The following is a 57,671-nucleotide window of genomic DNA, read 5'->3' as shown; positions in this document are numbered from 1 at the left end:
GCGCCCGTCGCATGATAGAAGAAGGTCTGTTTCAGCAGTGCCCGATGGATGCCGTGTTTGGTATGCATAACTGGCCCGGCTTGGCGGTCGGTGAGTTTGGGGTGAAAACCGGCGGTATGATGGCTTCTTCGAACGAGTTCGAAGTGACCGTCCGAGGCAAAGGTGCTCATGCGGCGCAGCCACAGAAAGGCATTGATCCGGTAATGATTGCGGTGCAAATTGCGCAAAGCTGGCAAACCATCATCAGTCGAAATGTGAATCCTTTAGAGCCGGCGGTTTTGTCGTTGACGCAGATACATTCCGGTAGCGCCACAAATGTGATTCCCGATGATGCAAAATTAATTGGTACCGTGCGCACCTTCAGCACAGAAGTTCTTGACTTAATTGAGTCCAGAATGGAAAAAATTGCGCGGTCTACAGCGAGCGCCTTCGATGCTGAAATTGAGTTTGAATTTAAGCGCAACTATCCACCTTTGATCAACCATGAGAATGAAACCCAATTTGCCATTGAAGTGATGCGTGACTTGGTAGGTAAGGCACGGGTTGATGCTGAAGTCGAAGCAACGATGGGCGCGGAAGATTTTGCTTATATGTTGCAAGCGAAACCAGGTTGTTATGTTTTTCTGGGAAATGGAGACGGGCAACATCGCAGTTTTGGACATGGACTAGGCCCCTGCAATTTGCATAATCCAAGTTATGATTTCAACGACGATTTGCTGCCAATTGGTGCAAGTTATTGGGTGCGTTTGGCACAGGCCTACTTACCTTGTAACTGATTTTATTGCAAACTAGTCAAAAAAAAGCCGGAACTTTGATTGCACAAAGATCCGGCTTTCTAAGGCGAAAACGAGCCCTATTTTAATTTAAGGCTTTTGTCTCTCTCGTTGAGTGCTGAGTAGCCCCTAGAATTCTTCCCAATCATCTGTAGGTTTTTCGCTATGCATTGCAACAGGTTTTACTGCAGGCTTGGCAGTCGGCGCAGCCTTAATTCGGACGGTTGGTTTTTGATTTGAACGAGATTGTTGCGGGTGTTTGACTGCTTTTGTCGTTCCATAAGCTGGATTTAATTTGAAGACGTTCAAGGCCTTCGTCAACAAATCTGCTTGCTCTTCTAAAGACTCGGCCGCTGCAGCAGCTTCTTCAACCAAGGCGGCATTCTGTTGCGTCATTTCATCCATTTGATTGATGGCAGAACCAATCTCTTGAATTCCCGTACTTTGCTCTTGGCTCGCTGCAGTAATTTCAGACATGATATCGCTGACACGTCTCACTGATGCGACGATTTCTTCCATAGTATGACCAGCCTGATCAACCAAAGTGGAACCAGTCCTGACCTTGTCTACCGAGTCACCAATCAAAGTCTTGATCTCTTTCGCCGCCGCTGCACTACGCTGTGCCAAGCTGCGAACTTCAGATGCTACAACCGCAAAACCACGACCTTGTTCACCCGCACGGGCGGCCTCAACCGCCGCATTTAATGCCAAGATATTCGTTTGAAAAGCTATCCCGTCAATGACACTAATGATATCGACAATTTTTTTCGACGACTGATTAATTTCATCCATCGTAGTGACTACTTGACTTACAACTTCGCCACCTTTGACGGCGACTTCTGACGCTGTTTGTACCATTTTATTTGCTTGCCGCGCGTTGTCTGCATTTTGTCTGACGGTTTCCGTCATAGTTTCCATTGAACTTGACGTTTCTTCCAGACTGCTTGCTTGTGATTCGGTCCGTGAGGACAAATCAGTATTTCCCATAGCAATTTCAGCACTAGCGACTTTAATGGTTTCAGCAGAAGTCTTAATTTCAGAAACCATGTTTTGCAAACGAGTCTGCATTTCGCTTAATGCAGCCAATAGGCTACTCGTATCGCCACGCTCAACGTCGATCTGCATCGTGAGGTTGCCTGATGCAACAGCCGAGGCTATTTCTTGAGCATATTCAGGTTCACCACCTAATTGTTCCCAGACTGTGCGAATAATGAAATACGAGACGATTCCCAGCACCAGTGTCACAATCACACCAGCGGCAATGACGGTCCATAAGACCCGGTTGACGTTATCGGCGCTGCGATCAATTCCCGCGGTAAACTGTGCTTGTGCTGTATCGACGGTTTTTTTCAAATCGTCTTCTAGAATCTTGAGCGAGCTTTGCATTTGCCCAATCGCCGCTTGCGGATCACCTTGATCGACACCCAGCATAATTTTGGCAACGCTAATCGCAGGCGAGTAATAAGCGTCAAACTCTTTCGCCAAGCGATCACCAAGTGCTTGCTGTCCTGGCAAGCTACTCAAATTTCTAAACTTCTCTTTTACTTTTTTTGCACGTTCTCCAGCTGCATCGATACCTTTTTTGTCGTCTTCACCAACCGCTTGTTTCAAAGCATCGACAATTCCCTGCACGTCAGCCTGAATATTCTTGGCACGATCTAAGACGGGATAATCGATTCTTTCGGTAGTCTTAATCGAATTCATCGCGGTAGTCGAAAAATACACGCTGGCGGCGATTCCGATACCGAATATGACCGTAGCGATAATGGGGAGTGCCCAAATTCTGCGTTTGATACTCATCTAAAAACCTCGACTTTTGTTGTAGTAAACTGGCCGTAGTTCAGCGCATTCTGACGTTTGTCAAACAGCTGTTTGTTCGTTATTCATGAAAACTAAGAAATCTAATTAAAAAACTTAGATTGAGAAATAGAACTAAGGAGATGGAACAAAGGCTTGTTATGTTGCAGTAATGCATGCCTAAAGTACTTACTGCTAAGTAACAGTGTAAGCTAAAGTCTAAAAAATTGCGAAACTCTTATTGCGGTACATTAAGCTTCACGCAATGCACGCCGATACTGTATCGCTTCCGCCACATGCGCTTGCTGAATTTGTGGGCTATTCGTCAGATCAGCAATGCTGCGCGCTACTTTCAGTACTCGATGGTAGGCACGTGCAGACCAGTTAAGTTTTAACATGGCATGGCGTAACAGTTGTTCAGTCGCACCATCGGTCTGGCAATGTAAATCAATTTCCTTCGTCGTTAGCAAATTATTGGCTTTTCCTTGACGCTGTAATTGACGTTGGAATGCTGCATCTACCCTCTGCTGTATCGTACTGCTACTTTCAGCCTGGGTTGGGGTAAATAAATCTTCATGTGGCAAGGCTTGGACTGAAATTTGCATGTCGATCCGGTCGAGCAGAGGACCAGAAATTTTCGCCTGATAGCGTATTACTGCGTCAGGTGTACAACGGCATTTGCCATTGCTGTGTCCAAAGTATCCACAAGGACAGGGATTCATGGCGGCAATTAATTGGAATCGTGCCGGAAAACAAGCTTGTTTTGCTGCTCGTGATATATGAATATGACCGGATTCTAAAGGTTCGCGCAATACCTCTAAGACTTTTCTGTCAAATTCAGGAAGTTCGTCGAGGAACAAAACGCCATGATGTGCCAAGGAAATTTCGCCCGGTCGTGGGGTTCCGCCACCACCAACTAAGGCTACCGCCGATGCCGTGTGATGCGGATTTCTGTATGGCCTTTGTTTCCACTTGCTTATTCCAAACCCACTGCTTAGCGATTGTACGGCGGCAGATTCTAAGGCTTCTTGCTCCGTCATTCCTGGCAAAATACCAGGAAATCGGCTCGCCAACATCGATTTTCCGGTACCAGGAGGACCCATTAATAGTATGCTATGCCGACCTGCGGCTGCGACTTCTAATGCCCGTTTCGCCTGTCCTTGTGCTTTAACATCACTAAAATCGAGATAGCTAGTTTGTCTTGGATGAGGTTGACTTCGATGAGGCTGGATCTTCGATTCTGCGTCGATTCCAGCGAAGTGGGCGCATACCTGTAACAAGCTCAATGCGGGAAAAATACGTGCTTCACTGACGAGGGCTGCTTCTTCGGCATTTTCTTGAGGCAACATAAACGCACGCGCAGGAATTTGATCGCGCTCCGCACTTTTGCAGATGGCAAAAGTCATCGCCAAGGCACCACGGATGGGTCTGAGTTCGCCGGAGAGTGATAATTCACCAGCAAACTCATATTGATCCAACGCATCAGATGGAATTTGACCGGACGCCGCCAAAATACCTAAGGCAATTGGCAAATCAAAACGTCCTGATTCTTTTGGTAAATCAGCTGGCGCTAGGTTGACTGTAATGCGCTGAGCCGGGAAATCAAAGCGTGCATTTTGTAAAGCCGCGCGTACGCGATCTTTCGATTCTTTGACTTCGGTTTCAGGCAAACCGACGATGGTGAAGGCGGGCAAGCCATTGGCGAGGTGCACTTCGACAGTGACTTCCGGTGCTTCCATGCCATTTAAGGCGCGACTTTTAAGAACTGCCAGTGCCATGATCTCGAGTCTGCCTTGACATGGTGAAAAGACTGTTTATGGGGCGCTTAACTTGTTTTCCAGCTCAGTTACTCGCGCTTCTAATGCTTCTAATTTGCTGCGGGTCTTTGCTAGTACATCCGCCTGAATGTCGAATTCTTCGCGTGTGACTAAGTCGAGCTTTGCAAACCCTTGGCTCATAAATGCTTTGACGTTTTTTTCTATATCTTTGGCCGGCGAGTTGTCCAAAACCTGTTGCATTTTGGTTTGCATGTCATTGAAAAATTGATTCGGTTCCATGAAAAATTTCCTATAGTGAATGGGTAATGTCTTGCTTGACAGTAAATTATTTGCTGGAAAAGGGCATTTCCGGTGCATTATAGATTTTTCTCGAATCAGTTTTGCGTCATTTTAGTGCAAAAAAACCGTTATTAATATAAATAAATGCAAATTATATATTATGTTTCGGTATTTTGTGTACCCAGCGCGTCATTGAGCTTTTTTCGAAAAATGATCCGCCTCACAGAGTGCTCTAGCCGATTTGAGCATACCACTACTATTTTCCTACGTCATTTCCTGTCAATTTTGCGCACCGCAATAAAACTGGCACGAGTCCTGCTAGTAGCTCATTAAAGCCTTTGTGTAGCTATACATTCTTCACGTGAGAGAAATGAGCGCAAAGAAAAGATTTAGCAATATTTAGCTTTATTTAGTAACAAGCAATGCATCCATTTAGAAACCATCTTGAAGAACAGGAAAATCACTATGAAAAAGATTTTATTTTGTGCGCTCATCAGTAGTTGTTTTGCAAATGGCATGCTGGTTAGCACTGCAAACGCGCAGGAAGCCAAGCCAGAACATGAAGTGAGTTTTAACCTCGGTGCCGTCAGTGATTATCGCTATCGTGGTATCTCGCAAACACGTTTGCAACCGGCTTTGCAAGGCGGTGCTGACTACGTCAATAACAATAATGGCTTTTATGCAGGTACTTGGTTATCCACGATTAAATGGACCAAAGATGCCGGTGGCGACGGCAATTTGGAAATGGATTTATATGCTGGTAAGCGTGGCGAAATAACGAAAGATGTGAACTACGATTTCGGAGTTTTATCTTATGTTTATCCTAGCAACGGTCTGAAAAATATCGCTGGTTTTGCTGACGCAAACACGACCGAAATCTATGGCCAAATCAGTAGCGGTCCGGTGTATGCAAAATACTCACACTCAGTAACTAATCTGTTTGGCTTTGTGAATAGCAAGAACAGTGGCTATCTGGATCTCGGCGCAAATATTGAAATGAGTGAAGGTTACACATTGAATTTGCACTACGGTCGTCAAACCGTCAAAAACAATACTTCCTATTCGTATAACGATTGGAAACTCGGCGTCACCAAAGAATTGGTTGGCGTTAATTTCAGCTTAGCAGTCATCGGTACCAGCGCTGGCGATAAGCTGTATGTCACTCCGGCAGGCAAATTTACTGGCAAGACCAGTTTGGTTTTGTCGGCAGTGAAAGCGTTCTAATTTCCTTTGACCGAATTAAAAATATCACCGAGACCATCATGAAACTGATTACGGCAATTATTAAACCTTTTAAGTTGGACGAAGTGCGCGAAGCACTTTCTGAATTAGGTGTGCAAGGTATCACTGTGACCGAAGTAAAAGGCTTTGGTCGTCAAAAAGGGCATACCGAGCTGTACCGTGGCGCTGAATACGTCGTCGATTTTTTGCCAAAAACAAAAATCGAAGCAGCGGTCGAAGACAATATCGTTGATCGTGCCATTGAAGCTATCGAAACCGCCGCACGTACAGGCAAGATTGGCGACGGCAAAATTTTCGTATATTCCCTGGAACAGGTAGTGCGTATCCGTACCGGTGAAACCGGCAACGAAGCACTTTAATCGACGAGAGCAAAACATGAATAAATTAATGAAATTTTTCGCGGGAGCTGCCTGCTCATTGACAATGGCAATGACATTGGGGATGGCGCAAAATGCCGTGGCAAAGGCAGAAGATACGCCGGCAAGCGCAAGTGCTGCTATCAGTTCATCTGTCACTGCTGCCGCAATAACGGAAGCAGCCAGTATTCCTGTACCAGCCGCCAGTGCGACCGACGGCGCGTCAACAGCGGCGACAGGTGTTGCAACTCCGGCGGCACCCGCAGCTGCTCCAGCAACACCTGCACCAACTGCCAATAAGGGCGACACAGCTTGGATGTTAGTTGCGACCTTGTTAGTCACTATGATGGCAATTCCAGGTTTGGCCTTGTTTTATGGTGGCTTAGTGCGCGCCAAAAATATGCTGTCCGTATTGCTGCAAGTGTTTATGATTTTTGCAGTCATCATCGTACTGTGGTGTATCTATGGCTACTCCTTAGCCTTCACAGAAGGTGGTCGTTTTATCGGTAAATTTGACCGCGTATTGTTACAGGGTATTTGGGATCCGGTACAAGCGACCTTCACTACCGCCGCGACATTTTCTAAGGGCGTCGTACTGCCAGAATTTGTCTTCGCTGCATTTCAAGCGACCTTTGCCGCTATTACTTGCGGTTTGATTATCGGTGCGTTTGCAGAGCGTGCGAAGTTCAAAGCGGTGCTGGCATTTGTTGTGATCTGGTTTACTTTCAGTTACCTGCCGATTGCCCACATGGTGTGGTTCTGGACTGGTCCGGATGCCATTAAAGATGCAGCGACATTGGCGACAGAAACAGCGAAGGCAGGCTTCTTGTTCCAAATGGGGGCACTTGATTTCGCTGGCGGCACGGTGGTTCATATTAATGCGGCGGTCGCTGGTTTGGTCGGTGCTTTCATGATAGGCAAGCGTGTCGGTTACGGTAAAGAAGCGATGGCACCACATTCTTTAACGATGACGATGATCGGCGCATCCCTGTTATGGGTGGGTTGGTTTGGTTTCAATGCGGGTTCTGCATATGAAGCGAATGATATTGCTGCCCTCGCTTTCGTCAATACTCTATTGGCGACTGCTGCCGCGACTGTCTCATGGGTATTTGGCGAATGGATGAGCAAAGGTAAGCCTTCCATGTTGGGCGCGGCCTCCGGTGCTGTTGCTGGTTTGGTCGCCATCACGCCAGCCTGCGGCTTTGTCGGTCCTATGGGCGGTTTATTGATTGGTTTGGCGTCCGGTTTTGTCTGCTTGTGGGGCGTGAATGGCTTGAAACGATTGCTCGGTGCGGATGATTCGCTGGACGTATTTGGCGTCCATGGTGTAGGCGGTATCCTGGGAGCTTTGTTGACTGGTGTCTTTGCTTCACCGGCATTGGGTGGTCAAGGTATTTTTGATTATGTCACCAACAAAATGTCTGCCGATGCTTACAGTATCGTTGGCCAAGTCACAACACAAGCAACCGCAGTTGGTGTGACGATTTTATGGTCGGCCGTCGTTTCGGTTATTGCTTACAAATTGGTTGATCTGGTCATCGGTTTGCGCGTACCAGAAGATGAAGAGCGTGAAGGCTTGGATATTACAAGTCATGGTGAGTCTGCTTACCACTCCTAATCAGTTAAGGAAATTCGCAGGCAATTTTGCTGCTTAAGAAAAAATACAGCACAACGGTTCTTGGTGGGACTTCGCGCCTCTCAGTCAAATGAGAGGCGTTTTTTTATGACATTGCTATTTTCTACGAGATGCGACAACCCTAATTGGGTCCTGTGATGGTATTTAGGGTATTGACTGGCAGGATTAAGGTAATAGTCGTACCTGCTCCAATAGCGCTTTCGACATTAATACTGCCACCTAACAAATCCGTCACAATATTGTGCACAATATTCATTCCCAAACCGCTACCTCCATGTCCAAGTTTGGTGGTGAAGAAGGGATCAAATACGCGCCGTAGATGTTCAGTAGATATACCCGCTCCATTATCACTAAAACATATTTTGACGTGTTGATGATCAATCTGGCTGGCACGCAGGCGCATCAGACCATCTGTTTGATCTTCAAAACCATGTAGTAAAGCATTATTGATAAAATTCGTAATCACCTGCCCATATGGTCCGGGGTAGCTATCAATGACAATTGCCTCGGGAATCTCGATTTGTATTTGATGGCCTTGTTTATTGATACGACTTTGCATGGTACGCACGACTTCCTGACTAGTTTTGAGCAAGTTGAACGTGCGCCTTTGTTGGCTAGTTTGATCTACCGATACCTGTTTAAAGCTGCTAACGAGTTCACTGGCATTGAGTAAATTGCGCATTAACATGTCATTGGCTTCGTTCAAAATGCCCGTGAAATGGGTGAACTCTGAGCGCTTTAAACTGCCTTCAGTAAATTGACGGATAAATTTCGTCGAGCTTTCTTTTAAGGTTGTTGCAGTCAATAGGCAATTGCCTAAGGGGGTATTGATCTCATGAGCAATACCAGCGACCAAAGCACCCAGTGCTGCGAGCTTTTCCTTCGACATCAATAGTTGTTGTGCCGATGAGAGCTGTTGATAGGTATCTGCATTATCAAACGCCACGGCGGTATACGCAGCTAAGGTCGTCAACATATCGACATGCATACGTTCAAACGCATTCCGTTGGCCACTTTGCATCGAGAGCAAACCGAGAAGGCGGTCTTTAACGATCAGCGGTACGTAAATTAAGGAAACGGGAGAGAACGCTTCGTGCTCTGCATCGAATGCCTCTGGTGCAACCAATTTGTCCAGACCCTCGATTCCGATGTAGTGCAAATAGTCTTCATGAATATCGTTGATGTAAATGGCTTTTTTATGTTGAATACACCAAACGGACAGTAAGTCGGGATCCTGTAAATTGCGGTGATAGGGCAATAAATTTTTACCACGCAAAATATTGCAGGGAAAATCAATCATGCCTTGTTCGGCCTTATAGATACCTACCGACAGTAATTCTGCCGGCATTAATTTGTGGACATGCCGGTACAAAGTACTAATGATGCTTTCTCGATCAAGCTGCGATGTAATTTCTCTACCGATTTCACTAAGAATAAAAATATTCTGATGCGCGGTACGTAGCAATTCGGTTCTGGCTTGAAGTTCTTTGGTGCGTTCAGCGACGCGGTTTTCCAGCCGGCTTTGTGCTTGCCTGTATTCGTCCAAGCTAAGGACTTGCTGTATTAAATTTGCGATATGGCTACCAAATAGAAGGTCTTCGCGAGTCCAGTTTTTTCGCTGTTGTGCTTTACCGAAACTGAGTACGCCAATTTGATTACCGTGTAATCGTACCGAAATTTCTAATAGCGAACATAACTCGGCACCCTCATAGATGCTGGCTAATTCATTCGTTGCAGGATGAATTCGCAAGTCATGCGTAGCGATAGGAGCGTGTAAATTCTGGATGACTTGGAAGTACCTCAGATAATCTTGTTGGTGTAAACATTTGCCTATTTCAAAACTCAGGGGCAAAGCACCGGCAAGCATTTCGCAACGCAACCGTTGCCGATCTTTGAGCCATAAGCAGATAAAGTCCACCCGTAAGATTTGCAGCGCTTCTTCACAGATAGTACGTAAAGCTTCGCTTAGGGTTTTCTCTTCTAATTGACTATTGGAAGACAAGTCCAGCAATAGTTCTACGGGCGGTTTTTTTGATAAATCGTATTCGCGCAACTGGGTAAATTTATCGATGATGCTGAGATCGGCGATCTCTTTGCTTAATTGATGATGAGAGCGGGCGAAATTCAGGGCTAATTGGGTTTGCCCGCTACGTTCATACAAAGCAGATAAGGCTTCGCAGCACAGTGCACGTTGTGCGCGAGAGCCATTTCTCTCTGCATAATTTAAGGCTTCAAGATAGGTGCTGATAGCCAGCTCTGTTTGATTCTGTGCAGCATAAAGCTCGCCTAAGGTGTTCGCGGCGGCGCTTAACAGCCATGGATAATGGCAAGTCGATGCTAATTGAAGCGCGTAGTGAACTTCGTCAAAAGCTAAATTAAAATTTTGTTCACGATGTGCTAGAACGCCTAGATACCAATGCGCTTCTGCAATGTATTCGGTAATATTGCCGCGCTTTGCCTGGGCGATAGCTTCTTTGAATAAGTCTCTGGCAAGTGCGTACTTACCGATGTTCAGGTTATTTACACCCAGATTAATTGCTTGCTTACTTTTCAGATAGGGGCGGTCAAAAGTTTCTAGTATTTGACCTATGTCTTGCAAGATACGCGCCGCGGTTTCCCAATCTCCTAGGGCGTCGTAAATTTGACCTAGTCCTATTCTTGCCTCAATTAAGACCTCGGTATCATGCGTAATTCGGCACAAATCGATACAGCGCGTCCAAAACCGAATTGCTTCGTTATAGATTCCCTCGGTATACCGGATTCTGCCCAGGCACAGCATGAGGCGTCCAGCCTGGTAGGTTAGACCGCTATTTTCGGCGCTTTGCAACCCACTATAGAGTTCATCATTTAAGCTGCTCGCTTGACCGAGGCGCTCAACAATAAAAAAGCGACGAACCAGAGCATCTAAGGCTAGCGATAAACGTTTTTCTTGATAGGCGGATTGTTCGAGTCGCTGGAATAAAATCATCGCCAGATGCGGATGGCGTCTGGAACAGGATTCTATGCGCGAGATGAGCTCATTCATATATTTCTAGTCACCTGCGATGTATTTTGGTCATTATAATTTTGTAGCACACTTGTTCGTCCGAAAACGGCTAGATGCCGCGTTATATTCCGGTTTAAGCTAGTCGCACTTCCTGCCTCTTTACTTTATACGCGATTGAATTATCTTTCCTGTTTTATATACCTATTACGGATAAATTTATCCTTAACTTAAAAAATGACAAAAATACAGCCGCCCAATTTCTCTTATGAGCAAGACTATTATCGGGCGCTTGCTGCGAAAGATGCTCGTTTTGATGGCGTTTTTTTTGCCGGAATCAAAACGACAGGAATCTATTGTCGTCCAATTTGTCGGGTGAAAACACCACGTCAGAGTTCATGTATCTTTTTTAGTTCACAAGCTGCTGCAGAAGAGGCTGGTTTTCGTCCATGTTTGCGTTGTCGCCCTGAATTGGCACCCTATAACTTGCAACAAAATCTAGCGCATGCGATATGGGAAAAAATACGCGGCGGTAGCCTCAACGAGTGCAGTGTTGAAACCTTTGCGCAACAGGTTGGATTGTCTTCCCGTCAGTTGCGCCGCGTGATGCTACAAGAATTCGGTGTCGGTCCAATTGCGTTGGCACAAACCCAGCGACTATTATTCGCCAAAAAATTACTGCAGGAGACACAGTTGAGTATGACGGAGATTGCATTTGCGGCAGGTTTCGGAAGTGTGCGCCGCTTTAATGCTTTGTTTGAGGCACGTTATAAAATGACTCCAGCATCGATACGCCGTCAGCCCATAACATCAGGTCCCCATCAAGGGATTTCATTACGACTTGCATATCGTCCACCTTATGCTTGGGCAGCTTTGTTGCACTACTTGCATGGACGTGCGATGGCGGGTCTTGAGCACGTCGATTTACAGCAAGCTTGGTATCGCCGTAGTGTGCAAATTGAAGGCAAACAAGGTTGGGTTCAGGTCAGCCATTTAGCCGATAAGCAACAATTACAAGTCGATATCGCTCCCAGTTTAAGTACAGTCCTGCTTCCACTACTATCACAAATTCGCCAACAATTTGATGTTGAGGCCAATCCTGTATTGATCGCTCAACACTTACAGAAAGATCCTCTGTTGGCACAACAAATTACTCGTACACCGGGTTTACGAGTACCCGGCAGTTTTAATGCTTTTGAATTGGCGATTCGAGCAATCTTAGGCCAGCAGGTCAGCGTGGTTGGAGCGACCACCGTTTCGGGTCGTTTAGTGCAAAGATTTGGTGAGCCGATAATAACGCCGTGGTCAGAAGTGACACATCACTTCCCCTCGCCAGAAAAATTAGCGACCTTAAGCATTGAAGACATCGCGAGTATAGGCGTGCCTAAGAAGCGTGCCGCGACCATACAAGAGTTTGCCCGTTTTACGGTAGCGGGTGGATTACAAACAGCGCCTGGGATGGAATTGAATGAGGTCGTTAAACACTTAAAAGCCGTGCCCGGTATTGGAGAATGGACCGCGCAATACATTGCGATGCGAGCGTTGCGTTTTTCGAATGCGTTTCCCGCTGGTGATTTGGGGTTGCAGAAGGCGGCGAGTGATGACCTAAGCGCACGCTGTAATGAGAAACATTTATTGTTGCGCGCCGAGACTTGGTCGCCGTGGCGTAGCTATGCAGCACTTCTGTTGTGGCAATCCTTATCAATATAATTTGGCTAACAAGATTTGGCGATAACGATTGATTGTTTGAATGCAGACCAAAAATTGAAGCGGGAAATTTTAATATGAAGAAATATCTTATCCATCCAAGTGTTTTTGGTGCACTGCACTTGGTTGCCAGCGAACATGGTCTGGCTGGCGTGTATTTTCCAGAGCATAGACATTTTCAGTTTGATCCAGCTTGGCAGTTAGATTCAAACGACGCACTATTACAGCGCGCAGCATATCAACTTGATGCCTACTTCGCGGGTGAATTACAAAACTTTGATTTGCCGCTAGATTGCACGCAAGGCACGCCATTTCAACAAGAAGTCTGGCAGGCTCTGCGCACGATACCCTATGGCAATGCCTGTAGTTATGCTGCCCTTGCAAAACAAATTAACAAACCGAAAGCGATCCGCGCCTTGGGTGCTGCGAATGGTCGCAATCCTCTATCGATCGTCATTCCCTGCCATCGCGTGATCGCCGCCAATGGTGATTTGCAAGGCTACGCTGGCGGTCTGGAGAATAAGCGTCGCTTATTAGAATTGGAAAACTATTTGTAAAAGTCCTTGACGGCGAACAGGATGGGTTGCATGGCCTGATCTTGCGAATTACTTGGTATTGTCGATATGCAAAGACTTCAGGCTAAACCCTTGAAAAACAAAGGAAATATTGGCTCAAAATCAATAAATTCACCGACTTATCAACTATTTTGATGCAATGCACAAAAAAAGCTTGACGCTTAAAAAATAGTCAGTAAAATGCGAATTGTTGCGGTGCACCATGTTTAAAGATTTTTTGGGACTCACTGCCATTTTGATTCAAACCGAATCGTCAATCTGACTCGTCAACTTACCGGAGAATTCCATGTACACAACACCAGAACAATTTATCGCTGCTACTAAGACTAACTTGGAAGCGCAATTTGCTGCAATCACAGCATTGAACCAAAAAGCATTTGAAGGCTTGGAACAGTTCGTTTCTTTGAACGTGAATGCTGCTAAAGCAACTTTCGAAGAAGGTACTGCAGCAACTCAACAACTGTTGAATGCAAAAGACGCGCAAGAGTTGATCGCTTTGGCTTCTGCTCAAGCTAAACCAAATGCAGAAAAAGCATTGGCATACGGCCGTCATTTGGCAACGATCACTTCAGCAACACAACAAGAATTTACTAAAGCAGTGGAATCTCATATTGCTGAAACAAACGCAAAAGTTGTTTCTTTGATCGACGAAGTCACAAAAAATGCGCCAGCTGGTTCCGAGCAGGCTGTGACAGCGTTGAAATCTGTTGTTGGTAACATCAACGCAGGCTACGAGCAATTGTCAAAGACAACCAAACAAGCTGTTTCAACTTTGGAAGACAACTTGGCGAATGCTACTAAGCAATTCACACAAGCAGCTGAAAAAGCAACGACAACAGCTAAAAAGAAGTAATGTAGGCGATCAGCGTGCGGTCAAGCCAAGCGCTAAACGACTACGGAGTCGAAAACTTCGGCCACAAGTGCAGTTAAACTTGTTCGAATAATCAAGGCGCGATAAGCGCGACTCCCAAGAAAAAAGCTCTCTGATAAGGGAGCTTTTTTTTCGCCCAAATGTTCGTTCAAATGGTGATTCCATACCAATGCGATTTTTGCACTATAAAAAGTACTTGCATAAAAAATCAGCAATTCTGATGCGGCGCAATATTTTCTCTGGTAAATCCGCGCCAAGCATTACAGACTGGTGTAATCTTATGGATTCACTGCAAGCTTGACGTTAACCTTTAGGGAGTTTCACATGCAAGAAGTCGTAATCGTCGCCGCTGGACGCACCGCGGTTGGTAAATTTGGTGGGTCATTGGCTAAAGTTGCGGCATCCGATTTAGGTGCGCATGTGATTAAAGCCTTGCTAGCAAAATCTGGTTTGAGCGGTGAGGCTATTAGTGAAGTGATTTTAGGTCAGGTGTTAACTGCAGGTGTTGGTCAGAATGCTGCTCGCCAAGCCGTAATTCGTGCGGGACTGCCAACTATGGTGCCGGCAATGACGATCAATAAAGTCTGCGGCAGCGGACTAAAGGCAACGCATTTAGCCGCGCAAGCGATTATGGCGGGTGACGCTGAGATCATTATCGCAGGTGGTCAGGAAAACATGAGTGCCTCACCTCATGTCTTAAACGGTTCTCGTGATGGTTTCCGCATGGGCGATGCAAAATTAGTCGATACCATGATTGTTGATGGTTTATGGGATGTCTATAACCAATATCACATGGGTATCACGGCAGAAAACGTCGCCAAAAAACATGGCATTACACGCGAAGAGCAAGATCAATTTGCCCTAGCTTCACAAAATAAAGCCGAAGCTGCACAAAAGGCGGGCAAGTTTGTCGATGAAATTATTCCCTATGAAATCGTCAGTAAGAAAGGCACAACCGTGTTTGATACGGACGAATTCATCAAACATGGTTGTACTCTCGATTCACTAGCTGCTTTGCGCCCCGCGTTTGATAAGGCGGGTACGGTGACTGCCGGTAATGCTTCCGGTCTGAATGACGGTGCCGCCGCTGTGATTATGATGTCCGCAAAAAAGGCTGCAGAATTAGGTTTGCCAGTGTTGGCAAAGATTAAGGCCTACTCTTCTGCCGGTATCGATCCGAGTATCATGGGCTTGGGGCCAGTTCCTGCCGCGCAGTTGTGTTTGAAAAAAGCCGGCTGGACACATGAGGAAGTCGATTTGATGGAAATCAATGAGGCCTTTGCCGCTCAAGCCATTGGCGTGAATCGTGAAATGGGTTGGGACACCAGCAAGATTAACGTGAACGGTGGCGCGATTGCAATCGGTCATCCGATTGGCGCTTCTGGTTGCCGTATCTTGGTCAGCCTGATCCACGAAATGATACGTCGCGATGCTAAAAAAGGTCTGGCAAGTTTGTGTATCGGTGGCGGTATGGGTGTTGCGTTGGCAATCGAGCGCTAAGTTGTTAGCTCGCTTCTGAAATGACGTTCTATAGCGTCCTAATCGAAGGCAATGGACTAAGTGTTGGGTCGTCAGCCGAAGAGCCGGATATTACCGGCTTCTTCACAACTCGAGTTGTTTGGGCAAAGTCTCCAGAGCGGGCTAGGCATAGCGCTGTCGAATTGCTTATGCAGGAGTGGAGCGCAGAGCCCTATGTGTCACAGCCTGGGGCTAAATCTTTATCTCTAATTGTCTCCGAGTGCCATCCTGTAGGGTTTGCTCGAGGACTGTTTGATCGATCATCCGGGTTCACTTTCTTTTGATTTGATCCTAAAAATTGGGCTTGAATTTTTAGGATCAGATCACGTGAAAAGTTATTTTTTGCCGTCTTTTATGCGCGCCATGACCGTTTCAAAGCGCCTTTGCACACTTGGCAGATTATCATAGCGATCAAAATCTTTGCCCATAATTCCATCTAATTGCGCGAGACGATCTGATAACTTCGGATGAGTTTGAAACAAGAGTTGCATCCCCTCATCGCTGCTATTGACCTTTTGCAGTGTATGTAATACTGCAGGTAAACCGAAAGGATCATAGCCAGCGCGCGCTGCCAACACCACGCCCATGCGGTCGGATTCATACTCATCTTCTTTATCTAAACCACGTGCATAAAGCGCGGTGCCGACGGATAAGACTTTCAACACGTTTGGATTGCCATTCTTCGCCGTAATCGCCACATCTAAGCCATCTCTGACGGCACTCATGGCACTACTTTTTTGCATCGCGTTCAGATGATGCTTGCGTACGACATGCGCCACCTCATGTCCGAGAACGCCGGCCAGTTCTGCCTCACTTCCCATCCTCATCAGCATACCCTTTGTCATCACGACATAACCGCCGGGCGCAGCAAAGGCATTTACTTCATCCGTATCGAGTACGGCGAAAGTCCAAGGCAAATCAGGTCGTTCGCTATGCATACTGATCCAGCGACCGACCGTATTCACATATCGTTGTACTTCGCGATCCGTATGCAGAGGTGCCAAACCTAATAGATTGCTAGCGATGCCCTCGCCCAGCGCAATCTCTTCCGTTTCTGTAAGTGGCACGATGGCATTCTTAGCGCTATTGGCAGCACTCAAGGTTTTGCCAATATCAAAATTATTGATTTTTAAACCGCTGACATTCGCACAAGCGCTGATCGTCAATGCACTGGCGATCGCCAAGGCAATCAGGGATAAGGAAGGCATTCTCATGATTTATCTCCTGGTGCTTTGAGATAAGTTTGCTGTTGTTCGTTCAGCTTTTCTTGTTTTGCGAAATTGCTTGCATCCCCTTTTGGCGTTGTGAATTGCTTCATTTTCGCAAAGGCTTCGGGATTCGGTGTTGGATTACTGAATTTTTCCTTGTCGAAACCTTTGGCACCCGTAGTGACGCTACTACTGCCGCCAGTTTTAGCCGCATCAAATAGACCTTTAGCGGCGTCGCCGATACTACCGGAACTCGTGACTTTATTATCAAAACGCAGGCTCAGCATCTTCACCCAGCCTAAAGTGCCCTGCGCCTTAACTTCCATCCAGCTTGCTTTGCGCGATAAGACATCGATTTTTAAATTCTCAGGCAAAACCTTGATGGTAGCAGCGTCACTAAACGCCTGCGCTTTGAGTTCGGTTGGCCGAACCACACTGGCTTGCTGGTTGGAATTAGCCGTGTTACTGGGGTTACTTTGTGCCAAACACGGCTGATAGCTAACGCACAGCGGCAAGGCCGCCAGCAGTAGCCAAAGTTTGCTATTTTGCTTCATGTGATTTCTCCCTGATTAGGTGAAACGGGGGCAAATAATTCGACTTCTTGTTCTCGACCTTTCACCTTATAGGAACCCAAGGCTTGAAAGTCAAGTTTGTCTCTGCATAACAACATGGTCTCACGTGAGACCAAAATACGCGAGATACCTTTAGTCAGACCTTCGATACGACTGGCTAGATTCACGGTGTCACCAATCGCCGTATATTCTTTACGTTGTTCAGAACCAATCAAGCCCACCACCGCGGAGCCGGAATGCAAGCCTATGCCCACATCGAAATCCGCTTCTAGGTCGCCGAGTTCACGCTTGAACTGTTGCAAAACATCGGCCATTTCCAGCGCTGCCTGTACCGCGTGTAAGGCATGTTCTGCGTCATCAAGCGGAGCGCCCCAAAACGCCATAATGCAATCGCCGATGAATTTATCGAGAGAGCCACCATGCCGGAATACGACTTCGACCTGCAACGAAAAATAACGATTGAGCAGGCTCACGACTTCTTGCGGTGTGCGGTTTTCTGACAAGCTGGTAAAACCACGAATATCCGAAAATAGCACGGTAATCTCGCGGCTTTCACCCGCTCGGCTTAAGCCCTCGAATGAGACTAATTCCTTGACCACATGCGGATTCACAAAGCGGCTAAATAATTGCACGGTCTTCTGGCGAGATAAACGTTCTAACCAATACTCGCGCAAAGCTAGCGAAAAATAATAAATCCAAATAAGAAGTAAAGGTGTGATCACAGGTACCAAGAGTAAAGCGGATAACGCAAAGTAACTGCCGACAACACTTAATACTGAGATGGCGAGCAAAGCCAATCCTGGATACAAAGCATTAACCCGTCGCCAAAAGCATAGATACACTGCCAACAGTAAAGTCATGCAGGCAGCCAATGAAATCCAGCCCGGCAAAATTTGCATGGTACGTTGGTTTTTTAGGTTGTCGATGGCTGTCGCGAGTATATCTAAGCCCGAATATAGGCTATCGATAGGGGTGACACGAATATCGTGCAGCGCAGATGCATCGGTACCGATCACAACGATTTTTCCACGCATTTCCCGTGGATCTCGCTGTGGTTTCTCACGTTCAAAATCGTGATACAAATCGGCGTAAGAAATTCGCTTAAACGGAAATTTTTCGCCGCGCCATGCCAGTAGCATATTGCTTTGTTGTGGCACAGGGTAACTGAGTGCTGTTGCTACTTTAGCTGGCAATGAGGGAGCCAACCAGCCATATACGTCGGTGTACAAGTTGTAACGCCGTCCTACCCCGTCTTCATCTTTATGAAAATTGATTGTGCCGACTTGCCATAGACTTGGATCAATCGCTAATGGTGCTTGAAACGCCGCACGGGCATTAACTTGTGCTCGATCCGTTTTGATTAAGCCCAGCGGCACAGCGATGTCTGTTAGTAAATCGCCTTGTTTATCGCTTTCCACCGGGCGCCGTATCATGGGAAAAAATATTTTCTGATGATCTTGCTTCAGGGTTTGTAAGGCTTCATTGAAGCGTGCATCACTCTCTGGTCGATACACGTCTTTTTGTTCAAACGTGAGGTCAAATACGATTGCAAGCGGCTGTTGTTTAGCGATTCCCTCGATCAATTCTGCATGTACCGAGCGCGGCCATGGCCAGTTACCGACACTCGCATTCATCCCAGCCAAGCTGGCATCGTCAATGTTAACGATGATGATGTCCGGATCGGCACGTAATGTGCTGGCGTGTAGCCGAACCAGATAATCCGATAACCGAAAATCGAGGCTGCCGAACAAATTGAGATAGCGTAATTCAAATGCTGTCAGTAACATAAACAAGAAGCTAAAAATATGAATAAAGCGTCCAAGATTTTTCATATTCCGTCACTCGAGTCAGACAGGATCGGAGCGGGTCAGGCTGTAGCCTGGAATTTTCGTCTCATCAACATTATCGATCTGTGCGCTATCCATGAATTTTTGCGCATATTGCAAATACACTTTTTCTTGCACGAAGACTTGGAATAAATCAGGATCGATGTGGCCGTTTAAGGCGAATTTGCCGAGTATGTCTAACGATTCGGTTAAGGTCTTCCCTGTCTTGTACGGCCTATCTTTGGCAGATAAGGCCTCAAAAATATCGGCAATCGCCATAATGCGCGCTTGCACTGACATTTGATCGCCACGTAAGCCACGTGGATAGCCTTTGCCATCCATCCTTTCGTGGTGACCACCAGCATACTCCGGCACATTTTTCAGATGCTTTGGCCAAGGCAGGGCTTCTAACATGCGTATGGTTACGGCGATGTGATTATTAATGATTTTGCGCTCGTCTGCGGTTAAGGTGCCGCCCTTAATAGTAAGGTTTTCTGTTTCTTCCGCATTGAGTAAATGGTGTCGCATACCATGACTATCGACCCAACTGCGTTGAGCGATTTTTTGCACTCTTTGCTGATCGTCGTCGCTCATACGTTCAGCACCGATATTCGCATGCTTTAAGAAGGCTCTGTCGTTCTCTATTTGCGCCAGCTCGGCTTGCATTGCCGCAAGTGAGGAGGTGTTGTTGTGATCGTGTTGAGCGCCGTTTTTCAGATAGGCGATTTCCACATCGCGTCGCAGGATTTCAAAGCGCGCATCGATTAAATGTATGCGATCAAAGATGGTTTCGAGCTTGGTCGATTTTTCTATGACATGTACTGGCGTCGTGATTTTGCCGCAATCATGTAGCAAGCCCGCCATCCATAATTCACGTCGGTCGCGTTCAGTCATGCGGAAATGTTGGAAGGGCTTAATTTGACTGCGATGAACCGCGTCGGCCAGCATCATGGTCAGTTCCGGCACATGCTGACAATGGCGCCCTGTATTCGGCGATTTCTCGTCAATGCCGATATTGATTAAATTGACCAGAGATTCAAACAAATTTTCGAGTTGAAAAATAAGTTCTTGGTTGCTTAAGGCGATTGCTGCTTGTGAGGCCAAAGCTTCAATAAATCCTTGATCAGTATCGGTAAACGCCGTGATCTGCTTATTCTGCGGATCAATCGCATTAATTAATTGTAAAACGCCGATCAGTTCAGATTCATGATTGAGCATCGGCACTGTCAACAGTGATTGGCAACGGTAACCATTGAGTTCATCGAAACGACGCATCTCGGAAAAATTGAACAAATCCGCTTCGTAGACGTTCGCAATGCGAACGGATTGTTTAAGATTGGCGGCATACGCCACCACAGCATGTAAATTTTGATTGCCGTGCTCATCCAACAAGGCGATTGAACGCATATCTTTGGCGTGCGGATGCGAACCGCCTACATGCAATTTCAGTGTGTCATTGATCGCCATATCAAACTCGAGGTGCGTCTTGTCTTTGTTTAGCCGGTACAAGGTGCCGCCATCTGCATGGGTCAGATTTTTCGCAGTTTGTAAGATGCGTTCTAACAGCGCATCAATATCTTCCAAACCATTCAGTGCCGCACTAAGCTCAGTGAGGTGTTGTAGCCTTTGGGCAATTTGTTCGTGATTCAATTCAGACATGGGACATCCATTGATTGGAGAGCGCAGATTAATTTCGCATAGTCTACTTCTTAAAGCTGAGTAAATCATTCAGGATTAGCATTTTTTACCAGCTGGTATCAGGCAAAACAACAAGGGCCCTGTTTTTTTGATGTGCAACTATGCTATTCATCATTATTTAACTTTTTTAATTGCCAAATAAGTCTCTTATCGAGGCTTGACACTAGTCTTCAACAATCGCTGACGCAATTCTCTTTATAATGCATGCTTTGCGTTTTCGCCGAGCTATTTGCTGGCGATGCTGAGACAGATGAATTCATAAGGACGCAGTAATGTCGTCAAATTTTTCCCCTAGTCGCTTATTCTTGATAATTGCTGTGCTGGTCATGACGGCAAATTCAGGGTTTGCCAGTGATACCCGTTATCAATTTCCCGCCGCTGAATTGCAGGCTTTGGTCGATGCTCCACGCGGCCCTGAATTTCGTCTCGGCCCCAAAAATAAGACCGGTTTATTGGTCAGTATTCCGGGTGTACCGACGATAGCAGAAGTCGCTCAGCCAGAACTGAAATTGGCTGGCATACGAGTCCACCCAACTTTGCGTGCCGCCACCAGAACCGCTTTTAGTGATGGCTTGAGTTTGCTTGATATAGCGAGCGGTAAAACTCGTGCAGTCACAGGTTTGCCCGCACAAGTAAAAATTGCGGATATGGCGTGGTCCGCCGATGAGAAATGGCTGGCGTTTAGTGTTTGGGGGCGCAATGGCGTTGAACTCTGGATTCTGGATGTGAGACAAGCGAGCGCACATCGTTTGATTTCGGAAAAATTAAACGCAGTGATGGGATCAGGATTTTCTTGGCTAAATGGCAGCGACCAGTTAATGGTGCGTCTATTACCGCGTGGACAAAAAGCGGCACCGCGTGAGTCGCGGGTACCGAGCGGTCCAAATATGCAGGAAACCCGTGGTGGTAAGCTTGCGCAAACGCGTACTTATCCAGATTTATTAAGAAATCCACATGATGCCGATATGCTGGATTGGCAATTGCAAACCCAGTTAGCGATTGTACAAATGGATGGCAGCGTGCGTCGTTTTGGACCTGCGATGACGCTCTCGAAAGTACAGTCTTCACCTGATGGCAAATGGGTATTAACCACGCAATTAAAGCGCCCTTATTCCTATCAATTGCCGCTCGAGCGTTTCGGACAACTCATCGAAGTCTGGGGGATTGATGGCAAGCGGTTAAAAACTATCGCGGAAATCGTGATGCGTGAACGTTTGCCCAGCGCGAATGATGCAGTGCAGGCGGGGCCGCGTAATTTTGGTTGGCGTAGTGATCAACCCGCGACCTTATATTGGCTAGAAGCGCAAGGTGGCGGTGATCCCGATGCCAATTCGCGGGTGTCGGACGTGTTGTGGCAACACGGTGCGCCGTTTGCCGGAGCACCGCAAAAGCTGATGGATTTAGGCTGGCGCTTCAATCAGGTGTTATGGGGTAACGATCACTTGGCCTTGGTCACGGAAAACTGGGCAAAAACCCGCGAAACCCGTACTTGGCGAATTCAGCCAAGTGCGCCCAACACCAAGCCTGAGCTGCTCTTTAGCCGTAAAATTGAAGACCAATACAGTCATCATGGCAACCCGGTGATGGAATTGAACCAATATGGGCGCTCAGTGATCCGTCTGACCTCGGATGAACAATCGATGTTCATGACCGGTGTTGGTGCTAGTCCAGAAGGAGATCGGCCTTTCCTTGATCGTTATTATCTGCCAACCGAAAAAACAATACGCCTATGGCGTTCTAAAGCACCGTATTACGAAGAAGTCTTAGGCATACTGGATGATCAGGGGCATCAAATTATTACGAGCCGTGAAGCTGCGGATGAAAGACCGAATTTATTTTTGCGCAACTTGGCGGGTAATGCCGCGCCCCGAGTGCTGACCAATTACCCACATCCGAGTCCGAAATTTCGCGGCATTCAACGTCGTCAAATTCATTATGAGCGCGCCGATGGTGTCAGTTTAACTGCCACTTTATATTTGCCGCCCGGCTATGACGAAAAGCGCGACGGTCCGCGCCCTATGTTGATGTGGGCCTATCCAAGGGAATTTAAATCGGCAGAAAGTGCCGGACAAGTGAATGGCTCCCCTTATAAATTCAATCGTATCAATGTACAAGGGCCGCAAGTGATGCTGGCGCGGGGTTACACGGTATTGGATGGCTTTGCGATGCCAATTATTGGCGAAGGACGCAAAGAACCGAACGATACTTTCATTGAACAAATTAAAATGAACGCCGAAGCAGCCGTCGATGAAGTGGTCAGATTGGGTGTTGCTGACCGTCATAGAATCGCGATTGGTGGACATAGCTATGGCGCTTTTATGGCTGCCAATTTGCTCGCGCACACCAATTTATTCAAAGCCGGGATTGCTCGTTCTGGTGCCTATAATCGCAGCCTGACGCCTTTTGGCTTCCAGTCTGAAGATCGTAATTATTGGAAAGCCTTCGATACTTATCAAGAAATGTCGCCGTTTAATTATGCGGATGAAATTGAAGAACCTCTGCTACTAATTCACGGTGAAGACGACAATAATCCCGGCACCTTCCCTATGCAAAGCGAACGCATGTATCAGGCTTTGCAAGGTTTGGGCACGCCTTCACGTTTGGTCATGCTGCCTTATGAAAGCCATATTTACCGCGCCCGCGAGTCTCTATTGCATATGTTGTGGGAACAAGACCAATGGTTAAATCGTTACGTAAAGAACGCGAAGCCGGGAAACGCAAAATAGCAGTCGACTAGAGTTCAACCCATCGAATAGCGTTGTTTCCTCGTTTTTGTTAATACAAGTCAATATTTTTACACTATGATGATAGAAATCATTTTTATGATCGCTACCCATGCTTAGAGCCTATATTCTTGATAATCAAGCCGTTGCCCGTAATTTACTGGCGACGGTACTCGCTAATGGTGGACATGAAGTGGTTGGGGATGGTAACTACAGCACGACCAATCTAGCTAAGATGGTCAAACTACATCCCCAAATTGTCTGTGTGGATATTGGTGAAGCAGATCAAAGCGGACTAACTTTGCTTGAGACCTTACATGAACAATTGCCAAAAGCCTTAATTTTTTTGGTGTCGGCAAAGCTCGATGCGGAAGTGATACAAGCCGCGCAAAGTCGGGGTGTGGTCGGCTTTATTGTTAAACCCTTCAATGCCGTTGCTGTTCTAACGTCGATACGCAATACTATATTGCGTATCGCTACGCAAAGCCGACAAAAGCAAAAAGACGGATCCAACCCAGATTCTTCGACCCCAACTGCGACGACAGAATAATTCATCCTGCAGAGTACCAACTTCATCGGCGTTTAGCTAATTTCGTCGCATCTTCACATATCGCAAATGAACTGGCATACAGTGACAACTCAATCGCCAGGAGCTTCTCATGCAAACTACTATCCCTAGCCCAAAATCTGTAATGTCGGAGCAGGCACTGCCTGCTGAAGTTTCTATCCAAAGCGATACCTGGCTCAATCGCTATCGTAACTTTCCTGTGTTCTCGCGTACCTGGTTTCGTCATCGTGCGATAGCGTTCGGTGGCACATTGTTCGCCATGTTTGTCGTGATATTTGGCATTGTTTTTCTGACCTCCGAGCGGGTTAGTGTTTTTGTTATCTGGACGGTACCGTTCTTTGTTGCGGCTACCGGTTTGTTCCTAATTGGGCAAGCCATGGCAGTGTGGGTGCGCCTGCAGGACTATTCCGAACGACGTGAGTCTTTGGGAATTTTGGTTTCATTGATCGTAGGTGCCTTGTTGAGTTTTGCAATTGGTTACGGCTCGCATTTGGGGTTTAGTTATTTTTTAAAATCACCCGACAAATCCACCGAAATCAGCGTGCAAGCGCAAATGCGAACGGTACCCAAAAAGCCGGTTGCTGCTAGCAACCAAGCGTCAAGCGCGCCTGATCTGGCTCAACACGATCATGCTGCGGTCAGTAAACCACAAAGCGCAGACGCGACCGACAATTCTGAAAAAGTAAATAAGACTGAAAAGCAAAAAGAACAAGAACGTGGCCCGCTCGTCAATGCCGTGATCACCGTGTTGAAGTGGTTTCCACTCACGATAGCGTGTATTTATTGGGGTAGTTTTTTTGATCTGTTGGTGTTTTTTCGTCAGCGTAAGCGTCTCGCAGAAGCGCTGCGCCAACAAGAATTACAACGAGCGCAGGAGGCGCGCCGCGAGGCTGAATTACGCCTTTCTGTATTGGTTGCCCAAGTGGAACCGCACTTCTTATTTAATACATTGGCTGGAGTGCGCTCCGCGATTTTGACTGAACCTTTACGGGCTACCGCAATTGTTGATCACTTAGTTGATTACTTGCGTTCAACGATTCCTCAGATGCGCGGTGATGGCAGCTCGGAACAAGGGCGCCTGGCGAAGCAATTGGAAGCCGCGCGTGCTTATCTGGGTTTGATGCAAGCCCGTATTCCACGACTGACATATAGCGTCGAGTCCGAATTGAAGGACGCCGCCTTGCCACCATTGTTGATGATTTCGCTGGTTGAAAACGCGATTAAACATGGAATAGAACCCAAAATTGGCCCGGCGCATGTCGCTGTGAAAGCGTGCTATTTTGATGAAGGCGATGAAGAGAAACTTGAAGTCAGTGTCAGTGACAATGGCGTTGGATTTGGTGGCACGACTTCTGGCTCCGGTATAGGATTAGCCAATATCCGTGAGCGACTTGAGTCTATGTATGGCGACCGTGCCAGCTTAACTTTAAAAGCGCGCCCGGAAGGTGGGGTCGTGGCAACGATCATTATCCCCTTGATTGCCTGAGTATGCGTTTTGGGTGCGGCTAATTGCTTAATTCTTAAGCCGCACGCAATAATAGGCAGAAGCCTGATCAATTCCCCTACAACTTCCGCTAACAAGGAAAGACATGACGACAGCAATCATCGCCGACGACGAAGATTTACCACGTAAAGACTTACGTCGTATGTTGTATCAACATTGGCCAGAACTTGAGATAGTCGCCGAATGTGAACATGGTGCTGATGCCTTAGAGGCCATTCACCAATATCAACCAGATATCGCCTTTCTCGATATTCGTATGCCAGGTATGACTGGGCTGGATGTCGCGAATGCGATCAAGGGCCGTTGTCATGCCGTGTTCACCACGGCTTACGACAATCATGCGTTGGAAGCCTTTGCTGCTGGTGCAATTGATTATTTATTGAAACCGATTTCTAACGAGCGCTTGGTCGATGCGATTGCCAGGTTAAAAGCACGGTTGGCAACCAAAGCTGCGCCGTCGGATTTGAGTTCTCTGATGCAGGAATTAGATAAGCGTCTGCGACCACAAAATGTAGAGCGCATACGCTGGATCAGCGCCAGCGTCGGTGACACCATCAAGATGTTCCCCATCGATAAAATTCTGTTTTTCACGTCCGATGAAAAATATACGCGTGTCGTCTGTGCCGACGATGAAGCCCATGTGCGTAAGCCATTGAAAGAAATCATTGATGGCTTGGATCCTGAGCTTTTCTGGCAAATCCACCGTAGTGTCGTGGTTCGTGCCGATGCGATCGCCAAAGCCCATCGCGACGAGCTTGGCAAAGTCACGGTAGAACTGCGCGGTTGTAAAGAAGTACTCAAAGTTAGCCAAGCTTATGCGTGGCGTTTTAAACCTATGTAAAAAGCAGGATGTTGAGCTAGAAAACAATTCATAGTTCGCCGAATTGAATTGAACGCGGGAGATGAATTTCCAATAAGATAATATTTGATGTGATATATTAAAATGCATTTTTATTAAATTGGGTCATGGTTTAAACAACGATACCTAATCAATATTCACACTTTGTCAGGAAAATTCTATGACGCTTCTACGCGTATTTGCTTCACTTGCACTAGCGATCTCTATTTTTTGCGGACTTAATTTTGCCAATGCCGCCGAGGTCGATCCTTTATGGACAAAAGTCATTGCACAAAATAATGCGATAAAAAAATGGGCCGCGAAAGATATTGAACAAACTGTCATGGCAACGAAAGATGGTGATCCGACCAAGACGATCAATATTAAAAAGCAATTGTCCGGCTGGGAAAAAAATAAAGCGAATTATGTCGTCCTGAGTATCAGTCCCCCACCCGCAGATCCGACTAAATCATCTAAACCTTTTGATTTGGCTGAATTGTTCGCGCCGGTAGAAGCTGAGATATTTTCACCTAAAGCATCGGTTAAACGTAGCGATGGACAACTCCTCAATGGCAAAGCCGTGGTCTTATTTGAGGTGACTAATTCCGATGCTGTGGTCAAAATTTGGGTTGATGGGAACAGCGGTGCGCTTCAAAAGCGCGTAGTAGAAATGAAAGTACCGTTCACGATGGAGGGAAATCTGACAACCAATTACCTGATCGACGCGACTGGGCAGAGCTTGCCAAAAGATGCTGAAACGAAGTTGAATATCAAGATTCCGTTTAAGAAGGCGAAGATAGAAATTAAAGACGCTTATAGCAACTGGACTGCGCAACCGTAAACCTCTCTCTAAGATAAGCTTATTTTCGTCATCGCATGAAGTGGAGAGGCGAAAACGACCATTGGCACATCAATCGACAATGAAAAGGCACCCCGATCTATGTGGTGCCTTTTTTTATTTCCTTGCGGTTATTTGTCACGAAGAATCACATTATCTTGTATCGAATTGATGAAGGAAAATTGGCGCTAGCTGTGTTAGTCTTTCGCGCAGGCAATAAAAACATACTCTGGAGCCAACATGATCGCAAGCTACCGCACTGGTAATTCCACCTTCAAAAAATCTGACAAACGTTTTTTTTCTCTCAATAAGAAAATTACGGCATTCGGGTTCTTATGCTGTACCTCAATCAATCTGGCATTCGCACAAAGTGCTCCCGCCGCAACCTCAGGCGAACTAGCGCGTTGGAAAGCGACGGCGCAAAAGGTGACGATTACTCGTGATCAGTGGGGCATTCCGCATGTGAGTGGTAAGAGCGACGCTGATGCCGTGTTTGGTTTGTTATATGCGCAAGCTGAGGATGATTTTAAGCGCGTTGAACTTAATTACATCAATGCCCTAGGTCGCTTGGCTGAAGTGGAAGGCGAAGCCGAAATTTGGCGTGATCTGCGAATGAAGCTCTTCATACAACCTGCTGAGTTGAAAGCACAATACGCCAAAAGCCCGGCTTGGCTCAAGCAATTGATGACTGCGTTTGCAGATGGCCTGAATTATTATTTACATACGCATCCAGAGGTGAAGCCGCGTTTGATTACGCATTTTGAACCGTGGATGGCACTCGCCTTTAGTGAAGGCAGTATTGGTGGCGACATCGAGTCCGTCAATCTTAAGCAGTTGGAAGCACTGTACGGTCGGCGTCCAGAACTCGCGATGTTTGATCAACGCCCTCTGCTTCCAGAACCACGTGGCTCTAATGGGTTTGCGATTGCCCCGAGCCGCACAGCGAATGGGCAGGCGATGTTATGGATCAATCCACATACCTCGTTTTATTTCCGTCCAGAAGTCCAAGTGAGCAGTGAACAAGGTTTGAATGCCTATGGCGCGGTGACCTGGGGCCAATTTTTTGTGTATCAGGGTTTTAATCAATATAACGGCTGGATGCATACCTCGAATGCCGCTGACGTCATCGATGAGTTCGCATTAACGACCACTCAAAAAGAGGGCAAATATTTTTATTTGTATGAAGGCAAGCAACGGCCTTTAAAAGTCGTCGAACAAATTTTGCCGTATAAAACTGCAGCGGGGATGGCGAGTCGTAAAATCACGACTTACTTTAGCCATCACGGCCCAGTAGTACGCGCTGCTGATGGTAAGTGGATTGCTGTGCAATTGATGAACGAGCCTTTGAAAGCTTTAATGCAATCCTATCTGCGCACCAAAACGCGCGACTATGCGGGCTTCAGAAAGGTCATGGACTTACGGGCGAATTCGTCGAACAACACGGTCTATGCCGATCGTGATGGGAATATCGCTTACTTCCACGGTAATTTTGTCCCGCGTCGCAATCCGCAATTGGATTGGACACAGCCGGTAGACGGTAGCTTACGCGCTGCTGACTGGCAGGGTTTGCATCCGGTTAAAGACATTATTCAATTGCATAATCCAGCTAATGGCTGGGTGCAAAATACGAATAACTGGCCCTTCTCTGCTGCTGGTACGGGACCAGGCAGTGCTAGTCCGCGCCAGCAAGATTATCCGCACTACATGTGGACTAACGGAGAAAATGCACGTGGTATTCATGCTGTAAAAGTCTTAAAAGATGCGAAGAATCTGACTGTTGATAGCATGATTCAGTTGGCATATGACAGTGAATTGACGGCGTTTGATCCCTTGTTGCCACCCTTATTCGCCGCCTATGACAGTGCGCCAGATGTCGCGTTGGCAGCGCAAATTCAGAGTTTGCGTGCATGGGATAAACGTGCGAGCCTAAACTCCACGGCGACCTCATTGGCAATTTATTGGGCGCAGGATTTGGTACAAACACACGGTGCCGAAGCGCGTCGCAAAAATATTCCGGTACTAGATTATTTACCGAACTTGTCGGCGCCTGAATTGTTGGCCGCTTTGCAGCGTGCGAGTGCGCGTTTGCAAACGGATTTCGGTAACTGGCAAACGCCGTGGGGCGAAATCAACCGTTTTCAGCGCCTAAGTGGGGAGATCGATGCCGAGTATGATGATGGCAAGCCAAGTTGGCCAGTCGCTTTTGCCTCCGGCAATTGGGGTTCTCTGGCCAATTTCGGGATGGTCGCCAAGCAAACCACTAAACGTATCTACGGTGATCGCGGGAATAGTTTTGTGGCGGCGGTCAGTTTTGGTCCGCGAATTCAGGCTAAGAGTATCTTGGCAGGAGGTGTGAGTAGCGATCCTAAGTCACCGCATTTTAATGATCAGGGTGAAATGTATAGTAAGGGTGAATTCAAGGATGTGCTGTTCTATCCTGAAGATCTGGCCAAACATACTGAGCGCAAATATCATCCGGGGCAATAAGTCGCTTTCAGTTTTTGGCCCTATTCTCAGCGCGGCGATCCTAGCGATTCCCGCGCTTTTTTCTTGCTCACCTAGGCATACCCTAGTATCTTGATACAAGCTGCGATCGGATTGCGTGTCGTGTTGGTGGAGTGATTTCTCAATGGGATGAGTTTGTGATATTAAAAATACGTTTCCACGCTTGTCTGTTGATGCCGCTGGTACTGTGCTTAGCTCGCCCTGCGTTGGCTGAAAATTCCCGTCCCGTAAGCGCGCCCGTGACGGTGTATGTGCAAGAAGCGCTCGATGAAAGAGGTCAGGTGCAAGCAATCGCGCCTGGCTTGGTGAAGTTTTTTCAGTTCTTTGAAAGGGAAACTGGCTTGCATTTTATACCAGTGTCTATGCCCTGGAATCGTGCCAAGTTAATGACGCAAGAAGGAAAAGGCTTGATTTGGGGGTTTTCTAAATCGCCAGAACGTCTCGCTCGCTTTGATTTTTCTGAGACCGTCTTGCGCTCAAGGATCTGGGCGATCGCTTATGGTGAGCCCATCATGCGATTGCGTAATGTCACCGATCTGCAAGGGAAAATCCTCAGTGTAGAGCGTGGAGTTAGTCACGGAATGGAATTTGAACTAGCAAAAAATAAGGTCTTCAAGGTGGAGGAAGATACAGCACAATCTTCCGCCCGTTTTCGTAAATTGCTGGCGAAACGTTCTGATGTTTTGCTGTGGGGTCTAGTCCAATTTGACCGCCAGGACATGTTGTTGGACTATCTGTATAAAATCTATCTGCCTAGCCTGCGCGACCCTGAATTATTGGGCAAAAAATTCTATGTCTCGAGCACACCACTTTTTTATGATTCCATCCATTTCGCGGCAGCTAAGGGACATTTTGGAAAGGAAATGCAAAAGATTGATGTTGCCATCCGGCTTGGATTAAAAAGCGGAGAACTGAATCGCTTAGTAAATGCGGTCGATTAGCCGCGAACACATTTCTGCTCACCACAAAGAAATACCAAACCGACGTAATAACATCGCAAATAGCGCGAAACAGATAACGGTGAACAATGCACTCGCCAATAGGCTGAGCCAAAAACCGATACGTGGCAGCAAAGCAGGAAATATTAAAAACATCGGTAAAGTCGGTACCACATACCAAAACGTGTACCAGGCATGATTCGCGATCGTCGTCGCTGATTGTTTCTCAAGATATAACCAAACCAAGCTGAGCACCGTGACTAGCGGTAAAGCGGCAATCAATCCCCCCAATCTGTCGCTGCGTTTAGCCAGTTCAGAAACCAACACCACTAGCGCGGCTGTGATGCAATATTTTGTGATGATCCAGTACATGAATGTCCTTTAGGGTTAGTTAATCTCTGAAGTCTCATCATCCATCGGGAAAAACGTATATCCCTGATTTGGCTTGTTGTTGACATCGTCAACGACTTCAATAATTTCTTCAAAATATACTTTAGCAGTGTGGCTGCGTTCTTCGATTGGAATGCTAAAAATCACGTCATTTTGTAAAAGCTGAATCGCTAATTCTTCGGCTTGCGTTGATGTGTCGGCCTTTACAAAGCGAGTCGTGTAGAAACCAATTAAATACCGCTGATGAATTATTTTTCCGGGAAAATTATCTCCACGGATCAGACATTGGAATAGAGGCATGATTTTGTGAGGAAATAATGAAAAGTTGGTCTATCGGTTTTCTTAAATTTAGACACGCGGGGTATTAGCTTCCTTAAACCCAGAAGGCGACATCCCAGTGACGCGCAAGAATTCCTTATTGAAATTGGATTTACTACTGAACCCAGATGCTTGCATGACTTCGGTGACAGTCATCTCGGGACGGCTGATTAAGAGCTTTTGTGCATCCTGTATCCGACGATCATTGAGATAAACCGAGAAACTCTTGCCATAAATTTGGTTAATCGCATTCGACAATTGACGCGCGGGTACCTGCAGTTTTTTGGCAGCTTGTGGCAAGGTGATGCCGAATTCTTGCTGTTGAAGCTGTTCAGTATTGACCAGCGTTTCCCAACGTTGGAATAATTTATTGGCTACATCGCTATCTAGTGCGGGTGGCGTTTGATGCAAGTTTTGTTCACCAAATTGGTACATCCATTCTAGCCAGTCACTGCGTTTCAGAGCCGCCAAAACGATGGCAGTATTGATGAGCAAGAAAGCCAAACTTGCAACTAATAGTGAAACAGAATCGCGCAATGCGACCCCGTAGGCCATTTCCAGATTCACTGCAAATTCCAGTCCGAGGTTAATCGCTGCCATGACCATCAAGCTAAGTAACCAGCGATAAGCTGATGTAGCATAGCCTCCTAAGTGAGCAAGTACCTGCTCACCCCTGCGCACTTGAAGCGCGATTAAGACAAAGTAGGCAACAAAACTGCTAATGATGGCCCAATCAATCAAGGCTCGTAACGGTTTGATACTGATGAGACACATAAAAATCAGTGTGCTACCTAGGAAGTGCAGCGCATTTTGCCAGCGTAACTTAGTATGCGTTTGGCGTACGCTCAAAAAGTAGACGTACAAGGCGGGCCCCAGCCACATCGCGAATAGAGGTCGACTAAAAGCGAACAGCGTGAACGCGGTTTGACGATCGGTATTCAGTACAAAAACCAAAGCCAGACTTTGATGTGCGTACAGCAGACAGTTCAAGGCCAGCAAACGCTTGGGTAGCGGGCGCATGGATGTCATGCTCAAAAGTTGCATTGCCATTAAGAGGCAGAGTACGCTGTTGGCAATTTGTAAGTGGCTGATTAGGGATGTCATATTTGCCATCATAAACGAATTGATCGGTCATTTCTTTAGAAAACCAATGTTTGTGATTGGCTCGATCATTCTTGATTGATTTGAGGTCCCGGGTCCCAGATTTAAATTCGATGCATTTTTCTCAGCCATTACACCTACTTGCTGGTGATTTTCATGACCTCGAACCTGTTTTAGCCGACCTGCATCGTGTTTTAGGTCGCCTTTAAGCAGTTTTGGTACCAAACTGAAGCTCTTTTCAGTGATGGAGGTTTGATTATGTTATGTTTTCCCGTCCCAATTTCAGGTGGCTCAGTCAGGCTTTTGCAGTCTTTGTCCATAATTGGCCTGATGGCGAGTTGTGTGATTTCCCCCGTTTCAGCGCAAGACTTATTTATTAAACAAGCACAAATTATTCAACCGGATCAGGCGCAGGTAAGCCAGCCTCAAGATGTTGTGATCCGTGAAGGCAAGATTGTGGCAATCGGCAAAAATCTGCAGGCTATGCGACGCAAATCAGATCGCCAGATCGATGCACGCGGACAATTTCTGATACCGGGGCTGATTGATACTCATGTGCATTTGGATGGCGTACCTGGTTATGTGGGCAAGCGTCCGGAAGACGCTGGCATGTTGCAGGAGGCGCGTTTGCAGATGCCACGTAGTTACGCCTATTTTGGATTTACAACCGTGCTAGATTTGACTGGTGACCCTAGTTTTATTGCGCAATGGAACGCCCAGCCAGCCGGACCTCAGGCCTATTTCTGCGCGCCAGTGACGATTCCGAATGGTTACCCGGCATCGTGGATGGATAAGGATTTGCAATTTCAGGTGGAGGGCACGAAATACATGTTGTTCGATCCAGCGCAGCCTACTGTATATCCCGCCAATTTCAAACCCGAAGCACATACTCCCCAAGCGGTCGTTGCAGCAGCCAAACGAGACGGTGCCAGCTGCATTAAAGTCTTTTACGAAACTGGATTTGGCGCAAAAAAGAATTTACCAGTGCCATCGCAAGAGCTGATACAAGCGGTCGTTGCCCATGCTAAAAAATTGCAACTGCCGGTCTACTTGCATGGTAATTCGCAAGCTGCTTATGAATTTGCTTTGAAAACGGGCGTGACCACCTTGGTGCATGGCATGTGGCACGAAACCAAGCAAGTCGATGCCGACCTGAATCAACAACGTTTGCAAGCGATGGCACAGGAATTAGCCGCTGCCGGTATTTCTATACAGCCGACAATTCAAGTGCTGTATGGCGAACAGGAAGCCATGAATCCGGATTTCTTTAAAAATCCTCAAGTGACGCATGCCATTCCGCAACAATTGGCAGGCTGGTACCAAAGCGATGCGGGCCAATGGATGAATAAATTATTGGCAGAGGAATTAGTAGGCGCGACCATTAGCCCAGCGGAACGCTACCAAGCATTCAAAAAAATGTATGCCAAGCCTTTGAATACAGTGCGTCAGATGACCCAGCAATTGCAGAAAAATGGTGCAAAGCTATTGTTCGGCAGCGATACACCGAGCGGACCCTTTTATACGCAATTTCCGGGCGTCAATGGGCGTTGGGAAATGGATAGATGGTTGGAAACTGGTATCAGTTTGCCGCAATTATTGCGTGCCATGACAATAGAAAATGCACGTGCGTTGGGGCGAGAAAAATTGCTTGGCAGTGTAGAGAAAGGTAAGCAGGCAGATCTCTTGCTGTTGCAGCAAAATCCCCTCAATAGCGTAACGGCCTATGACAGCATTACACAGGTGATTTTACGTGGAAAAGCACATGACCGCGCTAGCTTGTCTGCGCATTAATTCTCGGAATTAAGTTTGTTTTGATATGGGCAAATCAATTGCTGACAAGTTTTCAGACTTGTTTTACTGCTGCAGCGATCTCTAGTTGTTTCGCATCGTCAGAAAACCTGGCGATGCGATTGCGACCCTCATGTTTGGCACGGTAGAGAGCGATATCCGCATGTTCGATCAAGCTGGCGAAGTCATGATGCCCGCCGTCGGTATCGGCAATTCCTATGCTGATACTGCTGTGTAATGTGTGATGTTGCCAAGGAATCGCCAAGTCTTCGTACAGCCGACGTAGACGCTCTGCCAGTACCCCCGCTTGTATTTCATTGGTTCCTGGTAGTAAGACGCAAAACTCTTCCCCGCCATAGCGGCCTAGATAGTCGTTTCCACGCACAATAGACTGCATTAAAGCGGACAGTCGACGCAACACTTCATCGCCTGCCTGATGTCCGTACTGATCGTTAATCTGTTTAAAATGATCAACGTCTATCATCATGATGGAGAGACACTCGCCAGTGCGTTTGCTATGCGCGAGTTGCCGGTTGGCGTGTAGTTCAAAACTGCGCCGATTGAACAACCCAGTTAACGCATCGGTAGCGGCCAGAATATTCAGTTGATTCGTCAGCGTATAGTTAATCATCAGCATGAAGGCGAATGACATCGACATCTGCGCCAGTGCGGCAAAAAGAAACACGGCTGAATTGATACCAGAAGCCATAAACATACCGATTTCATTCGCAGGAGTGAGTGCGACATTGATCAGGCGCGCGACCGACAATAAGAAAATTAAGAACATCGATGTGCCAGCAAGCCAATAGGCGGTCCGCAGCGGTTGTTCAATGCGAACAAATAAGGCGCGAGCACATAGTCCATGAATGCCAGCAAATAGCAGGAAATTGATGAAAATACGTATTTTTGGCGCGAAATAAATCAGTGCGAAGACGTAATTATTCAGCAGAACTAGAGACGCTAGTAAGGCAGGTATCCAATAACGACAACGCCGACCTTCAAACGCTTCGATTCCGCTATAAATCAAGCCCAGTCCCAAGCCGAGCAAGATCGCCCCAAAAACTGTGATGAACGGTGTAGAGGGATAGGAAACCTGACTAATGATTGCTAACGCGGTGCCGATGAGCAGGTCGGCCATTGCCCATTGATGCACACCTTTAACTTTGCGTGCTTGCATGCCGACTAAGGCAAGAATGGCAGCAAACAGAATATTTAGTGCCGCCCAGACCACCAGTACGGTGCGTGGATCAATGGCGAGCATAGCTTGATAGGCTGATCATGTTATACCGACAAAAGTACAGGGGAATCCCTGAACTTGGCAAAGTGAGAAGACATCATTCTAGCAAGCAACGCTCTCGATCCAGAACAAAATTTCAAAATATTTTGTACGGCCTGTCCGGACTTGTACGGATTGTCCTGATCGTACACAGAGTCGCCGTTCTTCAAAATAAAAATATGTATAAAATCAAAGGTTTATATGAAGGCTCAAATGCAAGCATTGCTGGCACAATTTCTGCATACGTAAAGTTGACATTGAATTTGAAGGGTATCAATCATGAAAAAACGTTTCCAGTTCCGTACGCTAGTCCGTCAAATCGCCGAAAGATTTGCCACTATCTTATTCGGATTGATTTGCCTTGTCTTAATAATTCACTACTGGCCTTCAGACACTGAAGAGCAAACAGAGCGAACGCAGGGTGGTCTTGTTAGTAAGGTGATTGTCGTGATGGATGGTGAAAAAATCATCTTATTGCAGAAAAAATCTAGTGTCAGTGTTAGCCGGATTGTAAAAAGAATAGTCGGACAGTCACTCACCGGGTAAAAAGGTCTGTGCCCAAATGCGACAAGCACAGGCTTAGGGTTTGCGTGATGTTGGCAAGATCCGTTATGGTATGGGAAGTCAATATTGTTGTTCACGACGCTTCTCCCATTACTTTAAGCAGATTGTTTATCTATGTCTCTTCAACGTCAAAGTATCGCGCGCCCCTTAGCGGTCGGTCTGATTGCTAGCCTGATTCATGTCAGTTTTTCCGGATTGCCTGTGCTAGCAGCAACTCAATCCACCAAGATAGGCGTCACCAAAACTCCGATAGCGACCGGAACCGGCGGAGCGGTTGCAACCATTAGTGAAGCCGCTTCGCAGGCCGCATTGAAAATTCTGAATCAAGGTGGAAATGCGATTGATGCCGCGGTAGCGGCTGCTGCCACTTTGGGAGTCACCGATCCCTTTAGTTGCGGCATAGGCGGTGGTGGCTTTATGCTGATTTATCTGGCAAAAGAAAAACGCTTCATCACGCTCGACCACAGAGAAACTGCACCTGCTAGCGTCCAATCGACTATTTTTACAGAAGACGGTAAAGCGATCGAGTGGGAAGATGCCGTCAGTAGCGGCCGCGCGGTCGGTGTGCCGGGCACAGTGCGCGGATGGGATGAAGCCCTAAAGCGTTTTGGCACGATGCAGTTTAAGCAGGTATTGGCGCCTGCAATACAAACCGCGCAGCAAGGATTTCCAATTACTCCAACGTTTCATCATTTGAATAACGGCGCGGCAAAGAAATTTGCCTTGTACAGCTCCAGCAGCGCGCTCTATCTTCATAATGGTCAGCCTCTACCAGTTGGCTACCATTTTAAAAATCCTGATTTAGCCAAGACTTATCAAGCACTTGCGAGTGGCGGTGCGAATGCCTTTTATCGAGGCAAGATCGCCGATGCCGTGCTCAATACGGTCAATCATCCACCCGTAACAGGTTCGGCAAAGGTCCGACCTGGCATTATGACGCAGGCGGACTTACTCAATTATGAAGTCCGCATGCGTTTGCCAGTGCACAGTACCTATCGTGGTTATGACTTGTATGCGGTGGGTTTGCCAAGTAGCGGTGGGATTACCGTTGCGCAGGCACTCAATTTGATGGAAAATTTCGATACTAAAAAAATGTCGCGCCAGCAGGTTGAACATTTGTACATTGAGGCATCAAGACTGGCTTTCGCTGATCGTAATGCTTATATTGGCGACCCTGAGTTTGTCGATGTGCCGGTACAAGGTTTATTGAGCAAGGATTACAGTAAGCTTCGCGCACAACAAATTCGTTTGGATCAGGCTGCTAGTCGTCAAAGTGCCACCATGCCGGGAGATCCGTATGCGTTTCAAAACGACCCTAGCATTCCCTTACGCCCTCGCCTGTTTGCGGGTTCTGCACCTGCTGCGGTGAAAGCGACGGGCAAAGAAGAAAGTACCCACACCACACATCTGACGGTAAGTGATAAAGAGGGAAATATCGTGGCTTACACTTACACCATAGAAGACTGGGGTGGAAATGGCATGGTCGTTCCCGGACATGGCTTTTTATTGAATAATGAATTGACCGACTTCGATTTTTCGGCGCCGCATCCAAATATTCCTGAGGCTGGCAAGCGTCCGCGTAGCAGTATCGCGCCAGTGATTGTTTTGAAAGACGGAAAGCCAGCATTTACCGTCGGTAGCCCAGGTGGTTCGACTATCATTACGACGGTTTTACAGACTATCGTGAATCATCTCGATCTCGGTATGGATCTCATGCGCGCCCTGGCGGCACCGCGCATGTCTGAGCGAAATGCTGCGCAAACCCAGGTCGAGCCGGATTTTATCGGTGGTGTGCAAGCGACAGGCTTAGCGCGCTTTGGCCATCAGTGGGCGATGGATAAATCGGATTCTGAAATCGGTGCCGCAAATGCAATTCAATTTAATTCTGATGGCACCGTGACCGCCATTAGTGAACCTATGCGGCATGGTGTAGGTAGTGCATTAGTCCAGAAAAAAGCCCATTGAATGCTAAAGTCTTTCGGATAAACTCAAGATAACGAAGCGCCATCCCTGCTTAGACAGGGATTTCGTGTCATTCTGTATTAAATTTCATTTTCACTTATCTTCGTTCGACCTTTACCTAGGAAATACATGCGCAAGCCACGGCGACAACCTGCACACTTGGTCGCGCATCATAAGCGAGGAATCGCCGCCGGTTTCTCGGAATTCCGACAAACCGGACTCAGTTGGCTGGCCGCATTTATGGCAGTTTTAGGACCTGGCCTTTTGGCTGGATTATCGGATGATGACCCGGCTGGAATAACGACCTATTCCATACTGGGTGCTGATTACGGCTATCGCTTATTATGGATTATTCCTTTCTCAACGGTATTGCTGGTGCAGTTTCATATGTTGGCGGTGCGTATTGGTGCCGTCACTGGAAAAGGATTTGTTGCGGTTATTCGTCAGCACTGGGGACGGCACTGGGCCTATGTGGCAGTGATCGGTTTATTGTTCGCCAACTTTGGAACGATTTGTGCTGAATATGCCGGTATTGCAGCAGCACTTGGTATGATAGGTGTCCCTTCCTGGATCAGCGCTCCGCTAGCGGCGACCCTGATTTGTCTAGTGATCGTGTTGGGTTCTTTTCACCGTATTGAAAAAATTCTGTTGGTGATTTCAGCGACCTTGGCTTTGTATATTGTGGATGGCATTTTGGCCGCACCAGATTGGTCCGCTGTCATTCATCATGCGTTCGTACCCCACTTTCCTGACGATCATTCGGGGTGGATTGCGATTGCTGCGACTCTGGGTACGACCCTAGCGCCTTGGGGATTGGCATTTATCCAATCGTATGCCGTCGATAAAAAAATCTCGGTGGTGAATTTACGGTGGGAGCAAGTCGATGTCGTGATTGGTTCAGTGCTAACAGGGGTGATCGGGATTGCTATTGCGGTCGCCTGTGCGGCGACCTTACACAAATCATCGATCCATATTAAAGATGCCGGCGATGCTGCCTTGGCATTGCGACCTTTGGCTGGATCCTTTGCTACGATTTTATTCGGAGTAGGATTGCTGGGGGCGTCTTTACTGGCGGCAGCGATCGTTCCGATTGCAACGGCATATTCGATCGCCGAGGGGATTGGCGCACCCGCCTCGCTCGATTTAGACGCGAAGCATTTTCAGTTTTTTTATGCGGCATTTATTGTTCTATCGGTCGCTGCCGCTAGTGTGGTATCGATTCCGGGATTGCCTTTGATCCCATTAATTTATTCAAGCCAGGTTGTCAATGCAGTCTTATTGCCTTTACACGCCCTGGTGCTATTATTGATAGCGCAGAATTCAACAATCATGGGGACTGCGGCGATAGGTCGCAAATCAAGATTGGCGGCCGGCGGTAGTTTATTTTTGATTCTTGCCTGCGTGTTTGCGCTGGCTTGGACTTGAGGATAATTTCGGAGCGTTTCATGAACTTGAGTGAAATCCATGCAAGTATTAAAAGTAGTTTGCAACAACGACGTTATCGACGTTTTGTTCAACAATCCGCCTACCGACGGACTCTCAGTCAGTTGCCACCGGAACTTTGCAAGCATTGGCAAACTGTCGCTCAGCAAGAATTTACAGGCATCTCGACCGACATCATGTTCTTTATTCAGGCTGCAGAAGGCTTGATGATGTTTTTTGAGTGCGCACGACAGGTCGATCGCCCATGTGGTTTGCCTTCAAAAGCTGCTGATTCAGTGTGGCATGCCTGGCTCACCTTGCCGCAGACCTATTTTGCAGCACAAGAGGTTGATCGTTTTTGTGTTCAGAATTTTGGGAAAAGCATTCCACACGTGGTGGCGGAACAAATGGAAGTTGGCATCAGTAGCGCTTTGGCTGTGACCCTATTGCAGCTGCGGCGGATGGCGGGTGAAGATCAACTCAGCGATTATGTACCAGCCCTGTTCACACTAGACCGACGCTTAAAAATGCCGCGTGGTTACTGCTACCGTTCAGAAGGGCAACGACTTGGTTTTCAGCCAATGAGTTTACTCGGACAGGGAAGCGGAGCAATGATCTATCCGGCTTCCTTTTCGCCGGACGAATTGTTGGCCTTGGGCTTAATCAATGCCACCATGTTAGCGCAGTATCACGCCCAGCAAGAACGACGTGCGCAATTCGCCAATGTGCAAGCTAGCTCTAGTGATCCATTTAACACATCTACTACATCTAGCACTTCAGGCTGTAGCGATTTATTCTCCAGTGATGCCAACTGTGATAGCGGCAGCGGTGCCGATAGTAGCGGAGATAGCGGCGGCGGATCTAGTTGTGGCTCGAGCTGCGGCAGCAGTTGCAGTTCTTCTTAACTCTTCAAATGTCTTATGCACGTCAGTGAATTTTTCCAACAAATACAAGTTTTATTGTTGGCACACGCGAATTCAGAAAACGCATTGCCTATGCGCGCATATATGCGATCGCAATTTGAATTTTTGGGAATTAAAACACCCATGCGTCGACACTTATTAAAAGAAACAGGAAAAATATCCGTTAGTCCTACTGAGTTACTCCAACTCGCACAAGCACTATGGCAATTGCCTCAACGTGAATTTCATTACGTTGCGATAGACTTGTTGGCTCAGCATAGAAAAATTCTCTCTTTAGAACATGTCGCCGAGCTACTCAATTTGGCTCGACAGAAAGCTTGGTGGGATAGTGTCGATGGATTGGCAGCGGTCATTGGTGATGTGCTTTTCGCTGTGCACAACAAACAACCCCATGCGCAAGTGTGCATGGATCAAGCTCTACAAGATTCATCCATGTGGATTCGGCGTATTGCGATGACGCATCAATTGGGCTGGCGGTTACAAACCGATACCTTGCGTTTGTTTTCCTATGCGGAGCAACTAGCTGGTGAAGATGAATTCTTTATCCGTAAGGCAATAGGCTGGGCATTACGCGATTATGCTAAATGGAACCCCGATCTGGTACGCAAATTCATAGCGATGCAAGCACCGCGTTTTTCAACCTTGACTGTACGCGAAGCCCTCAAGAACCTCACATAGTTTGAATGTGATGACGACGCGTTAGGCGACAATTTGCGGCTCGACTGTCGTGGCCGGATTATCTTCCATGCGTAAAGTTTTGACCGTCAAAGGTTCGCCACAGACAGTACAAATTTGACCAGGTCTGGTGATTTGACCACAGCTTAAATGCCGTAATAATAGCGGTGTTGGCAAAGCACATGGCAACCAATTTTCTCCATAACGCATCATTTCTAAAGCCATAGGCAAGAGCGCTAAGCCCGCTTCGGTCAGGCGGTATTTGTAGCGGACCGGTCGATCCTGATACGGCAACTTGATCACAACGCCGGCTTCGATCATGCGCTTTAAGCGATTCGTCAAAATATTGGTGGCGGCGGTTGTTGCTTTTTGTAGTTCATCAAATTTATGGGAGCGTTTAAATAGCTCACGCAATATGAGGAGTATCCATTCATCACCAATTAGATGGGCGGCTCGTGCAATCGGACAGGCTTTGATGGAAGTGTTGGTCATTGGTTTTTCCTGAAGTTGAGCGGATAAAGTGCCCTGGCTAACCTAGATATTTTATAAGTGCAAATTCACCTCTCGTTCACACCAGTTGTCATTGATTTTCTGACGAATCAAGATAACGGGTAACTGCATGCGAACAAGATGAAGGCGATCCCATACTTCGCGCTAATGCAATTTGAAACCGAGATGAAAACATTTTCATTTTACATGCTTGCAAATTGAAAGTCTATGAAGTACTATCTGTTGTAACTTGTTTTTTGCAAGTTACTTTGTCAGTTGCGCGTTATGAGAAATTGATTCCTTAATTTAGCGCTTGACCCAATCAGTTAACCGACTATCAGGAGCATACAAATGAAGATCAAATATTTATCGTTTTCTATCTTTGCACTCACTTTATCAGCCAACGGCTTTGCCCAATCAACACCGGCTGTATCGCCGAATGCCAACACCAGTTCTACTACGCCAATTGAAATAAATGAGGTGAAACGTGGGCCATTGGCTGATTTCTATGAGTTGGTCGCACAATACCACTTGCCGAAGAAGGAAAATGTCAAAGTGGTTCAAAGGCCAGTAGAGTTATCGTCTCCAGTAACACGAGAATTGATTGCTGAAACCAAATCCTTAGCCAGTCCGAAACCTTAAAGAACTCTTACAGGATAAAAAAATGCAACATAGTGACGAAACGGCCACGTTGTTTTATAGACACATAAAAGAATAGGCGCACTCTGGAATAGCGGATATTATGAAAACAAGAAGAGAAAATAATACTTTCAATTGTTGATAAAATAACAAAGCGACGGTTCTGGAGTTATGTCAAATGCCACAAAGAAGGGCGCTGCATCTACCACCTTGCCAAATGCATTTCTCTCATTGTCAGTGCCCAACGGTTTGCGACTTTGGTGCACGGGCTTTTCTCAAGGAAGCATCAATTCAATGACTAAGATGAGAGAAATAGTCAGCTTGCTTTGATCCGATATCTGCAATTTCAGACAGAACCAATAAACATTTACCTCGTCAGGGGGAAACTAACATTTAGGCAATGGGAAATGAACGATTTAATGGTATTGAAAATGATAGAGCAACTAACGCAAGTTAGTAGCAAAGTGCAACTGGAGACGTGGGTAGATCAATGCTTGATGACACACTGTCCGTCCAGCAGCTTGTTGATCGGATATGGGAGAATGCAATCAGAATTCGCTATGATTCCCTACTACGTGTCCTCTAACTTCCCCAAATCTCTGATTCGTACTTTCGACATCAATGACCCAAATTTGGCTGTCCCTATGCTGGATGAATGGCGGTGTTCTGGAGCTCCGGTGATGGGAGATTTAAGTGGTGATAGTTTGCATGACTTGCTATGGCAAACCATGTTTCGACAAAAAGGTTTCAATAAGGTTGCTGTGGCTGTAAATATGGACAGGCGAAACGGTTATACGACATACCTGTGTATGACTGATCCGTTGATAAGAGGTGTCGCTTTAGATGCCCATCAATTCAAAAAACACTTCGCCATTATCTCGCCAATTTTGCACAACGTATTGTCGCAACTGGAGTATCAACAAGCCCTGGCCAAGAAAGATGACAAGATTAGCAAGCTAACCCCGCGTGAATGCGAAATTCTGCAATGGATTAAAGAAGGAAAAACGAATTTCGAGATTTCCTGCATTTTGGGGATATCATTTTCAACGATCAAAAATCACGTGCAAAAAATACTTATTAAGTTACAGGTGAACAATCGAACTCAGGCTATTTCTAAATACAGTTAGACCGAACTTTATGTAAAACCTGCTGCGTATCTTGCACAACATTTCTTTGGGTTAGATACGCTTCGATAAGCGGTAAGCTATTAATATCCCAAGGCCGAAACCGAGGATTGAAAAAGCGAAGAAAGTCTTTAAATGTCTTGCGTAGTACGCCTTGCCTACCCAGTAAATATGCGGCGAGCTCTCGATAAGTACCCAAATGCCACCATACCTTGTCCTTGGAAAATAGGTACACCAGCCGCACACAAATCCCAGGCAACATGATGAATAGCAGTAGTAATAGCATCCCCATGACCTGCGTCACATATCCGCCCTTGAAGTAGCGATACACGTCATAGCAGACAGATTTGTGTGCTAATTCCTCGACGGCATGCCATTCCCAGAGCTGAAACATGGTGCGGTCACTCTCTGCGAACCATGCATCCGGCGTGCATAAGCCATGCTGAGAAAAGGCTGCAGTCCAATGTTCAACTGCAACGAATAGACTTAAGAATAGTCGTTGCGGAAGAAATTTTGACATCCACGAAAAACAGTGACGCTCCCATGCTTCAATGCTTTTCAGGAGCGGATAATTTGTATGCAAATGTTCGCGATTGAAATGACTATGTAAGGTACCGTGTGCATTTTCCTGATCACAGAACAGTCGAACTTCCGAGCGCAATTTCGAATCATTAATATGCTGCATCATTGGCATCAAGCTACGGATCGCACAAAATTCAATGTTCGGCAACAAACTGGACATGCTGTTCCAAAACTGACTCTTCACAATCGAGCCACCGTTCCATCGTTGCGGATCGCAGCCTTCAAACACCAAATTCGGCACAGGAAAAGACAGAGCTATCGGTGAGGTGCTAAAACTAGAGGTCATGAAATCGTTCCAAGCCTAAGTAAGGTTTGCGCCTAAGCCGGCGTCTGCGTCAGAACGGAAACGCTGCAGGCATGGATGAATCACGGCACGCCACCACGGAGGTACCAAGCTTAACAAAAATAATAATGGATAGCTTATCGGCAAACGTGGACTGTTCTCGATACAGCACAATTCACCGTAAGATTTATTCGGGTTTATATGGTGATCGGCGTGTTTCTGCACGCTGATCAAAACCAAATTGCTAAATGGCAAATCACAATCCCAAGCATGGCGCTCTGATACATTTTCCAATCGTCCATGGCTGTCTGCGTGACGTTCCAGACCATAGTGACCAATATAATTCATCATTTCCAGCACCAAGATCCCGATGAAAGACTGCACTAAAAAGCAAGCCCAGGCAAAGACACCAAACTGCATGGAGATAGTCAACATCCAAACGAGACTGAGCCCATAACCGATCAAATTTTCTAACAGTATTTTCCTCCGCATTAGACTGAATGTACCGGTCTTATGTTTGGGCCCCCACCAGCCAAACAAATTGACTGCAATCGCACCTGGAAGATATTCGTAAAGCGATTGATTAAAGCGTGCAGAAGTTGGATCTTGATCTGTCGCCACCAATAAGTGATGACTATGTACATGAGCCAATTTCGCACCGGTATAGCAACTGGTCGAGAATAAGCTCAGACCTACCACACGTTCAAACCGACTGCCATGGTGAATTAATTCATGCGCAGGATTTTGAGCATACAGAGCTGAAAATATACCTGCGGTCAAAACCAGTAAGATCATCTGATACAGCACGAGATCGTGATTTGTCAGATACCAGGCAAAGAAAAAGATGTTGGTTAGTTGTAGCGGCAAGCTCAGTAAGACAATCACTAACTCACTTATTGGAGCCGAGTTTTCCCCGGATATAAAGACTCCCGTGCGCACAGCGAGCAGATCCAACAGTGGAATAACAATAAAAATAAATCCAAGTGCCGCATAGACAAAAACCAGATCACCTGCATTCTTAGACCAGGACAGGAACGTTGCATAAAGCACGATTGCAGGCAGAAAAAAAGCGAAATACCGTGACATCATTAATCCTGGAAATAGAGAGCAAAAAATCTGAATTAGAATTTAGAACGATTCGATATTGAACCCGATTCGTTTACAAACCTATGCGCTGCATTCGTTGTGCATGTTCATCTTGAATTTGCGTTAACAAAATATGTACTTGGTCAGTTTCTGACACATCGCGCATTTTCTTCCCCGGGAATATATCAATATCACCGATGACATCCATATATTGATCGGCAACTAATTGATATAGATGGATGTAGTGCCGAATGGATGATTCAAACACGGAGGTCATTAGTGAATGAAACTCACGCGCTAATCGTTGCATAGTGTTGCGGGAGTCGTCGCCGAGTTTGCTATAGCGTTGTATGATCGCCTCACCATAGCGAACATGATGGACTTCATCAGCAAAAGCACCGCGAATCAATTGCGTTAAGCTCGGGTCAAACACTGACCAATAGGCTGATTCGTAACGATAGATAGGATAGGCCATGCCTTCCAAAATAATATTATGCGCCATCATCGCTGCAGCGAAATCGCCACGATCTACTTGCTCCTTAATCAAATCATAGAAGGCACGCAACTCCTTGGTCGTCATGTCTTCCATCATTTGATCGCGGTCCTCCGGTGAAACTCCGAATTGGGCTAAACGCTGGCAAAATACTTCGTAATGACGTGCTTCATCGACTGCTTGCGTCGCCAAAAAAATTTGCGAAGCTTCATCCGGCGCATGCTGCATCAATTTCGCAATGCCAGTATAGGAAACCCGCTCTGCGGTCAAAAAGGTGGCGATGTCGAGTTTATAAATCTGATTCACCAATTTGTCATCAATGACCGCGAAATGCGTCGGCGCCGGATCTTTTCCTATGCCGTATTCAGTGTCCTTGAGAGTGCGCCATGGAGCGCGTCCTAACCAATGTTGAATATCGAAACGTGAAGGATCCCAATCCTCTGCAATAAATTTACTTTGTGCTTGCGGCACCTGATCAATAACTTGCTCTACAGGCGCTGCTAATGTGATTGCATCATTCATGACTTATCCTTCGACTTTTCTGAAATGTAAACGGAACAAATAGAGGCATACACCGGTCAATGCAGCCATTTCACTAAACACTATCCATCGCATGACTTGATTGGCTGGATCTAGTAAAACGCCCATACTGATCACGACCAAAAATACAGCGCATGGCAACACTAAAAGTGGGTGCATATGCTGCCTCACACCACGTTGATCTTTACGACGGCGCATCTGTAACCAGGCGAACAAAACACAGGCATATACCAGCGACAAATGGAAACTTAATAATTGGCTTAGGCAACTGTTCAAAGCCTGAATTTGCATCAAAGGTGCAATCGACAGTACCGCTAAGGCAATCACTAGCATTGCATTGCGTGGTATAAATCTATCACCATGCAACTGCGCAAACCAACCTGGTAATTCACGTTCTCTGGCCAAGCTATACAAAATTCGCGCAGCGCCCGAGAGCCCGACATTGAAGGAGCTGAGAACTGCCAATAAGCTGATCACGATCACTAAGAATTTAGCGGATTCTGACTGCATAGCACGTGCCAATGACAAGTGCGGCAACAAGTCACCTTGTAGCAGCCCTATTTCCAATTTGTGCGCCAAAGCCATCGCAAAATTGGTATATAAAATGGCGATGATTAGGACCGCAAACAATAAGGCAACTGGCACGATGCGTCTAAAACTCTGATGTCTGCTGACATGCATAATCGCCCACTCTATCCCTATGAAAAGAAATAGCGCGCGTGGAATTGCATTCAGTAAATCGTGCGATTCAGAAACATTGGCAACTAGCTGATGATTTATCACCTGAGCGGTTTGCATCGCCATGCCTGACAACAAAAGCATCATACTAGCGACGCTGAGAGTCATGAAAATCTGTAATTGCAAGGACAATTCATAACCACACAAATTGATGTACAAGACAGTGAGGACCAAGGCTAACAGCAGCCCAAGCGCTAAGGCAGGAGGCAGCAGTTGTTGCAAGAGCAGATGACACAGATACACTTCTAAGCCACCTATCAAGGCAACCATCAGAACATAAAACAAACTTACGGCGAGTGAAAATTGATTGCCAAAGGCGACTTTCGTAAACGCTCGTATTCCTATCGCGCCGGGGAACTTCGACGAAAGCTCGGCGAAACAAAGCGCTATAACTGCCATACAGCCACCAGCAATCACGATGGCAAGTATCAATTGCGATCCAGTCGCAAACGAAAACAGAGATACCAAAATCGTATTGCAACTGATGGTGATGGCCATGCCAATCGCAATGGCGCTCAATTTCAAAATTTCCAACGCATGCTTCAAACTAGATACCCCATAAAATGAGCGCAATCGCATCAAGTTTGACCTGATCTCCCATAGCACCATAGATCGCAATCAAGCCTTCATTATTGGCGCGGATGCCGTTTACTTTTCCATCAAAAAGTCCCCGCATGATTGCTGCATCACCGACGATTTTCATCGGTGCTTCATGATCCGAATTTGTAGCGCAATACACGATTTGTTCTATCTTTCCGTCGCTGATTAATAGGCGGTAGCTGTCATCGCTATCACTCTCTTCTAATAAGACATCAGTGTTCCAACCTTTAAGGATTCTCTGGATATGGGCATTGGTATTGACGTCAGCCTGAAATTTTTCTAATACGTCTAGCATGGAGTTTCCTTCAATGCGATGTTTGATCGTGTGCGCGGTCTGCGAATTAGCGCTCTTGCAGGCCTTCATTTTCTGTTTGTTTCCAGATCGAAGACTCATCCTCGGTCCAGTCGCTATTGCTGCGGTAATACTCCCGTGCAGCTAAGAGACGTTCATCTTCCTGATCTAATCCAGCAGTAGTTGGGTTGCTGCTTCTTGGAGATTGCTGAACATGACCGGAAGTGCCGAAGATCACATCAAAAATGACGGCCGGAGGTGAAATCGTGTACCAGCGTTTTTCATTCCAATAATGATGTCCCATGTGTTGATTCCTGACATAACGCAAGATGGGACCTGGTTCCACTGGTGAGTGCACAATCAGGTGCCACCATTCAAACATCAGATAGCCGAGAATTAAGCCAGCTGTGAGCGCTAGGCTGCGCGCTATGTCGTGCGTTACCAAGGCAAAACATACGGCATTCAATAGAAGGGCCGGAAAGGTGTACCACATTGGGGTGAACAACAAATCGAGACGACGCGGTTTATCATGGTGACCATGATGTAAGCGGTACAGAAAACGATAAGTTATTTTGCCTTGTGGCATTACGCCATGGAAGAAGGTGACATGACTAAAATATTCTTCCGCCAAATAGATGAGCCAACCATATGCGATGAGACTGACTAGCGGCACCCATGTGAGCTGAGACCCCGCTGAACCTAGTAATAACAGGCAAAGTGCCGCATAAAACAACACACTGTATTCTGACCAATAAGCCAGACGGATTGCGCGCATATCGGTAGAGAAGGCTTTCATGGATTTAAGCCCACCATGTTTTTGGTCTTGCTGTCAGTAAATCCCATCGCTTCCAGATCAAGTTCATTCTCCGTGGTCGCGATACAGTCGGCGAAGCCATGCGACAATGCGAGCCTATACACGCGTAAAGCCTGTTCGTAGGAAATGCGATTCCCTAAGCTATAGGATTGTTTGACACCGCTCATAGCAAGGGTAACGGTTTCGGATAAACAAGCCAGGTTTAAGGTCTGATCAAAGCCTAAAATGTTCGCTCGACCAAAGAGATAAGGCTCAACAAATTTGACGACTCCACCTTCAAATACCAGTACATCGGGGCGATCTTTACGGACACTGCTCTTCAAATCCGGTGGGCGTGCGGCGTCACATACCACAGCCATTTCTTTTAGCCATGCTGGTTCAATAAAGCCTTTACCTTGACTAGTTGCGGACAGCACACCATGGGCGGTTCGTATCACTTCTTCAATTTGAACCGAAATCGTAATAGGTGGATCGCCGGCCAAACAGGCTTCGACGATGTCTTTGATTTCACGATAGTCGGTTTCTCGATCACGCAATAAGACTTGATTACAGGTACTCACGACGGTCAAGGGTGAATTCAAATGTGTACGCAAATATTGTGCTAAGCCAATAGTGCTGCCGCGCTGCATTTGCAACAGCGCTTGCGCATAGATTTCACCTGCAATTGCGGCCAGAGCATCGAGTGCTTGCGCATTATTTGAATTACCGACCAGAGTCAGCATTGCATAATATTCTGACAGGTGGATTGCCGACAGACGACCAACTGAGCCTGCTGCACCGATAATCGCCACATTGGTATCGACATGTCTTTGCCCGGTTGCGAGTAATGCCTTGTGTAGACTTTCTGCGCTGGCAATTGCGGTAAAACTATTCCCGGTTGTGATAGGAATACCCGCATCGATAATATCCATACCACCGCGCGAAATGATGGAAGTAAACGCACCTAGACCAACAATGTCAGCACCTACTGATTTCGCACATTCGATGTACTGACTGAGCAAACGTTGACGATTCTTTTTACTCAGACGCATCATGCGTTCCGGTGGAAGTGGGCATGCGATCAACCAGCCTTCGACATAACCCCCTAACGCTGACTGTATTTTTGCTGCATGAAATACCGGTGCCGGTTCATAGCGTTTGGAAAACCAGCTTTGCATCCAGTTTTGAAATTCTGTTTTATGCGGCTCGGTTAGTGCAATGATGGAGCGCGGCATGATGTTTAGTAAATCTTCATCTGAAGTCGGATGAATCAAGAATGCGAAGCTACCCAATTTTTCTTGTGTAGGATGGGTAAGCGCGGTTGGTGAGGTCACCAAAGTAATTTCAGATAATTTCTTATTGGCGTAACTTAATTCTTCGGGTTGTCTCGCGATTAAGTAAGAGAACAACGAAGAGAATTGTTTGCAACGTATCAATGATGCACATTCTTCTAGTGCACAGGCCAGTTGATCTATATGCTGTTTCTCTATAATCAGGGAAGGTTCTATTCGCAATAAGTCAGGTCGATTGAACAGCGGTGCCACAATGATTTTGGACACATTCACGAGGAAGCCGCAAATCAATGGAACGATATAACCCTGTACACTGGCATGTGCGAGGAAATAACTTTCAGCGCCAGTGAATGGCTTCACACGTAAGCTGTGCATTAATCCACGACCCTGATGCTGACTAAATACATCGGGATATTTTTCTACGATGGCGTCCAATTTTTCGCTCAGGTAAGGTGAGATCTGATCCACGTGACGCAAAATAGCATGGTCATTCGCACGCAATTTCTCTATCGTCGCTAAGGCCACTCTGCTCGCCAGTTGATTGTTCGCGAAGGTTGAACTGTGGTAATAGCCGAATTCTTCGGTCCAGGCATTTTGGGTACAGAGTGTGGCGCCGATAGGCATCAATCCACCGCCCAATGCTTTCGATAAGCATAGAATGTCTGGCTTAACATTCGCCACGCGTTTGATCGAGAAGAACTCACCGAGGCGACCCATACCCGTTTGAATTTCGTCGACGATCAACATAGCGCCATATTGTTTGCACAACGCGGCTATCTCTTGAATATAGGCATCGGACAAGGGCTGCATGCCACCTTCGCCTAACACAGTCTCGAATATGAAGCCGGCGATTTCGTGTTGTGCGAAAACCTCTTCCAATTGGGTGAAATTTTCCGGCTCTACTTTGATGCTTTGTGAGGTGTTGATTAAGAACGCTTCGCTGTAGAGTGGATTGCCCGTTACTGCTAGTGCTCCGGAAGTTTTACCATGAAACCCTAATTCGAGGCTTACGACAATTTGTCGCCCAGTCGCGGCGCGTGCCATCTTAAGCGCGGCTTCTACCGATTCCGCACCACTATTGCTAAGTACGGCATAAGCGAAATTGAATTCTGGCTCTAAGTTAACCAATTCACGCGCTAGATCTTTCGCTCCGCGCGTGTAGAACGGTTGCACCATCGATGGTTCGCCAGCGCAATCAACGATCGCTTGTCGTAAGTCTTGAGGATCGTGGCCGAAAGGGACGGCACCATATTGCGCCAGAAAATCCAGATATTGATTATTCTCCTCGTCATACAGATAGACACCGTCGGCTTTCACCATAGTTTTGTCGAACTGTATATGTTTCAGCAAAAAAGCCCGTTCTGGGTTGAGATTACAGAGGCCAGTTTTTTTCATAATCTTACTCATCATTTCAAGTAGCTCAAGACAACGGCAATAGTTCCCGCACTGGCACTGCACAGCATGGAAATTTTGTAGATAAAAAAGAGACGCGGTTTTTCGTGATCAAGGGCAAAAAATACACGTGGCCATATCACTAGACTCCCGTAAAGGTGGCAAGCAAGCATCAAGATTAGGCAGGACAATTTGATTTGCGCCCAATGATTGTTAATTGCCAAGCCACTTTGCCAGGCAAGGCCGAATCCGGAAATCATAGTGAGCGCGATGAGTAGGTACAGCAAAGGAGCTGCACGTGTGCCTTGTGTCTGCATCAATTCGGCATAGGTATTGCCACCCCGTGATTGATACATAGGAAAAAGCAAAACCAGATTAAAGTACATGGCACCCAGCCATGACAGCATCGCGAATACGTGCACTAGTAAAAATATATTCAGTAAATTAAGCATTCAATCAAAACCCGGATAGTGGATCGCTAAGATGATGAAGCCGGAAACCAGCTAATTGGCTAGTGCAGCGAAGTTGCGTACTAAATTGCGCAGGCATAGGCTTCGATCGGTTTTAATTGGATATTCTCTGGTGCGTGCCCGCAAAGGCAGTCATCTGCTTTATCCAACTGTAGTATCGACACTTGGTTATGTAAGGCGTCGTAACGCAACATTTTTCCGACCAGATTGCTACCTATACCGAGTAACACTTTCAGTGCTTCGACTGCCTGCAAGACACCAATTACACCAGGCAATACACCCAGCACTCCGGCTTCTGCGCAGGAAGGTGCCATTTCTGGTGGAGGTAGTTCTGGATAGATACAGCGATAGCACGGTGCCTCTTTGTTGCTGCCAAATGTTGTGACGTAGCCTTCAAAGCGATACACCGCAGCATGTATATTTGGAATACCCAATTTGACGCAGGCATCATTGATCAGATATCGCGTTTTGAAGTTGTCAGAGCCGTCTAAGATCAAATCGTATTGACTCAAAATTTCAAGTGCATTGTTTTCATCCAGATAATGTGGGTGTGTCTGTACCTTGATCATAGAATTGAGGCGGCCAATGGCGGTCGCGGCTGAATCTACTTTAAGCTTTCCCAACTGATCTTCGCCGTGAATGATTTGTCGTTGCAGGTTGCTGCTTTCGACCACATCAGCGTCGACGATGCCGATAGTGCCGACACCTGCGGCTGCCAAATATAAGGCGGCAGGAGAGCCGAGGCCGCCGACGCCAATTAGCAAAACGCGGCTATGCATCAATTTGAGTTGTCCCGCTTCACCAACTTCTGGCACTAATAAATGGCGCGCATAGCGTTCTTTGGCTTGAGTACTCAATTGTTGGGGGATGCGAATTTCCAGTGCTGATTCTTTCCATTGCTTGTAGCCACCGCGGATACTGTAGACATTTTCGTAGCCGAGATTTTTCAGACTTTCAACCGCAAATAAAGAGCGTAGGCCACCTGCGCACATCACGGCAATTGGACGTTGTTTGTCATCGCAAACATGATGTACCCGTAGTTCGAGCTGGCCACGTGCCAGATGGTGGGCAGGGCTTGGCAAGCCATCTTTGATTTCGTCGGCATCACGTACATCAAGCAAGATGGCATCGTCATGGCGCACCATGTGCAAGGCTTGTTCAGGTGAGATTTCTTGCAGCGTTTGGCGCAGGTAGGCAGCGCGATTTTCATAGGAACTCATTTCAACCTCCGGCAAACGCAGTCATGATTTCTAGGCGAGACTGTTCGCCCAATGCGGTTTTTACCCCCCCGGTTTGACGTATATTCTGGCCATCTACGTACATATTGATATATTTCTTTGGCGCACTGTGATCGGCTTCCAGTAAGCGTTCTGACATCGATGGATCGAGTTGATTGAGTTGCAAGATCGCATCCAATACGGTTTCTGCCTGAATTGAAATTTGCGCAATACCTTTCGCAAATTTGCGTAAAGGTACGGGCAGATTGATGTGCACTGTTTTCACGTGAGGCTCCAAAGACAAGGAAAAAATATGAGAAAAAGTCTGAGTCAAAAACAAATATATTTAATAAATTGACTTACTTTTTAGAATTGTGAAATTACTACTTTTGCAAGGCTCGATTATTCAGGAAGTGCAAATTACTGGCTATAGTGAAGTTGGCCATTGCCGTGTGACTGGTACCCATGGCATGCGCCGTTCGGCTTATTGAGTTGTCGCTTCTGCAAAGCTAATCTTCGCCTTCATTCAAAGTGCGTGCGGATCGAATGTCAGATTCTTGAGCACGCACTTTTGAGCATTTCATTATTCATATCAGTACGTCGATGGAAATGAGCATCGATGTTTTCGTGTTGTTTTGTATGGAGAATCGATGTTAGGTTTTTTTCGCAAGAAGGACAGACTCGATACCAGATGTAGCGTCAAAATCGCTCCCTGGAACACGGTGCTTGATTTGAAATCAGGCAGCAATTTGCTCGATGCGGCGATCGCGCAGGGATTGCCAGTTCCCTATAACTGTCGGGTTGGCGCTTGCAAAACTTGCCAAATTAAAGTGTTGGAAGGGCAACCGAAATCGTTGATAGAGCGCGAATACGTGTTCAATCGTGAAGAAATCGCTGCTGGTATGTATCTGGCGTGTCAAACCCGGGTGGAATCAGATTTGCTGATTGACTGGCCACAATTGCTAGAAAACACTTCGACGCAAAAACAAGACGCGGTGTTGCAATATATTGAGGCCATGACGCCACGTATTTACAGAGTTCAATTGAGGCTCAAGAAAGCAGCGAGCTGGACTGCAGGGCAATTTGCGCAACTTTTGCCACAAGGACTGCAATTGGAACCACGTTGCTACTCGATGGTGTTCGGCGCCCAAGATCAAAGTTTAATTAGTTTTGATATCACCCTGTATCCGGAGGGGGCTGTGTCCTCATGGTTGGCTGACACAGCGAATTTGGGCAAAACGGTGCAAATTGAATTGCCGTTTGGTGAATTCGGTCAGCATTTGTCCAATGAAGTCACCGCTCAATCTCCCTTGCTTTGCATTGCGGGTGGCAGCGGAGTGGGTTCCATTAGCGGCATTATTGCCAGCTACGCTCAGCGCAAATCAAATACAGACGCTGCACCAGTTGTCTTAGTTGTCGGGGCGCGGCAACGTACCGATATTTATGGGCTGCAAGAACTCCGTGACCTAGCGCAACAGATACGTCTGCCGCTGTATATCGATGTGGTGTTGGATCGCGAACCCGAAGGTAGCGATTGGCAAGGAAAAAGAGGCTATGTCGCCCAACATTTACAACAGATTTTGGCAGATGCTGCTTCCTATGATCAGCAATTTCAACAGACGCAAGATGCTTGGAAAGTCTTGTTGTGTGGTCCACCGCCTATGGTGGATAGCTCGATAGATTGCTTAAAGCAATACGGCCTGAAAGCACAGCAAATAGCTTTTGATAAATACGAACAAAGCACCGCAATAGTTTGATGTGGCCGATCACAGGGGTCGTCATACCAGTAAACCGCCACGAAATCATTTTTCCGTTTTTAAGTGACCATGTTTAAATATCTCAAACATTCAATTTTGACCTGTTTTATCGTTCCAGGTGCAGCAGTGACTGTGCTACTGGCACCGCAGTGGTCTTTCCTGGTACCGATCGTCATCACCCTGATTAATATGCTGGGCGATAATTTCACCTCGCCTGATCGTAGCTTGCCGCAATATAGTCAGTTGTGGATACTCGATGGTTTTGTGTATCTGTATGTGCCTATCGTCAGCTTCTATATGTTTGCGCTGATGTGGTTGATTTCGCCTGGAGATTTTCTCGGCTTCTCTGCCTTGATTCAGGCCCAAATCGGAATCGATTTATTTCATATTAAAACGGCGGCAGGTTTGCGTGGACTGTTGTCAGGGACTTTTGCGGTTGGGTATGTACTCTCCTCTAACCATCTCTATGCACATGAATTAGTGCACCGCACTACCGACAAATTAGCGATGCTGACCGGACGTTGGCTCCTCGCTATGACTGGAGACGCACAGTTCTCAATTTCGCATGTGTATGCACATCATGTGAATGTTGGCACTTCTTTAGATGCGGCTACTGCCAGACGAGGCGAATCCGTCTATCGATTCTTTGTACGTTCTACCATAGGCCAGTATAAAGAGTCGTGGGATATAGAACGCCAGCGTTTAGTGAATCGTGGTGTGGCGATCTGGTCTTTGCATAATCGTGTGCTCACCGGTTTGTTGATGACGCTTGCACTTTATGTCGTATGGTATTTGGCAGCAGCATGGCTAGGCGTTTTGATATACACGCTAGTGATCGTCAATGCCAAATTTCTGTTTGAAACGATTAACTATATTGAACACTATGGTGTAGTACGTGTCCCTGGCACTAAGGTTCTGCCCTACCACAGTTGGGATTGCGATGCTCGTATTTCTTCAAATGCCCTCCTTAATTTGTCACGTCACGCCGACCACCATGCGAACGCACACAAACGCTACTGGGAACTGGAAACTTTTGACACCAGTCTGCAACTCCATTACGGCTATATCAGCACTATCGTTGTCGCTTTAATCCCTTTTTGGTGGCACCGTTTCGCGGCGCCTCAATTACACCAATGGGATCTGCACTCCGCCTCTCCAGAAGAAAAGAAGTTAGCACAACAAGCGAATCAGGCGAGCGGCCTGTCTTTATTTACTCGCACTTTTAATGCATTCCACACTGTCAACGAAGGGAAATAATCGTGTTCAGTCAATATATAGAAAAGATCATTCGTTGGCGATTTGTCGTTATCGGCATGACCTTGTTAATGACAGTTTTTATGCTGTCACAAATGCGACACCTGAAAGTCATTATCGATCCAAACCAAATGCTGCCGCAAGCGCATCCCTATGTGATCGGTACTAATCTTGCGGAAAAAATATTCGGTTCAAATTACGTATTGGTCGTTGCGGTATCGCCTAAGCATGGTGATATTTATCAGAAAGACGTGTTGCAACGTGTGCAGACTATCTCCGATGAATTGCAAAAATTGCCGAACGTCAAAGCCGAAACCTTAATGAGCCTGACCGCAAAGCGCGCCAAAGGAATTGCGGGCGATGCGGATGGTTTAGAAGTAAAACCTCTTATGCATGGCAATGCAATCGATCAGGACGCCATTAATAAATTGAAGTCATCGCTTGCGCGTAACCCTATTTATAGCGGAGTGGTACTGTCGCAAAATCAAGATATGGCAGCAATTACGATCGCTGTTGAAAAAGGCCCCAAAGGATTTACGCCGACCTTAGAAGCGGCTTACAAACTAATACAACCGTTAGCAAATGATGAGGTACGCATTGCTGTCAGCGGAACCCCTGTATTTGTGTATTACGTTGAGAAATATACCCAACGTATGGCGATTCTGTTTCCACTCGCCTTGCTCATAGTCGGATTGCTCCACCTCGAAGCATTCAGGACGTGGCAAGGTTTTTTTTTACCGCTGGTCACCGCCTTTTTATCAGTATTGTGGGGTTTAGGATTAATGGGTATTGCCAAGGTATCTATTGATGCTTTTAATGCGAGTACGCCAATTTTGATTCTCGCCGTTACCGCAGGACATGCTGTCCAGTTACTTAAACGCTATTACGAAGAGTTTGAGCTATCGATTAAGCGTGGCAATGATGCATTCACCGCGAATCGCGAAGCCGTGGTGCATTCTATGGCCAAAGTGGGTCCCGTGATGCTCGCTGCAGGTTTGGTTGCTGTAATGGGATTTTTATCTTTGATGTCGTTTGATATTGTCACCATACGCAATTTTGGCATTTTTACTGGCCTCGGTATTTTGTCTGGTTTAGTGATAGAACTGACGTTTATTCCCGCTGTTCGCTCATGGTTGAAACCACCTAAACTGCGCACCCAGCCTATGCGTTTTGATATTTTGAGTCCGGTGGTAAGAGGGATTAAGCAAGCGACGAGTAATGCGCGAATTCCTCAAGTAATTACTTTCTTTGTCGTTGTGATTGCAGTCGCTGCGTTTGGGCTTTCACAATTGAAAGTCGAAAATTCAAATAAGAGTTTCTTCTCCGCGAATTTGCCATTTCAAGCTGATGATCAACTGATCAATGCCAAGATGGCGGGAACCAATACCCTGTATCTGGTGTTCGAAGGGAATCAGCAAGACGTGATCAAAGATCCTAAAATCTTGCAGTTGATGGAAAAGACACAGCGTTTTTTGGAA

General features: G+C 46.6%; 49 protein-coding genes (2 of these 49 only partly in view). 26 read left to right on the top strand and 23 right to left on the bottom strand.

Translation table 11 applies throughout. From position 1 onward, the window contains the following. Positions 1-776: the 3' portion of a M20 aminoacylase family protein gene (locus ACO0KW_RS11155; RefSeq protein WP_423053151.1), read on the top strand. It extends 418 nt beyond the left edge of the window; only the last 776 of its 1,194 coding nucleotides appear in the window; the start codon falls outside the window, past its left edge; the stop codon is at positions 774-776. Positions 777-902: 126 nt separating this feature from the next. On the opposite strand, the gene ACO0KW_RS11150 is transcribed toward ACO0KW_RS11155, so the two are convergent. The 3 genes from ACO0KW_RS11150 to ACO0KW_RS11140 form a co-directional block, all read right to left on the bottom strand. Further along, entirely contained in the window at positions 903-2,573 is a 1,671-nt protein-coding gene (locus ACO0KW_RS11150) for a methyl-accepting chemotaxis protein (protein ID WP_423053150.1), read from the bottom strand. 248 nt (positions 2,574-2,821) lie between these two features. Beyond that, positions 2,822-4,348: a YifB family Mg chelatase-like AAA ATPase gene (locus ACO0KW_RS11145; RefSeq protein WP_423053149.1), complete on the bottom strand. Its 1,527-nt coding sequence runs from the start codon at positions 4,346-4,348 to the stop codon at positions 2,822-2,824. A gap of 36 nt (positions 4,349-4,384) precedes the next feature. Continuing rightward, on the bottom strand, positions 4,385-4,627 hold the full coding sequence (locus ACO0KW_RS11140) for an accessory factor UbiK family protein (RefSeq protein ID WP_423053148.1): 243 nt from the start codon (positions 4,625-4,627) through the stop codon (positions 4,385-4,387). 465 nt (positions 4,628-5,092) lie between these two features. Between ACO0KW_RS11140 and ACO0KW_RS11135 the strand changes: the two genes are divergently transcribed. Genes ACO0KW_RS11135 through ACO0KW_RS11125 form a run of 3 tightly spaced genes read left to right on the top strand, consistent with a single transcriptional unit; the run spans position 5,093 to position 7,843 of the window. Next, on the top strand, positions 5,093-5,851 hold the full coding sequence (locus tag ACO0KW_RS11135; RefSeq protein WP_423053147.1) for a TorF family putative porin: 759 nt from the start codon (positions 5,093-5,095) through the stop codon (positions 5,849-5,851). 38 nt (positions 5,852-5,889) lie between these two features. Continuing rightward, a complete protein-coding gene (locus ACO0KW_RS11130; RefSeq protein WP_186891440.1) occupies positions 5,890-6,228 on the top strand; it encodes a P-II family nitrogen regulator in 339 nt (112 codons plus the stop codon). A gap of 16 nt (positions 6,229-6,244) precedes the next feature. Further along, complete coding sequence (locus ACO0KW_RS11125; protein WP_423053146.1) at positions 6,245-7,843, top strand: ammonium transporter; 1,599 nt, start codon at positions 6,245-6,247, stop codon at positions 7,841-7,843. 139 nt (positions 7,844-7,982) lie between these two features. Here ACO0KW_RS11125 and ACO0KW_RS11120 read toward each other — a convergent pair whose 3' ends face one another. Beyond that, positions 7,983-10,886 carry an ATP-binding protein gene (locus ACO0KW_RS11120; protein WP_423053145.1) on the bottom strand — a complete coding sequence of 968 codons (2,904 nt, stop codon included), beginning with the start codon at positions 10,884-10,886 and terminating at the stop codon, positions 7,983-7,985. Positions 10,887-11,081: 195 nt separating this feature from the next. Here ACO0KW_RS11120 and ACO0KW_RS11115 point away from each other — a divergent pair, with 195 nt between their 5' ends. The 4 genes from ACO0KW_RS11115 to ACO0KW_RS11100 all read left to right on the top strand — a co-directional run bounded on the left by ACO0KW_RS11115 (position 11,082) and on the right by ACO0KW_RS11100 (position 15,497). Next, positions 11,082-12,554, top strand: coding sequence for an AlkA N-terminal domain-containing protein (locus ACO0KW_RS11115; protein WP_423053144.1), 1,473 nt, complete (start codon positions 11,082-11,084; stop codon positions 12,552-12,554). A gap of 74 nt (positions 12,555-12,628) precedes the next feature. Continuing rightward, positions 12,629-13,108 (top strand): methylated-DNA--[protein]-cysteine S-methyltransferase, encoded by a 480-nt coding sequence (locus ACO0KW_RS11110; protein ID WP_423053143.1) that lies wholly within the window; start codon positions 12,629-12,631, stop codon positions 13,106-13,108. 304 nt (positions 13,109-13,412) lie between these two features. Further along, complete coding sequence (locus ACO0KW_RS11105; protein ID WP_423053142.1) at positions 13,413-13,979, top strand: phasin family protein; 567 nt, start codon at positions 13,413-13,415, stop codon at positions 13,977-13,979. Between the two features lie 342 nt (positions 13,980-14,321). Beyond that, positions 14,322-15,497, top strand: coding sequence for an acetyl-CoA C-acetyltransferase (locus tag ACO0KW_RS11100; protein WP_423053141.1), 1,176 nt, complete (start codon positions 14,322-14,324; stop codon positions 15,495-15,497). Between the two features lie 353 nt (positions 15,498-15,850). Here the strand turns inward: ACO0KW_RS11100 and ACO0KW_RS11095 are convergent, their stop codons facing one another. The 4 genes from ACO0KW_RS11095 to ACO0KW_RS11080 are packed head-to-tail and all read right to left on the bottom strand — an operon-like array spanning position 15,851 to position 20,780. Beyond that, complete coding sequence (locus ACO0KW_RS11095; RefSeq protein ID WP_423053140.1) at positions 15,851-16,729, bottom strand: M48 family metalloprotease; 879 nt, start codon at positions 16,727-16,729, stop codon at positions 15,851-15,853. Further along, a complete protein-coding gene (locus tag ACO0KW_RS11090; RefSeq protein WP_423053139.1) occupies positions 16,726-17,277 on the bottom strand; it encodes a hypothetical protein in 552 nt (183 codons plus the stop codon). The genes ACO0KW_RS11095 and ACO0KW_RS11090 overlap by 4 nt, the downstream gene beginning before the upstream one ends. Next, positions 17,274-19,127: a CHASE2 domain-containing protein gene (locus ACO0KW_RS11085; protein ID WP_423053138.1), complete on the bottom strand. Its 1,854-nt coding sequence runs from the start codon at positions 19,125-19,127 to the stop codon at positions 17,274-17,276. The genes ACO0KW_RS11090 and ACO0KW_RS11085 overlap by 4 nt, the downstream gene beginning before the upstream one ends. 15 nt (positions 19,128-19,142) lie before the next feature. Further along, complete coding sequence (locus tag ACO0KW_RS11080) at positions 19,143-20,780, bottom strand: HD domain-containing phosphohydrolase (RefSeq protein ID WP_423053137.1); 1,638 nt, start codon at positions 20,778-20,780, stop codon at positions 19,143-19,145. Between the two features lie 311 nt (positions 20,781-21,091). Here ACO0KW_RS11080 and ACO0KW_RS11075 point away from each other — a divergent pair, with 311 nt between their 5' ends. The 7 genes from ACO0KW_RS11075 (at position 21,092) to ACO0KW_RS11045 (ending at position 30,736) form a co-directional block, all read left to right on the top strand. Then, on the top strand, positions 21,092-23,545 hold the full coding sequence (locus ACO0KW_RS11075) for a prolyl oligopeptidase family serine peptidase (RefSeq protein ID WP_423053136.1): 2,454 nt from the start codon (positions 21,092-21,094) through the stop codon (positions 23,543-23,545). A gap of 109 nt (positions 23,546-23,654) precedes the next feature. After that, on the top strand, positions 23,655-24,092 hold the full coding sequence (locus ACO0KW_RS11070; RefSeq protein ID WP_423053135.1) for an ANTAR domain-containing response regulator: 438 nt from the start codon (positions 23,655-23,657) through the stop codon (positions 24,090-24,092). A gap of 109 nt (positions 24,093-24,201) precedes the next feature. Continuing rightward, the gene (locus tag ACO0KW_RS11065; RefSeq protein WP_423053134.1) at positions 24,202-25,596 is read left to right on the top strand and encodes a sensor histidine kinase; all 1,395 of its coding nucleotides are present in this window, start codon (positions 24,202-24,204) and stop codon (positions 25,594-25,596) included. A gap of 103 nt (positions 25,597-25,699) precedes the next feature. Beyond that, positions 25,700-26,455 carry a LytR/AlgR family response regulator transcription factor gene (locus tag ACO0KW_RS11060; protein WP_423053133.1) on the top strand — a complete coding sequence of 252 codons (756 nt, stop codon included), beginning with the start codon at positions 25,700-25,702 and terminating at the stop codon, positions 26,453-26,455. Between the two features lie 178 nt (positions 26,456-26,633). Then, a complete protein-coding gene (locus ACO0KW_RS11055; protein ID WP_423053132.1) occupies positions 26,634-27,293 on the top strand; it encodes a hypothetical protein in 660 nt (219 codons plus the stop codon). Positions 27,294-27,530: 237 nt separating this feature from the next. Beyond that, a complete protein-coding gene (locus ACO0KW_RS11050; RefSeq protein WP_423053131.1) occupies positions 27,531-29,777 on the top strand; it encodes a penicillin acylase family protein in 2,247 nt (748 codons plus the stop codon). Between the two features lie 155 nt (positions 29,778-29,932). Next, positions 29,933-30,736: a substrate-binding periplasmic protein gene (locus tag ACO0KW_RS11045; RefSeq protein ID WP_423053130.1), complete on the top strand. Its 804-nt coding sequence runs from the start codon at positions 29,933-29,935 to the stop codon at positions 30,734-30,736. An 18-nt stretch (positions 30,737-30,754) separates the two neighbouring features. Here the strand turns inward: ACO0KW_RS11045 and ACO0KW_RS11040 are convergent, their stop codons facing one another. From ACO0KW_RS11040 to ACO0KW_RS11030, 3 genes are read right to left on the bottom strand one after another with little or no spacing between them, the layout of a single operon-like run. Continuing rightward, positions 30,755-31,105 carry a DUF3147 family protein gene (locus tag ACO0KW_RS11040; protein WP_423053129.1) on the bottom strand — a complete coding sequence of 117 codons (351 nt, stop codon included), beginning with the start codon at positions 31,103-31,105 and terminating at the stop codon, positions 30,755-30,757. A gap of 15 nt (positions 31,106-31,120) precedes the next feature. Continuing rightward, positions 31,121-31,423 carry a hypothetical protein gene (locus ACO0KW_RS11035; RefSeq protein ID WP_423053128.1) on the bottom strand — a complete coding sequence of 101 codons (303 nt, stop codon included), beginning with the start codon at positions 31,421-31,423 and terminating at the stop codon, positions 31,121-31,123. Positions 31,424-31,471: 48 nt separating this feature from the next. After that, a complete protein-coding gene (locus tag ACO0KW_RS11030; RefSeq protein WP_423053127.1) occupies positions 31,472-32,545 on the bottom strand; it encodes a helix-turn-helix domain-containing protein in 1,074 nt (357 codons plus the stop codon). Between the two features lie 339 nt (positions 32,546-32,884). Here ACO0KW_RS11030 and ACO0KW_RS11025 point away from each other — a divergent pair, with 339 nt between their 5' ends. Further along, positions 32,885-34,333, top strand: coding sequence for an amidohydrolase family protein (locus ACO0KW_RS11025; protein ID WP_423053126.1), 1,449 nt, complete (start codon positions 32,885-32,887; stop codon positions 34,331-34,333). 52 nt (positions 34,334-34,385) lie between these two features. Here the strand turns inward: ACO0KW_RS11025 and ACO0KW_RS11020 are convergent, their stop codons facing one another. Then, on the bottom strand, positions 34,386-35,591 hold the full coding sequence (locus ACO0KW_RS11020) for a GGDEF domain-containing protein (protein WP_423053125.1): 1,206 nt from the start codon (positions 35,589-35,591) through the stop codon (positions 34,386-34,388). Between the two features lie 294 nt (positions 35,592-35,885). Here ACO0KW_RS11020 and ACO0KW_RS11015 point away from each other — a divergent pair, with 294 nt between their 5' ends. From ACO0KW_RS11015 to ACO0KW_RS10995, 5 genes are all read left to right on the top strand, one after another. Next, complete coding sequence (locus ACO0KW_RS11015) at positions 35,886-36,152, top strand: hypothetical protein (protein WP_423053124.1); 267 nt, start codon at positions 35,886-35,888, stop codon at positions 36,150-36,152. Positions 36,153-36,284: 132 nt separating this feature from the next. Further along, positions 36,285-38,135: a gamma-glutamyltransferase gene (gene ggt / locus ACO0KW_RS11010; RefSeq protein WP_423053123.1), complete on the top strand. Its 1,851-nt coding sequence runs from the start codon at positions 36,285-36,287 to the stop codon at positions 38,133-38,135. 126 nt (positions 38,136-38,261) lie between these two features. Beyond that, a complete protein-coding gene (locus ACO0KW_RS11005) occupies positions 38,262-39,557 on the top strand; it encodes an Nramp family divalent metal transporter (RefSeq protein ID WP_423053122.1) in 1,296 nt (431 codons plus the stop codon). A gap of 20 nt (positions 39,558-39,577) precedes the next feature. Beyond that, the gene (locus tag ACO0KW_RS11000) at positions 39,578-40,459 is read left to right on the top strand and encodes a hypothetical protein (protein ID WP_423053121.1); all 882 of its coding nucleotides are present in this window, start codon (positions 39,578-39,580) and stop codon (positions 40,457-40,459) included. 15 nt (positions 40,460-40,474) lie between these two features. After that, positions 40,475-41,155 (top strand): DNA alkylation repair protein, encoded by a 681-nt coding sequence (locus ACO0KW_RS10995; protein WP_423053120.1) that lies wholly within the window; start codon positions 40,475-40,477, stop codon positions 41,153-41,155. Positions 41,156-41,176: 21 nt separating this feature from the next. Here the strand turns inward: ACO0KW_RS10995 and ACO0KW_RS10990 are convergent, their stop codons facing one another. Continuing rightward, positions 41,177-41,644, bottom strand: a complete 468-nt coding sequence (locus ACO0KW_RS10990; protein ID WP_423053119.1) for a winged helix-turn-helix transcriptional regulator — start codon at positions 41,642-41,644, stop codon at positions 41,177-41,179. Between the two features lie 348 nt (positions 41,645-41,992). Here ACO0KW_RS10990 and ACO0KW_RS10985 point away from each other — a divergent pair, with 348 nt between their 5' ends. Together ACO0KW_RS10985 and ACO0KW_RS10980 are read left to right on the top strand one after the other, a co-directional pair. Next, positions 41,993-42,283 carry a hypothetical protein gene (locus tag ACO0KW_RS10985; RefSeq protein WP_423053118.1) on the top strand — a complete coding sequence of 97 codons (291 nt, stop codon included), beginning with the start codon at positions 41,993-41,995 and terminating at the stop codon, positions 42,281-42,283. A gap of 539 nt (positions 42,284-42,822) precedes the next feature. Beyond that, the gene (locus tag ACO0KW_RS10980; protein WP_423053117.1) at positions 42,823-43,407 is read left to right on the top strand and encodes a LuxR C-terminal-related transcriptional regulator; all 585 of its coding nucleotides are present in this window, start codon (positions 42,823-42,825) and stop codon (positions 43,405-43,407) included. On the opposite strand, the gene ACO0KW_RS10975 is transcribed toward ACO0KW_RS10980, so the two are convergent. The 10 genes from ACO0KW_RS10975 to ACO0KW_RS10930 all read right to left on the bottom strand — a co-directional run bounded on the left by ACO0KW_RS10975 (position 43,394) and on the right by ACO0KW_RS10930 (position 53,468). After that, complete coding sequence (locus ACO0KW_RS10975; RefSeq protein ID WP_423053116.1) at positions 43,394-44,272, bottom strand: metal-dependent hydrolase; 879 nt, start codon at positions 44,270-44,272, stop codon at positions 43,394-43,396. The two genes, ACO0KW_RS10980 and ACO0KW_RS10975, sit on opposite strands and share 14 nt — an antisense overlap. 15 nt (positions 44,273-44,287) lie before the next feature. Continuing rightward, positions 44,288-45,358, bottom strand: a complete 1,071-nt coding sequence (locus tag ACO0KW_RS10970) for a fatty acid desaturase (protein WP_423053115.1) — start codon at positions 45,356-45,358, stop codon at positions 44,288-44,290. A 70-nt stretch (positions 45,359-45,428) separates the two neighbouring features. Continuing rightward, positions 45,429-46,370 carry a ferritin-like domain-containing protein gene (locus ACO0KW_RS10965; protein WP_423053114.1) on the bottom strand — a complete coding sequence of 314 codons (942 nt, stop codon included), beginning with the start codon at positions 46,368-46,370 and terminating at the stop codon, positions 45,429-45,431. A 3-nt stretch (positions 46,371-46,373) separates the two neighbouring features. Next, entirely contained in the window at positions 46,374-47,705 is a 1,332-nt protein-coding gene (locus ACO0KW_RS10960; protein WP_423053113.1) for an APC family permease, read from the bottom strand. Beyond that, positions 47,674-48,021, bottom strand: a complete 348-nt coding sequence (locus tag ACO0KW_RS10955; protein WP_423053112.1) for a hypothetical protein — start codon at positions 48,019-48,021, stop codon at positions 47,674-47,676. The genes ACO0KW_RS10960 and ACO0KW_RS10955 overlap by 32 nt, the downstream gene beginning before the upstream one ends. Positions 48,022-48,067: 46 nt before the next feature. Beyond that, positions 48,068-48,814, bottom strand: coding sequence for a sterol desaturase family protein (locus tag ACO0KW_RS10950; protein WP_423053111.1), 747 nt, complete (start codon positions 48,812-48,814; stop codon positions 48,068-48,070). Then, positions 48,811-51,498, bottom strand: a complete 2,688-nt coding sequence (locus tag ACO0KW_RS10945; RefSeq protein ID WP_423053110.1) for an aminotransferase class III-fold pyridoxal phosphate-dependent enzyme — start codon at positions 51,496-51,498, stop codon at positions 48,811-48,813. Before ACO0KW_RS10945 ends, ACO0KW_RS10950 begins: the two co-directional genes overlap by 4 nt. An 11-nt stretch (positions 51,499-51,509) precedes the next feature. Next, positions 51,510-51,902, bottom strand: a complete 393-nt coding sequence (locus ACO0KW_RS10940) for a hypothetical protein (RefSeq protein WP_423053109.1) — start codon at positions 51,900-51,902, stop codon at positions 51,510-51,512. A gap of 125 nt (positions 51,903-52,027) precedes the next feature. Next, entirely contained in the window at positions 52,028-53,185 is a 1,158-nt protein-coding gene (gene moeB / locus ACO0KW_RS10935; RefSeq protein ID WP_423053108.1) for a molybdopterin-synthase adenylyltransferase MoeB, read from the bottom strand. Between the two features lies 1 nt (position 53,186). Then, the gene (locus ACO0KW_RS10930; protein WP_423053107.1) at positions 53,187-53,468 is read right to left on the bottom strand and encodes a MoaD/ThiS family protein; all 282 of its coding nucleotides are present in this window, start codon (positions 53,466-53,468) and stop codon (positions 53,187-53,189) included. Positions 53,469-53,832: 364 nt separating this feature from the next. Between ACO0KW_RS10930 and ACO0KW_RS10925 the strand changes: the two genes are divergently transcribed. The 3 genes from ACO0KW_RS10925 to ACO0KW_RS10915 all read left to right on the top strand — a co-directional run. Then, a complete protein-coding gene (locus ACO0KW_RS10925; RefSeq protein WP_423053106.1) occupies positions 53,833-54,939 on the top strand; it encodes a 2Fe-2S iron-sulfur cluster-binding protein in 1,107 nt (368 codons plus the stop codon). A 69-nt stretch (positions 54,940-55,008) separates the two neighbouring features. After that, positions 55,009-56,196, top strand: a complete 1,188-nt coding sequence (locus tag ACO0KW_RS10920) for an alkane 1-monooxygenase (protein ID WP_423053105.1) — start codon at positions 55,009-55,011, stop codon at positions 56,194-56,196. 2 nt (positions 56,197-56,198) lie between these two features. Further along, positions 56,199-57,671 carry the start of an outer membrane lipoprotein-sorting protein gene (locus tag ACO0KW_RS10915; RefSeq protein ID WP_423053104.1) on the top strand. 1,686 nt of this gene lie beyond the right edge of the window, so 1,473 of the gene's 3,159 nt are visible here — the first part of the coding sequence; its start codon is at positions 56,199-56,201; its stop codon lies off the right edge, out of view.

Origin of the sequence: Undibacterium sp. Ji22W (genome assembly GCF_049340305.1) — a bacterium.
Taxonomy (GTDB): Bacteria; Pseudomonadota; Gammaproteobacteria; order Burkholderiales; family Burkholderiaceae_D; genus Undibacterium.
The sequence above is the reverse complement of the archived record's forward strand: the minus strand, read 5'-3'. Positions and strand labels throughout refer to the sequence as shown.

Coding starts and splice junctions, on each gene's coding strand:
- ACO0KW_RS10985 (WP_423053118.1), top strand. CDS start 41,993: ATGAAGATCAAATATTTATCGTTTTCTATCTTTGCACTCACTTTATCA.
- ACO0KW_RS11050 (WP_423053131.1), top strand. CDS start 27,531: ATGATCGCAAGCTACCGCACTGGTAATTCCACCTTCAAAAAATCTGAC.
- ACO0KW_RS11135 (WP_423053147.1), top strand. CDS start 5,093: ATGAAAAAGATTTTATTTTGTGCGCTCATCAGTAGTTGTTTTGCAAAT.
- ACO0KW_RS10980 (WP_423053117.1), top strand. CDS start 42,823: ATGCAATCAGAATTCGCTATGATTCCCTACTACGTGTCCTCTAACTTC.
- ACO0KW_RS10990 (WP_423053119.1), bottom strand. CDS start 41,644: ATGACCAACACTTCCATCAAAGCCTGTCCGATTGCACGAGCCGCCCAT.
- ACO0KW_RS11075 (WP_423053136.1), top strand. CDS start 21,092: ATGTCGTCAAATTTTTCCCCTAGTCGCTTATTCTTGATAATTGCTGTG.
- ACO0KW_RS11035 (WP_423053128.1), bottom strand. CDS start 31,423: ATGCCTCTATTCCAATGTCTGATCCGTGGAGATAATTTTCCCGGAAAA.
- ACO0KW_RS11060 (WP_423053133.1), top strand. CDS start 25,700: ATGACGACAGCAATCATCGCCGACGACGAAGATTTACCACGTAAAGAC.
- ACO0KW_RS11125 (WP_423053146.1), top strand. CDS start 6,245: ATGAATAAATTAATGAAATTTTTCGCGGGAGCTGCCTGCTCATTGACA.
- ACO0KW_RS10950 (WP_423053111.1), bottom strand. CDS start 48,814: ATGAAAGCCTTCTCTACCGATATGCGCGCAATCCGTCTGGCTTATTGG.
- ACO0KW_RS11000 (WP_423053121.1), top strand. CDS start 39,578: ATGAACTTGAGTGAAATCCATGCAAGTATTAAAAGTAGTTTGCAACAA.
- ACO0KW_RS11100 (WP_423053141.1), top strand. CDS start 14,322: ATGCAAGAAGTCGTAATCGTCGCCGCTGGACGCACCGCGGTTGGTAAA.
- ACO0KW_RS11090 (WP_423053139.1), bottom strand. CDS start 17,277: ATGAAGCAAAATAGCAAACTTTGGCTACTGCTGGCGGCCTTGCCGCTG.
- ACO0KW_RS11005 (WP_423053122.1), top strand. CDS start 38,262: ATGCGCAAGCCACGGCGACAACCTGCACACTTGGTCGCGCATCATAAG.
- ACO0KW_RS10925 (WP_423053106.1), top strand. CDS start 53,833: ATGTTAGGTTTTTTTCGCAAGAAGGACAGACTCGATACCAGATGTAGC.
- ACO0KW_RS11120 (WP_423053145.1), bottom strand. CDS start 10,886: ATGAATGAGCTCATCTCGCGCATAGAATCCTGTTCCAGACGCCATCCG.
- ACO0KW_RS11150 (WP_423053150.1), bottom strand. CDS start 2,573: ATGAGTATCAAACGCAGAATTTGGGCACTCCCCATTATCGCTACGGTC.
- ACO0KW_RS10940 (WP_423053109.1), bottom strand. CDS start 51,902: ATGCTGTCATGGCTGGGTGCCATGTACTTTAATCTGGTTTTGCTTTTT.
- ACO0KW_RS11130 (WP_186891440.1), top strand. CDS start 5,890: ATGAAACTGATTACGGCAATTATTAAACCTTTTAAGTTGGACGAAGTG.
- ACO0KW_RS10970 (WP_423053115.1), bottom strand. CDS start 45,358: ATGATGTCACGGTATTTCGCTTTTTTTCTGCCTGCAATCGTGCTTTAT.
- ACO0KW_RS11145 (WP_423053149.1), bottom strand. CDS start 4,348: ATGGCACTGGCAGTTCTTAAAAGTCGCGCCTTAAATGGCATGGAAGCA.
- ACO0KW_RS11015 (WP_423053124.1), top strand. CDS start 35,886: ATGAAAAAACGTTTCCAGTTCCGTACGCTAGTCCGTCAAATCGCCGAA.
- ACO0KW_RS11020 (WP_423053125.1), bottom strand. CDS start 35,591: ATGCTCGCCATTGATCCACGCACCGTACTGGTGGTCTGGGCGGCACTA.
- ACO0KW_RS10975 (WP_423053116.1), bottom strand. CDS start 44,272: ATGACCTCTAGTTTTAGCACCTCACCGATAGCTCTGTCTTTTCCTGTG.
- ACO0KW_RS11080 (WP_423053137.1), bottom strand. CDS start 20,780: ATGTCTGAATTGAATCACGAACAAATTGCCCAAAGGCTACAACACCTC.
- ACO0KW_RS11030 (WP_423053127.1), bottom strand. CDS start 32,545: ATGACATCCCTAATCAGCCACTTACAAATTGCCAACAGCGTACTCTGC.
- ACO0KW_RS10920 (WP_423053105.1), top strand. CDS start 55,009: ATGTTTAAATATCTCAAACATTCAATTTTGACCTGTTTTATCGTTCCA.
- ACO0KW_RS11085 (WP_423053138.1), bottom strand. CDS start 19,127: ATGAAAAATCTTGGACGCTTTATTCATATTTTTAGCTTCTTGTTTATG.
- ACO0KW_RS10955 (WP_423053112.1), bottom strand. CDS start 48,021: ATGCTAGACGTATTAGAAAAATTTCAGGCTGACGTCAATACCAATGCC.
- ACO0KW_RS10995 (WP_423053120.1), top strand. CDS start 40,475: ATGCACGTCAGTGAATTTTTCCAACAAATACAAGTTTTATTGTTGGCA.
- moeB (WP_423053108.1), bottom strand. CDS start 53,185: ATGAGTTCCTATGAAAATCGCGCTGCCTACCTGCGCCAAACGCTGCAA.
- ACO0KW_RS10965 (WP_423053114.1), bottom strand. CDS start 46,370: ATGAATGATGCAATCACATTAGCAGCGCCTGTAGAGCAAGTTATTGAT.
- ACO0KW_RS11105 (WP_423053142.1), top strand. CDS start 13,413: ATGTACACAACACCAGAACAATTTATCGCTGCTACTAAGACTAACTTG.
- ggt (WP_423053123.1), top strand. CDS start 36,285: ATGTCTCTTCAACGTCAAAGTATCGCGCGCCCCTTAGCGGTCGGTCTG.
- ACO0KW_RS11110 (WP_423053143.1), top strand. CDS start 12,629: ATGAAGAAATATCTTATCCATCCAAGTGTTTTTGGTGCACTGCACTTG.
- ACO0KW_RS11140 (WP_423053148.1), bottom strand. CDS start 4,627: ATGGAACCGAATCAATTTTTCAATGACATGCAAACCAAAATGCAACAG.
- ACO0KW_RS11070 (WP_423053135.1), top strand. CDS start 23,655: ATGCTTAGAGCCTATATTCTTGATAATCAAGCCGTTGCCCGTAATTTA.
- ACO0KW_RS10945 (WP_423053110.1), bottom strand. CDS start 51,498: ATGAAAAAAACTGGCCTCTGTAATCTCAACCCAGAACGGGCTTTTTTG.
- ACO0KW_RS11115 (WP_423053144.1), top strand. CDS start 11,082: ATGACAAAAATACAGCCGCCCAATTTCTCTTATGAGCAAGACTATTAT.
- ACO0KW_RS10960 (WP_423053113.1), bottom strand. CDS start 47,705: ATGCGATTGCGCTCATTTTATGGGGTATCTAGTTTGAAGCATGCGTTG.
- ACO0KW_RS11065 (WP_423053134.1), top strand. CDS start 24,202: ATGCAAACTACTATCCCTAGCCCAAAATCTGTAATGTCGGAGCAGGCA.
- ACO0KW_RS11095 (WP_423053140.1), bottom strand. CDS start 16,729: ATGAGAATGCCTTCCTTATCCCTGATTGCCTTGGCGATCGCCAGTGCA.
- ACO0KW_RS11055 (WP_423053132.1), top strand. CDS start 26,634: ATGACGCTTCTACGCGTATTTGCTTCACTTGCACTAGCGATCTCTATT.
- ACO0KW_RS11040 (WP_423053129.1), bottom strand. CDS start 31,105: ATGTACTGGATCATCACAAAATATTGCATCACAGCCGCGCTAGTGGTG.